The organism is Collimonas sp. GW821-FHT02H07, from assembly GCF_059421505.1.
Genome location: NZ_JBWKVC010000024.1, coordinates 1 through 50,279, shown reverse-complemented (window position 1 = coordinate 50,279; position 50,279 = coordinate 1). Strand labels below are relative to the sequence as shown.

The 50,279-nt window shown below is 59.1% G+C and carries 40 protein-coding genes, 1 other RNA gene and 1 pseudogene; 26 read left to right on the top strand and 16 right to left on the bottom strand.

Translation table 11 applies throughout. From position 1 onward, the window contains the following. Window positions 1-121 precede the first annotated feature (121 nt). Window positions 122-997: a patatin-like phospholipase family protein gene (locus AC07V8_RS24380; RefSeq protein WP_494680793.1), complete on the bottom strand. Its 876-nt coding sequence runs from the start codon at window positions 995-997 to the stop codon at window positions 122-124. A gap of 140 nt (window positions 998-1,137) precedes the next feature. Here AC07V8_RS24380 and AC07V8_RS24375 point away from each other — a divergent pair, with 140 nt between their 5' ends. The 4 genes and pseudogenes from AC07V8_RS24375 (at window position 1,138) to AC07V8_RS24360 (ending at window position 3,856) form a co-directional block, all read left to right on the top strand. After that, window positions 1,138-1,593 (top strand): GNAT family N-acetyltransferase, encoded by a 456-nt coding sequence (locus AC07V8_RS24375; protein ID WP_494680794.1) that lies wholly within the window; start codon window positions 1,138-1,140, stop codon window positions 1,591-1,593. 84 nt (window positions 1,594-1,677) lie between these two features. Beyond that, window positions 1,678-1,983 (top strand): annotated as a pseudogene (locus tag AC07V8_RS24370) (ABC transporter permease); the annotation flags it as partial. Beyond that, complete coding sequence (locus tag AC07V8_RS24365) at window positions 1,980-3,041, top strand: ABC transporter ATP-binding protein (RefSeq protein ID WP_494680795.1); 1,062 nt, start codon at window positions 1,980-1,982, stop codon at window positions 3,039-3,041. The pseudogene AC07V8_RS24370 and the gene AC07V8_RS24365, both read left to right, overlap by 4 nt. Next, window positions 3,038-3,856, top strand: a complete 819-nt coding sequence (locus tag AC07V8_RS24360) for a phosphodiesterase (protein WP_494680796.1) — start codon at window positions 3,038-3,040, stop codon at window positions 3,854-3,856. The genes AC07V8_RS24365 and AC07V8_RS24360 overlap by 4 nt, the downstream gene beginning before the upstream one ends. A gap of 8 nt (window positions 3,857-3,864) precedes the next feature. Here the strand turns inward: AC07V8_RS24360 and AC07V8_RS24355 are convergent, their stop codons facing one another. The 3 genes from AC07V8_RS24355 to AC07V8_RS24345 form a co-directional block, all read right to left on the bottom strand. Beyond that, the gene (locus AC07V8_RS24355) at window positions 3,865-4,191 is read right to left on the bottom strand and encodes a barstar family protein (RefSeq protein ID WP_211443572.1); all 327 of its coding nucleotides are present in this window, start codon (window positions 4,189-4,191) and stop codon (window positions 3,865-3,867) included. A gap of 165 nt (window positions 4,192-4,356) precedes the next feature. Next, window positions 4,357-5,172 (bottom strand): transporter substrate-binding domain-containing protein, encoded by an 816-nt coding sequence (locus tag AC07V8_RS24350; protein ID WP_494680797.1) that lies wholly within the window; start codon window positions 5,170-5,172, stop codon window positions 4,357-4,359. Between the two features lie 298 nt (window positions 5,173-5,470). Then, the gene (locus AC07V8_RS24345) at window positions 5,471-6,349 is read right to left on the bottom strand and encodes an aldo/keto reductase family oxidoreductase (protein ID WP_494680822.1); all 879 of its coding nucleotides are present in this window, start codon (window positions 6,347-6,349) and stop codon (window positions 5,471-5,473) included. A 114-nt stretch (window positions 6,350-6,463) separates the two neighbouring features. Here AC07V8_RS24345 and AC07V8_RS24340 point away from each other — a divergent pair, with 114 nt between their 5' ends. Continuing rightward, on the top strand, window positions 6,464-7,372 hold the full coding sequence (locus AC07V8_RS24340; protein WP_494680798.1) for a LysR family transcriptional regulator: 909 nt from the start codon (window positions 6,464-6,466) through the stop codon (window positions 7,370-7,372). Window positions 7,373-7,585: 213 nt separating this feature from the next. Here AC07V8_RS24340 and ssrA read toward each other — a convergent pair. The 6 genes from ssrA to AC07V8_RS24310 form a co-directional block, all read right to left on the bottom strand. Then, window positions 7,586-7,948: a transfer-messenger RNA gene (ssrA, locus tag AC07V8_RS24335) on the bottom strand. A 77-nt stretch (window positions 7,949-8,025) separates the two neighbouring features. Then, complete coding sequence (locus tag AC07V8_RS24330; RefSeq protein ID WP_494680799.1) at window positions 8,026-11,694, bottom strand: DUF748 domain-containing protein; 3,669 nt, start codon at window positions 11,692-11,694, stop codon at window positions 8,026-8,028. A 162-nt stretch (window positions 11,695-11,856) separates the two neighbouring features. Continuing rightward, window positions 11,857-12,519: an HAD family hydrolase gene (locus AC07V8_RS24325; RefSeq protein ID WP_211443565.1), complete on the bottom strand. Its 663-nt coding sequence runs from the start codon at window positions 12,517-12,519 to the stop codon at window positions 11,857-11,859. 105 nt (window positions 12,520-12,624) lie between these two features. Continuing rightward, complete coding sequence (ubiG, locus tag AC07V8_RS24320; RefSeq protein WP_494680800.1) at window positions 12,625-13,320, bottom strand: bifunctional 2-polyprenyl-6-hydroxyphenol methylase/3-demethylubiquinol 3-O-methyltransferase UbiG; 696 nt, start codon at window positions 13,318-13,320, stop codon at window positions 12,625-12,627. A 164-nt stretch (window positions 13,321-13,484) separates the two neighbouring features. Beyond that, window positions 13,485-14,117: an outer membrane protein OmpA gene (gene ompA, locus AC07V8_RS24315; RefSeq protein WP_211443563.1), complete on the bottom strand. Its 633-nt coding sequence runs from the start codon at window positions 14,115-14,117 to the stop codon at window positions 13,485-13,487. Between the two features lie 285 nt (window positions 14,118-14,402). Then, window positions 14,403-15,077 carry an OmpA family protein gene (locus tag AC07V8_RS24310; RefSeq protein ID WP_494680801.1) on the bottom strand — a complete coding sequence of 225 codons (675 nt, stop codon included), beginning with the start codon at window positions 15,075-15,077 and terminating at the stop codon, window positions 14,403-14,405. Between the two features lie 265 nt (window positions 15,078-15,342). Here AC07V8_RS24310 and gyrA point away from each other — a divergent pair, with 265 nt between their 5' ends. The 16 genes from gyrA to cysM all read left to right on the top strand — a co-directional run bounded on the left by gyrA (window position 15,343) and on the right by cysM (window position 36,392). After that, the gene (gyrA, locus tag AC07V8_RS24305) at window positions 15,343-18,009 is read left to right on the top strand and encodes a DNA gyrase subunit A (protein WP_494680802.1); all 2,667 of its coding nucleotides are present in this window, start codon (window positions 15,343-15,345) and stop codon (window positions 18,007-18,009) included. Between the two features lie 150 nt (window positions 18,010-18,159). Then, a complete protein-coding gene (serC, locus tag AC07V8_RS24300) occupies window positions 18,160-19,266 on the top strand; it encodes a 3-phosphoserine/phosphohydroxythreonine transaminase (RefSeq protein WP_494680803.1) in 1,107 nt (368 codons plus the stop codon). A 92-nt stretch (window positions 19,267-19,358) separates the two neighbouring features. Continuing rightward, window positions 19,359-20,432: a prephenate dehydratase gene (gene pheA / locus AC07V8_RS24295; protein ID WP_494680804.1), complete on the top strand. Its 1,074-nt coding sequence runs from the start codon at window positions 19,359-19,361 to the stop codon at window positions 20,430-20,432. An 88-nt stretch (window positions 20,433-20,520) separates the two neighbouring features. Then, on the top strand, window positions 20,521-21,627 hold the full coding sequence (gene hisC / locus AC07V8_RS24290) for a histidinol-phosphate transaminase (RefSeq protein ID WP_494680805.1): 1,107 nt from the start codon (window positions 20,521-20,523) through the stop codon (window positions 21,625-21,627). Between the two features lie 39 nt (window positions 21,628-21,666). After that, window positions 21,667-22,566, top strand: a complete 900-nt coding sequence (locus tag AC07V8_RS24285; RefSeq protein ID WP_494680806.1) for a prephenate dehydrogenase — start codon at window positions 21,667-21,669, stop codon at window positions 22,564-22,566. Continuing rightward, window positions 22,566-23,906, top strand: a complete 1,341-nt coding sequence (gene aroA, locus AC07V8_RS24280) for a 3-phosphoshikimate 1-carboxyvinyltransferase (RefSeq protein ID WP_494680807.1) — start codon at window positions 22,566-22,568, stop codon at window positions 23,904-23,906. Before AC07V8_RS24285 ends, aroA begins: the two co-directional genes overlap by 1 nt. 14 nt (window positions 23,907-23,920) lie before the next feature. After that, a complete protein-coding gene (locus tag AC07V8_RS24275) occupies window positions 23,921-27,391 on the top strand; it encodes a DEAD/DEAH box helicase (RefSeq protein WP_494680808.1) in 3,471 nt (1,156 codons plus the stop codon). A gap of 79 nt (window positions 27,392-27,470) precedes the next feature. Then, on the top strand, window positions 27,471-28,142 hold the full coding sequence (gene cmk / locus AC07V8_RS24270) for a (d)CMP kinase (protein WP_494680809.1): 672 nt from the start codon (window positions 27,471-27,473) through the stop codon (window positions 28,140-28,142). A gap of 238 nt (window positions 28,143-28,380) precedes the next feature. Beyond that, a complete protein-coding gene (gene rpsA, locus AC07V8_RS24265; protein ID WP_061943781.1) occupies window positions 28,381-30,102 on the top strand; it encodes a 30S ribosomal protein S1 in 1,722 nt (573 codons plus the stop codon). Window positions 30,103-30,131: 29 nt separating this feature from the next. Then, on the top strand, window positions 30,132-30,437 hold the full coding sequence (locus AC07V8_RS24260) for an integration host factor subunit beta (RefSeq protein ID WP_098494048.1): 306 nt from the start codon (window positions 30,132-30,134) through the stop codon (window positions 30,435-30,437). Between the two features lie 437 nt (window positions 30,438-30,874). After that, window positions 30,875-31,189 (top strand): LapA family protein, encoded by a 315-nt coding sequence (locus AC07V8_RS24255; RefSeq protein ID WP_211443554.1) that lies wholly within the window; start codon window positions 30,875-30,877, stop codon window positions 31,187-31,189. Window positions 31,190-31,304: 115 nt separating this feature from the next. After that, window positions 31,305-32,480, top strand: coding sequence for a lipopolysaccharide assembly protein LapB (gene lapB, locus AC07V8_RS24250; RefSeq protein ID WP_098494046.1), 1,176 nt, complete (start codon window positions 31,305-31,307; stop codon window positions 32,478-32,480). Between the two features lie 49 nt (window positions 32,481-32,529). Next, window positions 32,530-33,912: a UDP-glucose dehydrogenase family protein gene (locus AC07V8_RS24245; RefSeq protein WP_494680810.1), complete on the top strand. Its 1,383-nt coding sequence runs from the start codon at window positions 32,530-32,532 to the stop codon at window positions 33,910-33,912. Between the two features lie 4 nt (window positions 33,913-33,916). Further along, entirely contained in the window at window positions 33,917-34,858 is a 942-nt protein-coding gene (gene rfaE1, locus AC07V8_RS24240; RefSeq protein WP_494680811.1) for a D-glycero-beta-D-manno-heptose-7-phosphate kinase, read from the top strand. Window positions 34,859-34,994: 136 nt separating this feature from the next. After that, window positions 34,995-35,324, top strand: a complete 330-nt coding sequence (locus AC07V8_RS24235; protein WP_494680812.1) for a ComEA family DNA-binding protein — start codon at window positions 34,995-34,997, stop codon at window positions 35,322-35,324. 165 nt (window positions 35,325-35,489) lie between these two features. Next, the gene (gene cysM / locus AC07V8_RS24230) at window positions 35,490-36,392 is read left to right on the top strand and encodes a cysteine synthase CysM (RefSeq protein WP_211474855.1); all 903 of its coding nucleotides are present in this window, start codon (window positions 35,490-35,492) and stop codon (window positions 36,390-36,392) included. Between the two features lie 52 nt (window positions 36,393-36,444). Here cysM and AC07V8_RS24225 read toward each other — a convergent pair whose 3' ends face one another. Both AC07V8_RS24225 and AC07V8_RS24220 read right to left on the bottom strand, forming a co-directional pair. Beyond that, window positions 36,445-36,783 (bottom strand): hypothetical protein, encoded by a 339-nt coding sequence (locus AC07V8_RS24225; RefSeq protein ID WP_061943759.1) that lies wholly within the window; start codon window positions 36,781-36,783, stop codon window positions 36,445-36,447. Window positions 36,784-37,172: 389 nt separating this feature from the next. After that, entirely contained in the window at window positions 37,173-37,757 is a 585-nt protein-coding gene (locus AC07V8_RS24220) for a DUF1415 domain-containing protein (protein WP_494680813.1), read from the bottom strand. Window positions 37,758-37,943: 186 nt separating this feature from the next. Here AC07V8_RS24220 and AC07V8_RS24215 point away from each other — a divergent pair, with 186 nt between their 5' ends. Then, window positions 37,944-38,480: a YaeQ family protein gene (locus AC07V8_RS24215; RefSeq protein WP_494680814.1), complete on the top strand. Its 537-nt coding sequence runs from the start codon at window positions 37,944-37,946 to the stop codon at window positions 38,478-38,480. A 19-nt stretch (window positions 38,481-38,499) separates the two neighbouring features. On the opposite strand, the gene mltB is transcribed toward AC07V8_RS24215, so the two are convergent. Genes mltB through AC07V8_RS24195 form a run of 4 tightly spaced genes read right to left on the bottom strand, consistent with a single transcriptional unit; the run spans window position 38,500 to window position 43,695 of the window. Further along, complete coding sequence (gene mltB / locus AC07V8_RS24210) at window positions 38,500-39,633, bottom strand: lytic murein transglycosylase B (protein ID WP_494680815.1); 1,134 nt, start codon at window positions 39,631-39,633, stop codon at window positions 38,500-38,502. Continuing rightward, window positions 39,624-41,762, bottom strand: a complete 2,139-nt coding sequence (locus tag AC07V8_RS24205) for a transglutaminase TgpA family protein (protein ID WP_494680816.1) — start codon at window positions 41,760-41,762, stop codon at window positions 39,624-39,626. Before AC07V8_RS24205 ends, mltB begins: the two co-directional genes overlap by 10 nt. Beyond that, window positions 41,759-42,760, bottom strand: coding sequence for a DUF58 domain-containing protein (locus tag AC07V8_RS24200; RefSeq protein ID WP_494680817.1), 1,002 nt, complete (start codon window positions 42,758-42,760; stop codon window positions 41,759-41,761). The genes AC07V8_RS24205 and AC07V8_RS24200 overlap by 4 nt, the downstream gene beginning before the upstream one ends. Before the next feature lie 14 nt (window positions 42,761-42,774). Continuing rightward, on the bottom strand, window positions 42,775-43,695 hold the full coding sequence (locus tag AC07V8_RS24195; protein ID WP_494680818.1) for an AAA family ATPase: 921 nt from the start codon (window positions 43,693-43,695) through the stop codon (window positions 42,775-42,777). A gap of 350 nt (window positions 43,696-44,045) precedes the next feature. On the opposite strand from AC07V8_RS24195, the gene AC07V8_RS24190 reads away from it, so the two are divergent. The 4 genes from AC07V8_RS24190 to AC07V8_RS24175 all read left to right on the top strand — a co-directional run. Beyond that, a complete protein-coding gene (locus tag AC07V8_RS24190) occupies window positions 44,046-44,984 on the top strand; it encodes a histone deacetylase family protein (RefSeq protein ID WP_494680819.1) in 939 nt (312 codons plus the stop codon). A gap of 151 nt (window positions 44,985-45,135) precedes the next feature. Then, entirely contained in the window at window positions 45,136-46,077 is a 942-nt protein-coding gene (gene ylqF, locus AC07V8_RS24185) for a ribosome biogenesis GTPase YlqF (RefSeq protein WP_494680820.1), read from the top strand. A gap of 1,124 nt (window positions 46,078-47,201) precedes the next feature. Then, on the top strand, window positions 47,202-47,387 hold the full coding sequence (locus AC07V8_RS24180) for a hypothetical protein (RefSeq protein ID WP_494680821.1): 186 nt from the start codon (window positions 47,202-47,204) through the stop codon (window positions 47,385-47,387). Between the two features lie 97 nt (window positions 47,388-47,484). Beyond that, window positions 47,485-50,279 (top strand): ESPR-type extended signal peptide-containing protein (locus AC07V8_RS24175; RefSeq protein ID WP_494721504.1); only part of this gene is annotated, 2,795 nt, incomplete at its 3' end.

The following is a 50,279-nucleotide window of genomic DNA, read 5'->3' as shown; positions in this document are numbered from 1 at the left end:
GTGTGAAAGTAGGTCATCGTCAGGCTTTTATTAAAAAACCCTCTGCATCTCATCGTGCAGAGGGTTTTTGCTTTGCGCGGACGATTTGTAAAAGACCGCAGAAAATCTTCAAATATCCCGATTAGCCATGACAAGAAACATCAGCGTCATGGGAGTGCGGCCTGAGCCCTCCTGGAATTTCGTGATTATCCAGTCCCCCGGCCTCCAGCCAGAGCCGGGTTTCAGCCGCGGCTCTGTCTATCAGCAAACCGCACTGGCTGTAGTCATACGGCGAAACATCGAGCGGGCATAACGGAGCGACCACAGAGATCGCCGCATGCGGAGCCCAGCGCTCCAGATCCGAGACCAGCTGCCGCGCCACCAGCAAGTTGAGTGCACTCATGGCATGTTCCAGCGCGCCTTTTGGCTGACGCCGCTCGGCGCATGTGAATCCGGTGGTTAGCACGATGACGCGCGTGGCGCCCAAACGGATTGCTGTCGAAATAGGGGTATTGTTGGCGACGCCGCCGTCGATCAGCATGTTCCCATCCAGCGATACCGGCGGGAAAACCCCGGGGATCGCGGTGCTGGCGAGTACTGCGTCCACTGCCGAACCGGATGAAATGACTATTTCATTGCCTGTTTTCATTTCAGTCGCCACGACATAGACAGGAAGATCGCACTCTTCCAGCTTACGGCTGCCAAAATGCTCGTAAAATAATTCGCGCAATTTCGATGAACTGACCAAGTGCGTGCCTTGTCCCCGGAAAGCACCCAGCAAAGACAAAAACGACCATGGCATGATGTGCTGGCGCCGGATGCCGCGCCACAAGAACTCCAGCCGCATGGCGCCGGCGCTATGCGGCTGATAGGCAAAGAAGACGCTGTTGATGGCGCCGGCAGAGGCGCCGACCAGGAAATCCGGGCGCACTCCGGAAGCGATAAGCTCACGCAACATGCCGGCTTCAATGGCGCCAAGACTGCCGCCGCCGGCGAATACAAATGCGGTCTTTTCCATAAAGTAACCTGTGAATAGCCATAGGCTGGTGCATGGCAATCTGTATAGGCTACTCCTGCAGGCCTCGCTGCGCCAGCAGCCAGCTCCATCGATTGAGATAAAATGGACGAATCAACTGCAGGAAAATTCTGAAAGTACTTATGTCAGCAGAGAGTGCACCGCTTATCACACTGGTCCAGGCGGCTGAAGCCGATTTTGAAGAGCTGGTGGCCTTGCGCATCGCCGCCATGCGCGAGAGCCTGGAACGCATCGGCCGCTTTGATCCTGTGCGCGCCCGGGAGCGGTTCCGCTCAGGTTTTGCCGCCAATTACACAAGGCATGTCAGCGTTGATGGCCAGCGGCTGGGTTTTGTGGTCGTCAAACCTGGCCAGGATCAATTGCTGCTGGATCATCTCTATATTCGTCCCGGGCATCAGGGACGGGGTATCGGAGCGGCTGTACTGGCCCAAATCTTTAAAGAAGCCGATGCTCAGGTATTGCCTCTGCGCGTAGGCGCCCTGAGAGGAAGCGACGCCAACCGTTTCTATCAGCGCCATGGCTTTGAATTGCTCGCCGAAGAGGAGTGGGACATCTACTATCTTCGTCCTGCGCGCTGACCAGGCCCGGCGCGCCAGCCATCGAAGATCATCCCCGACGCAAGCCGTCAATACAACAGCTACCGATTTAAGCCGACAAACAGTTCCGCGGCCAGCCTCGGCGCCGGCCTGACGCAGCGTTTTTTCGGCATCGTGATTCCTAATGTATTTTCCGGCATCCTGGCCGGCGCGCTGATGGTGGTGACTTTGTCGATAGGCGAATTCAATATCACCTGGATGCTGCATACGCCGCTGACCATGACGCTGCCGGTCGGGCTGGCCGACAGCTATGCCTCGATGCGGCTGGAAGTCGGCTCCGCCTATACGCTGATTTTCTTCCTGATGATCATCCCGCTGCTGGTCGCCATGCAATGGGTGACACACGCCACACGCTCAAGAGTCCGTTTATGAAAAATGCCGTTTCGATCAAACTGATCCAGTGCGCAAAGACCTTCGCCAACGGCGCGCAGGCGCTGCAACCGATAGAGCTGGAAATCCATCCCGGCGAAACCGTGGTGCTGCTGGGGCCGTCCGGCTGCGGCAAAACCACCACGCTGCGTCTGATCGCCGGCCTGGAATTTCCCGATGCCGGCGGCCAGGTTCTGTTCGGTGGCGAAGATGTTACCGCCTTGCCGATAGAAAAGCGCGGCGTCGGCATGGTGTTCCAGAACTACGCCTTGTTCCCCAACATGACGGCCGGGGAAAACATTGCCTACGGCTTGAAGATCCGCAAGATGCCGGCCGCCCAGCGCCTGGAAAAAATCGACGCTCTGCTGGAAATGGTGCATTTGCAAGGATTAGGACAGCGCCGCATCGACCAGTTGTCGGGCGGCCAGAAGCAGCGGGTCGCCCTGGCCCGTGCGCTGGCGGTCGAACCCAGGGTCCTGCTGCTGGATGAGCCGCTGACGGCACTCGACGCCAAGCTGCGCGAAACGTTGCGCGCCGATCTCAACCAGCTGCTGCGTAAGCTCGGCATCACCGCCATCTATGTGACGCATGACCAGAGCGAGGCGATGGCATTGGGCGACCGCGTGGTGGTCATGGAACGCGGCAAGATCGCGCAGATCGGCAGTCCGCAGGATATCTACTATCGTCCCGCCAGCCATTTTGTCGCCGATTTTATCGGCACCATGAACCGCGTGAGCGGCGTCGCCAGCGACGGCCAGCTGCGCTTTGGCGGCGGTCAGCTGCCATGCGATACGTCGTCCGCGGGGCCGCGGGCGACGCTGATGTTCCGGCCGGAAGATGTGGAGGTTGTTGCCGCTGACATGGATGCTGCCAGCATGCGGGGAGAAATTCTGTCGACCTTCTTCCTGGGAGACCGCACCCGCCTGCTGGTCGATGTCGGCGCCGAGCAGGCGGTGGTGGTCGATGCCGGCCGCGGCGCATCCTGGCAAGTGGGGGAGCGCATCGCACTGCGCGTGCCTGAGCATGCCTTGCTGCATTTCCAGGATGAGGTGGCGGCATGATTCTTTGCCAGATTTCCGATTTGCATATCAAGGCGCAGGGCAAGAAATCTTATCGCATCGTCGATACCGCGGAGAGCCTGCGGCGCTGCATCGCGCAGGTGAACGGGCTCAGGCAGCGGCCCGACGCCGTGGTGATTACCGGCGATCTGGTGGATTTCGGTATGCCGGACGAATACGCATTCCTGCGCCAGCTGCTGCAAGCGCTGGAGCTGCCGTATTACCTGATCCCAGGCAACCACGATGAACGCAGTGCTTTGCGGGCGGCCTTTCCTGAACATTTATATCTTCAGCAAAGCCGGGACAGAATAGAGTACGTGATCGACGATCATGCGCTGCGCATTGTGGCGCTGGATACGGTCATTCCGCAATCCAGCAGCGGCGCGCTGGCCGCCGATAGTCTGATATGGCTGGATCAGGTGTTGGCGGCGCAGCCGCACAAGCCGACCGTCATCGTCATGCACCATCCGCCGTTTCATACCGGCATCGGCCACATGGATAAAATAGGGTTGGCGGATCCGCAGGCATTGGCTGCCGTGGTGCAGCGTCATCCGCAGGTAGAGCGTATCCTGTGCGGTCATTTGCACCGCGCCATCCAGCTGCGTTTTGGCGGCAGCATCGCCTCGACCTGTCCTGGTATTGCGCACCAAGTGGCGCTGGATCTGAGCCCGCAGGCGGAGTCCCGCTTCGTGATGGAGCCGCCGGCGTTTCAACTGCATCTGTGGGATGCCGACCACGGCTTGATCAGCCACACTGCCTATATCGGAGAATTTGACGGGCCATATCCGTTCTACGACGGCGACCGCCTGATCGATTAATTCCTGCGCTAGCGCAGGATCAGTTTCAGCGCCGGCTTTTCACCGTAATCGTCATAGCGCTCGTTGATCGCAGCAATGCAAAATTCCAGCTCTTCGATAATTTCGGCGGCGCGCTGGCGCAGTTTATCGCTGTGCAGCACTTCAATGTTCAGCACCTCGTTTTCCTTGAGGCGGAATTTGCTCATGCCGTCCTCGTCGCGCAGATAGCTCAGGCAATCGATCCAGGCATTCATGTTGCGCCCATAGAATTCAGGGAAGCCGAACGCCTTGGCCGATTCGCTATGGAAGCTGTCCCAGCCGGTGATGATTTCGCCGTTCAGGCTTGCGGTTGGCATGTCGGTTCTCCTGCGTATCAAATGTCATGCCACGAACTTACCACATCTTTGGCGGCCGATCGCGCCACGGCGGCGCCGGCCGAATCAATAAAAGCAGGACTCAGAAATGAAAAAAGAGGTTCCGCTGAAGGAACCCCTTTCATTCGCCGCAGACAGCTGCTTCGCTTATTCGACCCCGCTACGCAATACGCTGTCAGGCAAGGGCGCCTTGAACCAGCGCTGGGCATTGACGTTGAGCATGCCGTTTTTCTTGATGTTGCTCAGCATCGCGTTGATCTTGTTCAGCAGGGCGGTTTCGTTTTTGTTAACGCCGATGAAGCATGGCGAATCCTTCAACACGATCTTCAGCTGGGTGCCTTCCGCCTGCTCCTTGGTAAAGGCAGAAATCAGCACGTTGCCGGCGGCCAGCAGCTTGGATTCGCCTTGCAGATAGGATTTCTCTGCTTCCTTGCTGGTGGCAAAGCGTTTGATGATGGCGGAAGGCGGTGCAATCTTGGTCAGTTCGACATCTTCGATCGAATCCTTGAGCACGGCGATAGTCTTGCCGGACAAAGCGGCGGCATTTTTTACGTCCAGGTTGGGAGCGCCGAACACACCCAGGTAAAACGGCGCGTATGCCTGCGAAAAGTCGATCTGTTTCAGGCGTTCCGGGTTTTTGCCGAGGCTGGAAATGACTATGTCGACATGGTGGTTCAATAGCGAAGGAATGCGGTCCGCGCTGGCCAGCGGCACCATGTCGAGCTTGACTCCCAGCTCCAGCGAAATCATCTTGGCGATCGAGATATCGAATCCTTCCAGCGACTTGTACTGGCCTTCCGCGCCGAACGGCGGCGTATCTTTTGGCACCGCGACGCGAATCGCGCGCCGGCTCTGGATATCGTCCATCGCATCCGCGCGGCTTTCCTTGGCGGGAATCAAGCCCCCTGCGATGGCAATGAAATAGACAAAAATGCATGCAACAACACCGGCGTAACGCTTCACAAGAAGACTCCCAGAATGAATTGAATGTAGTTCATGTCCATCCACGATGACAATGGCAGAGACATTGCTGCGATGCCCAGCAGCACCGGATTCTATGTCTGAGTGGAAAGTTTGTATACGGAATAATCGAGGAGGAATGATCGCTGTTGCGTGCCGCCCACTTTGACCCGAAGCGGAATTTGGCAAATGCTTTGGGTTGTCGCCGAAACCCTGTCTTCGCCCCGCGTCCGCGCCGGACGCAGGGTCGAAATCTGTCATCAAATACGAACAACTTTGCCCGATGGGCATTTGTACGGCGTCAAGCAGCGCTGATGCTCGCTACCTGGTCCAATTCTTTTATGACATCGTCGGACAGCGCCAACGTACCTGCCGCCAGATTCTCCTGCAAGTGCGCGACAGATGAGGTGCCTGGGATCAGAAGGATGTTGGGCGCGCGACGAAGCAGCCAGGCGAGCGCGACTTGCATCGATGTGACGCCGAGACGCGCAGCCACATCCGACAAGGTAGAAGATTGCAGCGGGGTGAAGCCGCCGAGCGGGAAGTAAGGCACGTATGCAATACCGTCACGCCCAAGGTCGTCGATCAGGGTATCGTCTTCCCGATGAGCCACGTTGTAATGGTTTTGCACGCAGACGATCTCGCAGATACGGCGTCCTTCCGCGATCTGCTCCGGAGTCACATTACTCAGTCCGATGTGGCGCACCAGGCCCTGGCGCTGGAGTTCGGCCAGAACCATGAGCGGTTCTTCGATTGAGCCTTCAGCAGGTCCGTGGATACCGAACATGCTGCGAAGGTTAACCACATCGAGCACGTCCAGACCAAGATTGCGCAGATTGTCGTGGATCGCCTGGGTTAGGTCTGCGCGCGACATTGCTGGAATCCATGAACCGTCGTCGCCGCGCCGGGCGCCAAGCTTGGTGACGATGACAAGATCGTCTCGATAAGGATGCAGCGCCTCGCGGATCAACTGATTAGTGACGTGGGGGCCGTAGAAATCGCTGGTGTCGATGTGATTCACTCCGCGCGCGACGGCTTCGCGCAGCACGGCCAGTGCCGCATCACGATCCTTGGGAGGACCGAATACGCCAGGTCCGGCAAGCTGCATGGCGCCATAGCCAAGTCGCTTTACGGTGCGGCCGCCAAGTACAAAGCTAATGGATGATTTGATATTAGACATCATTGTGCTCCTGTAAATGAAAGACGATCCATGGTAGGCTTTTTCTCCTCCCACGATAATTGGGTACAATCAATACGGGTTGTGCGGATTGGCGAACAGTGGGGCTGCGGACAAATGAAAGTCGATCTGGGAGATCTCAACGCCTTTGTGGTGGTGGCACGCGCCAAAGGCTTTCGCGATGGCGCTCGCGCAAGCGGCAGCAGCGCATCTGCGCTCAGCGAGGCGGTACGCCGCCTGGAGGCGCAGCTGGGCGTGCGGCTGTTCAATCGCACAACGCGCAGCGTCGTTCCGACCGAAGCGGGCGAGGGCTTGCTGGCGCGGCTCAGCCCGGCCTTGAGCGAAATGCAGTCCGCACTCGATGTGGTGAACGGTTTCCGCGACAGGCCAGCCGGCACCTTGCGCCTCAACGTGCCGGTCAGTGCGGCGCGGCTGGTGCTGGGCAGCATCGTACCGCCATTTCTCGCGGCCTATCCCGACATTCAACTGGAGATCCTCACCGAGGACAGTTTTGTCGACGTCATCGCCGCTGGTTGCGACGCCGGCATCCGCTACGACGAGAGGCTGGAACAGGACATGATCGCAGTGCCGATCGGGCCGCGCGTCCAGCGCTTTGCCACCGTCGCTTCCAGCGCGTACCTTGATCGGCATGGCCGGCCGAAACATCCACGCGAACTGCTCGATCATGCGTGTCTGCGCGGCCGCTTTTCCAGCGGATCAATGCCGCCATGGGAGTTTGAGCGGAACGGAGAGGTATTGCGAATTGATCCGACGGGGCCGCTGATCGTACAGGCGGGTGGAGGCGCGGATCTCGCCGTTGCAGCAGCAATCGCAGGCAGCGGCATTCTTTATCTTTTCGAGGACTGGCTGCGTCCCCATCTTGATAGCGGCGCACTGGAAGCCGTGCTCGAACCATGGTGGCCGCGCTTTTCGGGGCCGTTTCTTTATTATCCCGGGCGGCGCCTTGTGCCGGCTCCTTTGCGTGCGTTTATTGATTTTATCAAGGTGTTTCCCGTTCAGCGTTGAGTCCAACGTGCCAGGCGCGACTTCGATAGCGTCATATTGACGGCGGCGGGAATCTCCCGGGTTTTCGCCCGCAGGCGAAAACCGCTCAGACAGCGGCAAGCATGCTTGCCGAAACCCTGTCTTCGCCCCGCGTCCGTACCGGACACGGGCTCGATACCAGTCACGTCGAACACCAATAAAAAAGGCCACCCTTCGGGTGACCTTTTGTATTGGTGGTGGAGGCGGCGGGAATCGAACCCGCGTCCGCAAGTCCTCTACAGACAGTTCTACATACTTAGTGCTGTCATTTGATTTAACCCAGCCGACGCGGACGCACACGCTTCGTTCAGGCGAGTCACCTAAATTTAACGGTCAGCCAAGTAACCCGGCTAACAGCGATTCCCTGTAAATGACTCTACTGCTGTTTTACCAGCCCACCCCAGGGACGAGATGGTGTAGAGCTAACCGGTTATTAAGCGGCTAGTGCGTACGAGTTATCGTTTGCAGTTAGATCTATTCCGATTGTATTTACGAGGTAGTCGGTCCTCGGTATGCCCTGCGCTGCTTTGTAACCCACGTCGAAACCAGGTCGCCCCCAAGCAGACTTCTATTGTAGCGCACTTGGGGCTTTCCTGTCAGCGGCTTGCCAGGATTGAAAGTGGCCAGCCGCAGCCTTATTTCAGGGAGAAATCGACGCGGTTCGGCGCACCCTTGTCCTTGATGCCGTCGGCGGTCAGCTTGGGCGCGATCAGGAAGATCCGTTCCAGCGGGATCTTGCCCTTGGTTTCCAGGTATTTGCGCACCGCTTCGGCACGGCGGGTGGCCAGGGCGCTGAGGGCATCCTGGGTGATCGGCGTGTTGGCAACGATCAATTTTTCCATTTCCGCGGTCGGCAGCGATTTGGCGAAGCCGATGGCGTTGCGCGGCTTGTCAAATTTGCCGGCGCTGTACACCTTGCCCATGTACTTATCCTTGTCGGCGTCGCTCAGGGTGACGTCGTCCGATTGCGTATCTACGCTCTGATCGACCGAGTCTTTCTGTTTCAACTGTTTCAGCTGGCGGTTGAGGACTTGCTGGCGCACGCCGTCGGTGTCGGTCTTCGGATCGACGCGGCCGATCAGGTCCAGTTTCAGGGCCGGGCGGTCATTGAGCGCCTTGGCAATGGTATCCAGCTTGCCCTGGGTGGCGGCGCTGAGGGTGGCCGAGCCGGGCGCAAATTCTGCATAGCCGAGTTCATCGCCGCCGCTGCCGCCGAAGGCGGAGCTGATCAGCGCAAACGGCGAGGTCACTGCCTTGACGATCAGGTTGACGAAGATGCGGACGATGATGCCGCCTATCGAAAACTGCGGATCCGACAGGGTGCCGGAAATCGGCAGGTTGATGTTGATCTGGCCGTTGCGGTCTTTCAGCAGGGCTACTGCCAGCAGCACCGGCAGCTTGGTGGCGGTCGGGCTGTCGATCTTGTCGCCGAAGGTGAGCTGGTCGATGCGCACACTGTTCTCCGCCACCAGCTTGTCATTTTCAATGTGATAGTTGACGTCCATCGACAGCTTGCCTTTCTCGATGGCGTAACCGGCGTACTTCGCTGCATACGGCGTCAGGCGCGGCAGTTCAACGCCGTTCGCGCTGGCCTTGATGTCGAGGAACATCGGCTTGAACAGGGGATTGAGCGAGCCGGAAATGGCGACTGGGGCATCGTTGTCGATCTTGCCGTTGAGGTCAATCGGCGCAGGCGCCGGCTTGTCGGAAGCGATCGCGCCGACAGTGCCGTTCATGCCGGTCATGTTGGCGGTGTAGTTCGGCTTGACGAAGTTGTCGGTGTAGTTGACGTTGCCGCCCTTGATGACTACCTGGCCGATCTTGATCACCGGCGCATTCTCTTTAGGCGGCGCGACGGCGATGGGGGCGACGGTGGCGGTGCCCTCGGCAGTCGGTTTGGTGACTTTTTGCGTTCCCTGGCCCATGCCTTCGCCTGCCTCGGCCGAAGTCAGGGACGGCTTCGGCGCGTCGGCCGGCGCGTTTTTCGAGACCACGATGTCTTGCAGATTCAGCTTGGCCGATTCGGACAGGATGATGCGCGCATAGAAATCGCTCAGGGCGATTTTCGCCAGCGTGACGTTCTGGCGCGGACCGCCGATATTCGCATTGATGCCGCTGACTTCCAGCATTTTCCACTTCAGGAAATCCGCCGAATTCTCCTTGTCCAGCACGCGGAAATTGGCCAGGCGCAGATTGCCGTTATAGCCGGTCGTCATTTCCTGGCGGCCGCCAGGCAGCACCAGCGACAGCTTGCCTTTGCTGCTCGCCAGGCCCGAGCTCAACGTTACGTTCAGGTAATCGGTGAAGTAAGGCTGCAGCGCCGGCACCGGCAGGTTTTGCGCATCGATGTCGAGCGCCACCGATTTCATCTGGGCGGCGACGCTGCCGTCGATGGCCAGTTTGCCGCTCTTGTTGAGCTGGGTGCGCAGGGCGACCTTGATCGGCTTGTCGAGCTTGCTGGAGACATTCTCCGCGCTCAGGTTGAGGCCGTCGGCGCGCAGCTTGACCGCCGGCTTCACCGCATTGTCGAGATAAGTGACGCCGCTGTCGGTGACGGCAAACTGGTTCAGATTGGCGACCCAGTCCGGTCCGCTGGGCTTGGCGGGGGCGCTCTTGTCGCTCTTGTTCGTGGCGCCGGCGGGCGCAATGAATTGCTGCAGGTTGAGTTTGCCTTGGGCGTCGCGGCGGATGTCGCCCTCGATGCCGGCCAGGCGTAATGCGGCGGCGTTGAAGGTATGCGCCTGGGTATCCAGGCTAGCGTTTTCCAGGCTGATTTTCTTGGCTGCGATGCTGCCGCCGGCGCTGTTTTTAGCCGCAACCTTGAGGTCGTCCACAGCTATGCCCAGCTGATGCAGCTGGATGCGGCCGCCGTCGATGGCAAGCAGGGTGTCCAGCGACAGCTGGCCGGACAGTACCGCTGCCAGCGAGCGGTTGACATAAGGCTGGTACGCAGCCAGCGACAAGGCCTTGATGCTGGCCTTGCCGGCGACTATCGCCTTGGCCGGCGTGATCTGGCCGATGAACTGGATGTGCTGGTCGGTATCGGTGCCGGTGGAGAGCGTCACGGTGGCCGGCTTGGCGTCGGCCGCCATCGACAGCCGGGACGCCTCCACAGCGACGTTCTTGACTTGCAGGTCCAGCGCCGGCGATGCATTGGCGGCGTCCTTCCAGTTCACTATGCCGTCGTGGATGCTGAGCTTGGCCAGACTCATCGGCGGCGGCGCAGCGGCGGTCTTCTTCGGCGCATCCTTGACGATTTCCTGCTTGGCCGCCGGTGTGCTCAGGGCCGCCCAGTTGAGGCTGCCGTTGGCGTTCAGGTTGACCCAGACTTCCGGCTTCTGGATGTCGATGCGGTCGAGTGCGGCGGCGCCGCTAAGGACGTTCAGCTTGCCGATCTGGGCGCTGACGGCTTGCGCTTTCAGCAGCGGCGCCGCATTCTTGTCGGCCAGCGCCAGATCGGCCAGCTGCAGCCAGCCGGAGAGCAGCACTTCGGGCTTGTCCTTGTTGCGCGCGAAGTTCAGGTCGAGCTTGGTGGACAGCTTGGCGCTCTGGATCGCCAGCGGCAGCGCGACCGGGGAAAAGGCAACATAGCTGGCGACATCCAGCTGGTCGATATCGATCGCCAGCGAGGTTTCCTGGCTGCCGGAAAACGGCTTGCTGCGACCCTTGAGGTCAAACGGCGTGCCGTTGATCTTGGCCGAGATGTGCGGCTGGACGAAGGTGTCCACCTTGCTGGCGAAATTGGAAATGTAAGGCAGGCCGATATTCAGCGCCTCGATATCGACCAGCTTGCCGGTCACCTTGTCGTCGAACTTGACCGAGCCGTTTTGCAGCTGGATATTCGAGACCGAAAACAAGGCCGGCTTGTCGCTCTTGGGCATCGCCAGGATGCGGTCGATCACATCCGAAAAATTGTAGCGGCCGATGCCGTCGGCGCTGGTGCGCACGATATGCAGCTTGGGATTGATCAGCTGGGCTTCATTCAGCACTGGCGCCAGGCGGAACAGCGAAGCCGAGGAGGCGTTCACCAGCAGCGTGCCGGCGGAAAAGGCAGGGGTGGTCTTGTCGGGTTCGTACAGCGTGAAATCGGTGGCTGTGAGCGTGAGCGTGAACGGATTGAAAGCGATCTTGCCGACGCTGGCCTTGCGTCCGATCTGGGCTTCGACCTGCTGTTCAACCAGGTGCTTGGCGACCGGCGGCACCGCCAGCCAGCTGATCAGCGCCAGCACTAGCAGGACGGCGACGGTAATGCCGGTCCAACGGATGGCGCGTGGAAGCCAGGAAGGGCGAGGGAGGTTTGCCATTTTTTATTCCTTATGGGCAATCATGTCAACAATATACCGCCAGACAGTCTTGCTCGCTATTTTATTAAAGTCTTTGAAACTGCTTATGGCAAGCCGCCATGCAGTCGATCCAGCGCCGGTCATTTGCCTGCGCAGGCGTATGACCGGGTTGTCGCAAAAAAGTTACTGCTGTGGCAGCAACGCCAGCAATTGCAGCGGCGTATCGATCAGGGCGTCGGCTTGCCAGCTGCCCGGTTCGCTCTCGCCGCAATAACCCCAGGCGGCGGCGACGGTGGCCATGCCGGCGGCGCGGCCGGCCTGGATATCGCGTAGATCGTCGCCGACATACCAGCATTCCTGCGGCTGAAGATTGAGGCGCCGCGCGGCTTCCAGCAATGGTTCAGGATGCGGTTTCGAATGCGCGGTGGTGTCGCCGGAAATGACGCAGTCGGCATCTGCCAGGCCGATCTGGGCGACCAGCGGATCGGTGAATACGGCCGCCTTGTTGGTCACCACGCCCCAGCCCAGCTGGCGCTGGCGCAGTTCTTTCAAGAGCGCCGGAATGCCGTCGAACAGGGTGCTGTCGACCGCCAGCGCGGCCGCGTAGTGAGCCAGGAAGCCAACGCGCAATTCCTCATAATCCGGATCGCCAGGCTTCAAACCGAAGGCCGCGCCTATCATGCCGCGCGCGCCGGCCGAAGTATGCGGACGCAATTGTTCGTAAGGCGTGCTGCTCAAGCCGCGGTCATTGCGCAGGCGGTTGAGCGCCCCTGCCAGATCCGGTGCGGTGTCGGCAAGCGTGCCGTCAAGGTCAAACAGGATGGCGCGCGGGATTGGCAGGGGCATGATCGGTTCCTAGAGTGCGTGAAAATGGCAGATGGCTTACAGCGCATGCACTATGCAAGCACTATATAGCCACGCCGGTCAGGGCTGGATTGCAGAATGACCGGTTCAGGCGTGCCTGGTGCACGCCATCAGATAATTGACGCTGGTGTCCTGGTTGAGCGAATAGATCAGCGTCAGCGGGTTATAGCTCATGCCGCGCATGACATCGACGCTCAGGCCGGCGTTGCGGGCAAACTGCGCCAGTTCGGCAGGCATGATGAACTTGGCGTAATCGTGCGTGCCTTTAGGCAGCATGCGCAACAGGTATTCGGCCGCCAGCACCGCTTGCAGGTAGGCCTTCGGATTGCGGTTAAGGGTCGAGAAAAACACCTGCCCGCCCGGTTTCACCAGCGCCGCGCAGGCGCGCACGATGGAGGCCGGATCTGGGACGTGTTCCAGCATCTCCATGCAGGTCACCACATCGAACTGTCCGGCTTCGCGGCTGGCCATGTCTTCTGCGGCAATCTTTTCGTAACGGACCTGGATGCCCGATTCCAGGCTATGCAGGTCGGCTACCTTCAATGCCTTGTCGGACAGGTCGATGCCGGTGACGGTCGCGCCTTTGCGCGCCATCGACTCGGCCAGGATGCCGCCGCCGCAACCGATATCCAGCACCTTCTTGCCAGCCAGCGAGACGCGCGAATTGATCCATTCCAGGCGCAGCGGGTTGATTTTATGCAACGGACGGAATTCCGACTCAGGATCCCACCAACGGTGGGCCAGGTCGCTGAATTTCTTGAGTTCTGATGGGTCTGCGTTCATAGGTTGAATCATAGCTGGAAGTCGGGCGTTGCGGTTTGTTGTCCGATTAAAAACATGTCGTAGAGCGGGCACGGATGCTCACCCTACGACATGTTTTATACGAAAAAAAACCCCGCCGAGGCGGGGTTTTGATCGAGTCTGAATCGACTGTTTGCTGGTGGCAATTACTTGCTTGTACCAACAACTTCGATTTCAACGCGACGGTTCTTAGCGCGGCCAGCAGCAGTCTTGTTGTCAGCGACTGGTTGCGACTTGCCTTTACCTTCGGTGTAAACACGGTTGGATTCGATACCCTTGTGTACCAGGTATGCCTTGACAGCTTCAGCGCGGCGAACCGACAGCTTCTGGTTGTAAGCAACGGAACCGACCGAGTCAGTGTGACCAACAGCGATGATAACTTCCAGGTTGATTGCGCCCAGTTTCGATGTCAGGTCGTCCAGCTTGGCTTTGCCTTCTGGCTTCAGGACAGCTTTGTCGAAGTCGAAGAATGCATCAGCAGCGAAAGTCACCTTTTGCGATACTGGAGCTGGTGCTGGTGCAACTGGAGCTGGTGCTGGTGCAACTGGAGCTGGTGCAGCTTGAGCGATTTCGCCGTCGCAGCCTGGAACCGAGTCAGCTGGTGTCCAGTAGCCGGTGTGCCAGCACAGACCGTACGGGTCACGTGCGATAACACCGCGTGCATCTTGCACGTAGGCGCTGTTAGGAGTAGCCGCCTGGATATCTTTGATTTCCTGCGCAGAGGCAGAGAGTGCGACGACTGCGGACGCAGCGAAGACGAGTTTTGCTAATTTATTCATGTTTCTCCTCTCGGTTGAGATATCCGCAGATTAACTGCGCAACTAATATACGACATCAAAAATTGGATAGTACCACGTGGTTCAGGCCGTTACGTGTGGGATTGACCATACGCAATGAACTTGACCATCATTCTGCCACAGGCAGCAAGCGCTAGCGAAGGATGCCAAATGATCCAGCACACGTTTTGCCTGCTTCGTTGTTTTCATACAACGTAACATTATGAAAACATCACCACGGGCGACATATTACATCGACGCAAGCAAAGTATCTATTTTATTTTAAATTTATTGTATTTTTATCACTACCCTGCGGTTCGGGCTGAGGCAGGCGATGCGTTTCTTGAGGCTCAGTTTGTTGCTGCATGTCACTATCGGTTCGGCCGCGCCGGCGCCTTTTGTCTCTATCCTGTTGCTTACGCCTTTGCTTTTCAGATAACTGGCGACGCTGGCGGCGCGTTGCGTCGATAACTTCCTGTTATATGTGTCTGTTCCAAGGTGATCGGTGTAGCCGGTCACCAGGATGACCTTGGCGCCGCCGCAATTGACCAGTTTTGCTATGGTGTTTTTATCAATTTCTTGCTTGGCGGCCTTGCTCAGGATTGTTTTTCCAAAGCTGAAAATGCTATCGCTGGCCAAAGTGAACTCACATTGAGCGACCACAGCCGGCGCCACAGATTGCTCACTGGCAATTGCGGGGGCTGCTGCCAGCGCCGGCGCGATGGTTTTCATCACCGGCGACACCAGTTCGCCATCGCAGCCGGCGACGGCATCGTTGGCATCCCAATAACCCGAGCGCCAGCACAAGCCATCCTGGCTACGCACCACCGGGCCGCGGCCGTCTTGCAGATAAGCGCTTTTTTCGGGGGCGGCCTGGATATCGGTAGTCTGGGCCAGGCTGGAGTGGGCCGCAAAGCCGCAAGCCGAACCTAGCAATAGGCTCAGCGCAATGGTATGAAGCATAAATTATTTCCTGATAGAAATGGCGAGGGGCGTATAAGGCAATCCCCCAAAAGCCGGGCAAGGCGGCATTTAAACATATTTTTTCGGGCCAGCAGGTTTTCGGCCTGCAACGCCTTGCCTGAAAAGCCAGAACTGCCTCTTCCGCGTGCTAAAATCACGCGGTTGTACCTGCGTTTCAAGCCGTATTTCGCCAGCAACTGGCAGATCGCTCCGGAATGTTGGTTCTATATTGATCAACCCAAGTAAAGATTGGCCGACTCGCTAAATGGATCAATTCGCTAAAGAAACAATCCCGATTTCCCTCGAAGAAGAAATGCGCAAGAGCTACCTCGATTACGCCATGAGCGTGATCGTAGGCCGTGCGCTGCCGGATGTGCGCGACGGCCTCAAGCCGGTGCACCGCCGGGTCTTGTTCGCGATGCACGAAATGAACAACGTCTGGAATCGCCCGTTCGTGAAATGCGCGCGCGTGGTCGGTGAGACCATGGGTAAATATCACCCGCATGGCGACGCTTCGATCTACGACACGCTGGTGCGCATGGCGCAACCGTTCTCGCTGCGCTACATGCTGGTCGACGGCCAAGGCAACTTCGGTTCGATCGACGGCGACGGCGCGGCGGCGATGCGTTACACCGAGTGCCGCCTGGACAAGATCGCCGGCGAATTGCTGGCCGACCTGGACAAGGAAACCGTCGACTTCGTGCCGAACTACGACGGCAAGGAAAAAGAGCCGTCGGTATTGCCGACCCGCATTCCTAACCTGCTGATCAACGGTTCCTCCGGGATCGCGGTGGGCATGGCGACCAACATTCCGCCGCACAACCTGACCGAAGTGATCGACGGCGCGCTGCATGTGCTGCGCAACGCCGATTGCACCATCGACGAGCTGATCGAAATCATCCCGGCGCCGGATTTCCCGACCGCCGGCATCATCTACGGCGTCTCCGGCGTGCGCGACGGTTACCGCACCGGCCGCGGCCGCGTGGTGATGCGCGCCAAGACCCACTTCGAAGAATTCGGACGGGAAGGCCGCACGGCGATCATCATTGATGAATTGCCATACCAGGTAAACAAGAAGGCCTTGCTGGAGCGTATCGCCGAACTGGTGCGCGACAAGAAGCTGGAGGGCATTTCCGATCTGCGCGACGAGTCGGATAAATCCGGCATGCGCGTGGTGATCGAGCTCAAGCGCGGCGAAGTGGCCGAGGTTGTGCTTAACAATCTGTACAAGCAAACGCAGCTGCAGGACACCTTCGGCATGAACATGGTGGCCCTGGTCGACGGCCAGCCAAAACTGCTGAACCTGAAGCAGATGCTGGAATGCTTCCTGTCGCATCGCCGCGAAGTGGTGACGCGCCGTACCGTGTTCGAACTGCGCAAGGCGCGCGAACGCGGCCACGTGCTGGAAGGCCTGGCGGTGGCGCTGGCGAACATCGACGATTTCATCGCCCTGATCAAGGCGGCGCCGACGCCGCCGGTGGCGAAATCCGAACTGATGGCGCGCGCCTGGGATTCGTCCATGGTGCGCGAAATGCTGGCCCGCACCGGCGAGGAAAACCTCGGCGGCGTCGAAGCCTTCCGTCCGGAAAACCTGCCGAAGCATTACGGCATTCAAGCTGACGGCATGTATCGCCTGTCGGACGACCAGGCGCAGGAAATCCTGCAGATGCGTCTGCAGCGCCTGACCGGCCTGGAGCAAGACAAGATCGTCAACGAGTACAAAGACGTGATGGCGCAGATCGCCGATTTGCTGGATATCCTGGCCAAGCCGGAGCGCGTCACCGTCATCATCACCGACGAGATGACCGCCGCCAAGAACGAATACGGCATCGGCAACAAGGATGAGCGCCGTTCGCAGATCGAGCACAATCCTACCGATCTCGGCACGGAAGACCTGATCACGCCGCAAGACATGGTAGTGACCTTGTCGCACACCGGCTACATGAAAGCGCAGCCGGTCTCCGAATACCGTGCGCAAAAACGTGGCGGCCGTGGCAAGCAAGCGATGGCGACCAAGGAAGACGACTGGATCGACCAGCTGTTCGTCGGCAATACCCACGACTACATCCTCTGTTTCAGCAATCGCGGCCGTCTGTACTGGCTGAAGATCTGGGAAGTGCCGCAAGGTTCGCGCAACTCGCGCGGCAAGCCTATCGTCAATATGTTCCCGTTGCAGGATGGCGAGAAGATCACGGTGGTGCTGCCATTGTCCGGCGCCAACCGCAGCTTCCCTGAAGACCGCTATGTCTTCATGTCGACCAGCCTGGGCACCGTCAAGAAGACGCCGTTGTCGGATTTCAGCAATCCGCGCAAGGCCGGCATCATCGCGGTCGACTTGGATGAGGGCGACTTCCTGATCGGCGCCGCGCTGACCGACGGCCAGCATGACGTCATGCTGTTCTCCGATTCCGGCAAGGCAGTGCGCTTCGACGAAAACGATGTGCGTCCGATGGGCCGCACCGCGCGCGGCGTGCGCGGCATGAACCTGGAAGAAGGACAGCAAGTCATCGCACTGCTGGTCGCCGAAAACGAACAGCAATCGGTGTTGACCGCGACTGAAAACGGCTTCGGCAAACGTACTCCGATCACCGAGTACACGCGCCACGGCCGCGGCACCAAGGGCATGATCGCGATCCAGACCAGCGAGCGCAACGGCAAGGTGGTGGCGGCAACGCTGGTGGAACCAAGCGATGAAATCATCCTGATCACTACCGGCGGCGTCCTGATACGCACCCGCGTCGCGGAAATCCGCGAAATGGGCCGTGCTACCCAGGGCGTCACGCTGATCGCGGTGGAAGACGGCACCAAGCTGAGCGGTTTGCAGCGCGTGGTCGAATCCGACGCCGAGGTCGACGCTGAAGTGGAAGCCAGTGCCGAAGGCGACGCCGGCAGCACGGCAGCAGGCGATGCTTCCGAGGCAGCGCCAGAGTAATAACGCAGGCAGCGCGGTCCAGCCAGCCTGGGCCGCGCATTGTTTGGGGCTTGACCAGCAACATCGCAACAACACAGTAACGCCATCTGTTGGGCCAAAGTTTTCTACGTAGTCTCTGCAATCCCGGTTCTTTATCTGACGACATTCATCATGCCTATCTATAATTTTTCTGCTGGTCCTGCCGTGTTGCCGAAAGAGGTGCTGCAGCAAGCTGCTGCTGAAATGCTGGACTGGCAGGGCAGCGGCATGTCGGTGATGGAGATGAGTCATCGCGGCAAGGAATTCATGTCCATCCTGACCGCCGCGCAGCACGATTTCCGCGAATTGTTCGCGGTGCCGGACAATTACAAGCTGCTCTTCATGCAGGGCGGCGCGATTGCCGAGAACGCGATTGTTCCGCTCAACCTGTTGGGCCGCGGCGGTCGCGCCCAGCCGGCCACCAGCGATTACATCAATACCGGTTCCTGGTCGACCAAGTCGCTGAAAGAAGCGCGCCGCTACGGCAACGTCAATGTCGCCGCTTCTTCCGAAGACAGCCATTTCGCGCGCATCCCCGAGCGCGATAGCTGGCAGCTGTCCAAAGATCCGGCCTACGTCCATATCTGCACCAATGAGACCATCGACGGCGTTGAATATCATTTCACGCCTGATATCGCAACTGAAACCAATAACGCGCCGCTGGTGGCCGACATGTCCTCGCACATCCTGTCGCGCGTGGTGGACGTTTCCAAATACGGCGTGATCTATGGCGGCGCGCAAAAGAACATCGGCCCGGCCGGCCTGACCCTGGTGCTGGTGCGCGAGGATTTGCTCGGCCATGCCTTGCCGGCCTGCCCATCCGCCTTCAACTGGAAAATCGTCGCCGACAACGATTCGATGTACAACACGCCGCCAACCTATGCGATCTACATCGCCGGGCTGGTGTTCCAGTGGCTCAAGCGACAGGGCGGCGTCGCCGCGATGGAACAGCGCAATATCGCCAAGGCGGCACTGCTGTACGATTACCTGGATTCCACCGATTTCTACCGGACCAAGATCGCCAGCAGCTGCCGCTCGCGCATGAACGCGCCTTTCTTCCTGGCCGATGAAACGCTCAACGAATCCTTCCTGAGCGGCGCCAAGGAGCAGGGTTTGCTGCAGCTGAAGGGCCATAAATCGGTAGGCGGCATGCGGGCTTCGATCTATAACGCCATGCCTTTCGAAGGCGTGCAGGCGCTGGTGGCGTATTTGCAGGAATTTGAAAAGCGGCGCGGCTAGCGTGCCGAATGTGTCACCTTGCGCGCGCTTTTTCGGCAAGCGGTTGCCGATGTATGCCGGACCCGGTAGTAGAACCAGAGATAGAAACAAACATGAGCGAAGATAAACTCCTACCCTTGCGTCAGCAGATCGACGCGATTGACGCCGAAATCCTGGCCTTGCTGAACCGCCGCGCGAAAATCGCGCAAGAGGTCGGCCACGTCAAGGCTGAAACCAATGCCCCGGTGTTCCGTCCTGAACGCGAGGCGCAGGTCTTGCTCAAGGTTGCCGAACGCAATCCCGGACCGCTGCAAGGCGGCGACGTGCAGACCATTTTCCGCGAAGTGATGTCGGCTTGCCGCGCGCTGGAAAAGCGCGTGACGGTAGCTTATCTGGGCCCGGCCGGCACCTTCAGCGAACAGGCGGTGTATCAGCAGTTCGGCCACGCGGTGGAAGGCCTGCCGTGCGTCTCGATCGACGAAGTGTTCCGCACGACGGAAGCCGGCACCGCCGACTTCGGCGTGGCGCCTATCGAGAATTCCTCGGAAGGCGTGATCAACCGCACCCTCGACCTGCTGCTGCAAACCACGCTCAACATCAGCGGCGAAGTGTCGATTCCGGTGCATCACAGCCTGATGACCAAGGAAGGCACGATGGCCGGCATCGCCCGCATTTGCGCCCACTCGCAAGCGCTGGCGCAATGCAATGCCTGGCTCAACCAGCACTACCCGAATATCGAACGGCAGGCGGTGGCATCGAACGCCGAAGCGGCGCGCATGGCCAGCGAAAATGAAGCCGTGGCGGCGATCGCCGGCGAGATGGCTGCGCAAAAATACGATTTGCAGATCGTCAGCGCGAATATCCAGGACGATCCGCACAACCGCACCCGTTTCGCCGTGGTGGGCCGCCTGCAGAACGGCGCCAGCGGCAAGGACCAGACTTCGCTGGTGCTGTCGGTGGCGAACAAGGCCGGCGCCGTCTACAAGCTGCTGGCGCCGCTCGCCAAGCATGGCGTTTCGATGACCCGTTTTGAGTCGCGGCCGGCACGCATGGGCGCATGGGAATACTATTTCTATGTCGACGTCGAGGGCCATGCAGCAGACGAGAAGGTGGCCAAGGCGCTGGACGAACTGCAGCAGAACGCGGCGTTCTACAAGCTACTGGGGTCGTATCCGCGCAGCTTTTAAGCGGCGCTTGGACGCGCACTTGTTCAGCTCATTGATTTAACGCATTTACCTAATTATCTCGTTCAATATTTCGTCCTGAAAGCAGACAATGTCAATTCAATTTGGTCCAGAGTATGTACGCGCTATCGCCCCGTATCAGGGCGGCAAGCCGATTGCCGAAGTGGCGCGCGAATTCGGCCTGGACGAAGCCAAGATCATCAAGCTGGCCTCCAATGAAAACCCGCTGGGCATGCCGGAGTCGGCGCGCCTGGCCATGCAAAAGGCAGTGGCCGACATCGGCCGCTATCCGGACGCCAACGGCTTTGACCTGAAAGCCGCAATCACCGCCAAATACGACGTGCCGGCAGAGTGGATTACGCTCGGCAATGGCAGCAACGACATCCTGGAGCTGGCGACCCATGCTTTCGTTCAGGCCGGACAAGCTGCCATGTACGCCGAATATTCTTTCGTCGTGTATGCGCTGGCGACGCAGGCGGTCGGCGCCCGCGCCATCGTGGTCAAGGCCAAGGATTATGGCCATGACCTGGAGGCGATGGCCAATGCGATCACCGCCGACACCAAGCTGATCTTCATCGCCAATCCGAATAACCCTACCGGCAGCTTCATTCCGGCCGCCGAGCTGGAAGCATTCCTGGCGCGTGTGCCGGCGCAGATCGTGGTGGTGCTGGACGAGGCTTATAACGAATACCTGCCGCCCGAATTGCAATACGAGTCGATCGCCTGGGTGCGCAAATATCCGAACCTGCTGGTGTCGCGCACCATGTCCAAGGCCTATGGCCTGGCCGGCCTGCGCATCGGCTTCGGCATCGCGCAACCGCTGATCACCGATTTGCTGAACCGCATCCGCCAGCCGTTCAATGTCAATTCGCTGGCCCAGGCTGCGGCCGTGGCGGCCTTGAACGATACCGAGTTTCTGCAGCGTAGCGCGCAGCTGAATCGCGACGGCTACCGTCAGCTGACGCAAACCTTCGATGAGCTGGGCCTGGAATATGTGCCGTCGTTCGGCAACTTCGTGATGGTCAAGGTCGGCGCTGACGAAGGCGCCGGCGCGCGCGTCAACCTGGCGTTGCTGAAGCAGGGCATCATCGTGCGCCCGGTTGCCAACTACGGCTTGCCGCAGTGGTTGCGCGTCACCATCGGCCTGCCGCAAGAGAACGCGGCGTTCATCGACGCATTGAAGAAACTGCTGGCCTGATCGGCAGGGTCCTGATCAATCTTTATTGAAGCAACGCTTGTGTTCAAGAAAATCGCAATTTTCGGTGTCGGACTGATCGGCGGATCGTTTGCCCTGGCTTTGAAAAAGGCCGGTGCGGCAGAGCGGATCGTCGGCGTCGGCCGCCATCTCACGACTTTGCAGCGCGCCAAGGAACTGGGCATCATCGACCAGATCGCCAGCGATGTCGCGGACGCAGTGAGCGACGCTGACCTGGTCCTGATCGCCGCGCCAGTGGCGCAGACCGGCGCCATTCTGGCCAACATCGCGCCGCATCTGCAAGCTGGCACCATCGTCACCGACGCCGGCAGCACCAAGTCTGACGTGGCGTTGGCGGCGCGCGCCGCACTGGGCGGCAAGATCGGCCAGTTCGTGCCTGGCCATCCGATTGCCGGCCGCGAACAGAACGGCCCGGAAGCCGCGCTGGCGGAACTGTATGTCGGCAAGAAAGTAGTGCTGGCGCCGCTGCCGGAAAATTCGGCTGCGGACGTGGCCAGGGTCGCCGCTGCCTGGCAGCAGTGCGGCGCCTTGATCCATCAACTGTCGGCGCAGCAGCACGATGCCGTATTTGCCGCGGTCAGCCATTTGCCGCACGTGCTGGCGTATGCGCTGGTGGACGACATCGCCAACAAGCCGCATGCGGCGTCGCTGTTTCAATACGCGGCCAGCGGCTTTCGCGATTTCACCCGCATCGCCGGCTCGTCGCCGGAAATGTGGCGCGATATTTCATTGGCCAACCAAAGCGCCTTGCTGGGCGAGCTGGATGCCTACATGACGCAGCTGGGCCGTATGCGCGCCTTGCTGGCAGCCGGCGACGGCCCGGCGCTGGAAGCGATCTACAGCAACGCGCAGCAGGCAAGACACAACTGGATCAGCGCCATCGAGGCTGCGGAACAACAGAACAAGGAAGGTGGCGATTAATGAGTATCCAACGCAAACAAAGTTATCCCGAGTACCTGGATTTGCATCCTGTGGCAAAAGTGCAGGGTACGGTGCGGCTGCCGGGTTCGAAAAGCATTTCCAACCGCACTTTGCTGCTGGCCGCGCTGGCTAGCGGCGCCACGCAGATCCACGATTTGCTGGCCTCGGACGATACGCTGGTGATGCTGACGGCGCTCAAAAAGCTGGGTGTCGCCTGGGAGCAGGCGGAAGGCACGCAGACCTATACCGTGCACGGCTGCGGCGGCGCCTTTCCGGTGCATCAGGCCGATCTGTTCATGGGCAATGCCGGCACCGCGATCCGTCCGTTGACGGCGGCGCTGGCAGCCATGGGCGGCGACTACACGGTGCACGGCGTGGCGCGCATGCACGAGCGGCCTATCGGCGACCTGGTCGATGCGCTGAATGCAGTCGGCACGCGGATTGCGTACACCGGCGTGGCCGGCTTCCCGCCCTTGCATATCCAGCGCGGCCAGCTGCATAGCCAGCGCATCCAGGTGCGCGGCAATGTTTCCAGCCAGTTCCTGACCGCGTTGCTGATGGCGGCGCCGCTGATGGCGAAGCATGAGGCGGTGACGATAGAAGTGATCGGCGAACTCATTTCCAAGCCCTACATTGAAATCACCCTGAACCTGATGCAGCGTTTCGGCGTCACCGTGGCGCGCGACGGCTGGCAGGCGTTTACGGTGGCTGCCGGCGCACAGTATCAAAGCCCGGAAACCATCCACGTCGAAGGCGATGCCTCGACCGCTTCCTATTTCCTGGCGGCCGGCGCGATTGCCGGCGGCCCGTTGCGGGTCGAAGGCGTCGGCAAGGACAGCATCCAGGGCGACGTCCGTTTTGTCGAAGCGTTGGAACAGATGGGCGCCAGCATCACGATGGGCGACAACTGGATCGAAGTCTCATCCAACGGCGCACTGAAAGCCATCGATGCCGATTTCAACCATATCCCCGATGCCGCCATGACGATTGCGATCGCAGCGCTGTACGCCGAAGGCACCAGCACCTTGCGCAATATCGCCAGCTGGCGCGTCAAGGAAACCGACCGCCTGAGCGCCATGGCGACCGAGCTGCGCAAACTGGGCGCCACCATCGAAGAGGGCAGCGACTATCTGCGGGTGACGCCGCCGGCGCAGCTGCAGCCGGCCGCTATCGACACCTATGACGACCATCGCATGGCGATGTGTTTTTCGCTGGCTTCGCTGGACGGCGCGGCGCGCCGCGGCACCGCTGTGCGCATCAACGATCCGCAATGCGTCGCCAAGACCTTCCCGGATTATTTCACCGTGTTCGCGCAAATCGCCGAGCAGAAATTATTGTAAATGACAGGTCGCGCATGAATCTGACACTTGCCGATGTGCGCGACCTGTTTCGCCAGGTAACCTACGATCGCGGCCAGGAATACGTGCGCCAGCGCCGCGTGCTTGCGCTGGAACAGGACGGCGACGTCCTCAACGCCACGGTCCAGGGCAGCGGCAGCAACGTCTATCAGCAGGAAATCACGCTGTCGATGTTCCGCGACGCGCCGGACATCGACAGCGTCTGTTCCTGTCCGGTCGGCTCCAACTGCAAGCATGTGGCAGCGGCCTTGATCGAATATCTGCAGCGCCCTTCCGCCAATCAGCTGGCGCTTGCGCCTGTGTTGCCTGCACTGCCTGCGTCGCCCGCCGTCGCCACGCCCAAGCCGGTCGTTGCCAAAGCAAGTCCGCCGCCTGCTCTGGCGCGGACCATGGAAGCCTGGCTGACCCGGGTCCAGGGCGAAATCGCCGGCGCCGTTGCCGCGCCTCCGCAGCATGCCGGCTTGCGCCAGAAAGTCGCCACCCACCAGGTGGTTTTCGTGCTGTCCGCTGCCTACAACGGCAAGAAGGCGGTGCTGCACCTGTGCAAGGCGCAGCCGCGGCCCAACGGCCAGTTCCAGTCCGCGCAGCCGGTCACGGACGTGCCGCGCCTGTTGGCCGATCCGGCCGTGTTCCTGCGCCCCGAAGATCGCGATCTGATCGGTCTGTTTGTCGCCCAGAACGATGGCAATCACGCCCAGCATGCCGCCTGTGAACTAAGCGGGAAACTCGGCGCGCAGCTGTTGCGCGCGCTGCTGCAGCAACAGCGTTTGCTGTGGGCCAATTCCCTGCCTGACCTGGCGAAGGGTACCGCCTATCCATTGCAACTGGCGGCGCCGCGCCGCGCCAGCCTGACCTGGCATGAAGCGCTGGACGATGGCCGCGATGGCTCCGATCTGTGGCAGCTGGGCTGGCAATTTGAAGCGGAAGCTGCGAGCGGGCCGGCATCTATGCGCAAGAGCCTCGACTACATGTTGCCGACCGAGCCGCCCTGGTATATCGACAATCTGTCCTGCGGCGAGCTGCTGCTGTCGCAGCGCGATACCCGGATTTCCAGCAAGGCGCTCAACGACCTGGTGATCCAGGCGCCGATGCTCGACCCTGACGATAGCCTGGCGGTTGCCCAGCAATTGCTGACACAGGGTTTGAACGATGTGATTCCCTTCCCGCCGCAGGTGATCCAAACCGTGCGCCGCGACATTGCGCCGCAGCCCTTGCTGGTGCTGGGCAATCTCCCCAGTGTCAGCAATCCATCGATGCAGGATTTCGCCGAACTGCATTTCCGTTATGACGGCGCGATCGTCTCGGCCCAGTTTGCCGTGGCGCTGAGCCGCAACACGCCGGCCGGGATCGAACAGATCATGCGCGACCAGGCCGCTGAGAACGCCTTGCAGCAAACCCTGCTGGGGTTCGGCATGCACGCCCTGGAAGGGACCCAACATCCGCTAGCCATGATGCCCGGCATGTTCATGCTGCCGGACCAGTCAGCCTGGCTGCGCTTTGCGAAAGAGGGATTGCCGCAGCTGATCGCGCAGGGCTGGCAGATCGAGAAGCGTGCCGAATATCGTTTCGATGTGGCCGAAGTGGAAGACTGGTATGCCGAGATTGCCGAGGCGGATGAGACGGCAGGCAGCGCCGGCGCTTCCTTCGACCTGCAGATGGGCATCGTGGTCAACCAACAGCGGGTATCGCTGCTGCCGCTGCTGGTGGATTTGATACGTCACGCGCCGCAGGATTTCGATCCGCGCGCCATGGCGCTGCGCGACGACCAGGACGAACTGCTGGTGCGCCTGAGCGACGGTGTGCATGTCGCCATGCCCTGGGGCCGCATCAAGCCCATCCTGAATACCCTGGGCGAACTGTATTTCACTGAAAAATCGGAAGGCCCGGTGCGCTTGTCGGCGCTCGATGCGGCGCGCCTGGCCGAGCTGGATGTCGGCAACCAGCTGCGCTGGGTGGGCGGCGAGCGGCTGCGCAGCATGGGGCAGAAGCTGCTGACTTTCGGCGGCATCAAGCAGGTGTCGGCGCCGCCCGGCCTGCAAGCCACCTTGCGCGATTACCAGCTGCAAGGATTGGCGTGGATGCAGTTCCTGCGCGAATACGACTTGGCCGGCATCCTGGCCGACGACATGGGCCTGGGCAAGACCGTCCAGACCCTGGCGCATATCCTGATCGAAAAGCAAAGCGGCCGCCTGACCGCGCCGGCGCTGGTGATTGCGCCGACCAGCCTGATGGATAACTGGCTGCAGGAAGCCGCGCGCTTTGCGCCCGATCTGCGCGTGCTGGTGTTGCAGGGCAAGCAGCGCCTGGAACAGTTCGAGCAAATCGCCGGATTCGATCTGGTGCTGACCACCTATGCCTTGCTGCCGCGCGATGAAGAGCGCTGGCGCGAGCACGTCTTCCATCTGCTGATCCTGGACGAAGCCCATTACATCAAGAACCCGCGTTCCAAGGTGGCGCAAAGCGCGGCTTTGCTGAATGCGCGGCATCGGCTGTGCCTCAGCGGCACGCCTGTGGAAAACCATCTGGGCGAACTGTGGGCGCAGTTTCATTTCCTGCTGCCGGGTTTGCTGGGCGATGAAAAGACTTTTAACCGCGACTTCCGCCAGCCTATCGAAAAGCAGGGCGACGCCACGCGCCGGGCCTTGCTGAGCCGGCGCATCAAGCCCTTCCTGCTGCGCCGGACCAAGGACAAGGTGGCCAAAGAGCTGCCGCCGAAAACCGAGATGCTGCGCAGCGTGACCTTGAGCGGGGCGCAACGCGATCTCTACGAAAATGTGCGCCTGGCGATGGACAAGAAGGTGCGCGAGGAAATCGCCAAGAAGGGCGTGGCGCGCAGCCATATCGTGATCCTGGAAGCGCTGCTGAAGTTGCGCCAGGCTTGCTGCGATCCGCGTCTGCTCAAGACCGACCAGCCCGAGGCCGAGGCAGCGCAGGCCGAAATGCCCTCCGCCAAGCTGCTAGAGCTGCTGGAGATGGTAGAGGAACTGCGCCAGGAAGACCGGCGGATCCTGGTCTTTTCGCAATTTACCAGTATGCTGGCGCTGATCGCCGCCGAATTGCGCCAGCGCGATATCGGCTATGCGCTGCTGACCGGCGCCACCCAGGACCGGGTCGAGCCGGTGCGCCAGTTTCAGGAGGGCGAAGTGCCGGTGTTCCTGATCAGTCTGAAGGCTGGCGGCGTCGGCCTCAACCTGACCGCGGCCGACACCGTGATCCATTACGATCCGTGGTGGAATCCGGCCGCCGAAAGCCAGGCCACCGACCGCGCCTGGCGCATCGGCCAGGACAAGCCGGTATTCGTCTACAAGCTGATCGCCAAGGGGACGGTGGAAGAGAGCATCCAGCTGCTGCAGCAAAAGAAGGCCGACCTGGCGCAAGCCATGTTGTCGCCGCAAGGGGATGAAGCCCAGAACGTCGGCCTGACCCAGGACGATCTGCAGGCAATTTTTGCGCCGCTGGCTGAGTGAGATGTTTTCGAACGGGTCAAAAAATAACTAACTGTATCAACTAACTGTATCAATTCAACAATAACAACCGAGTATTCCTATGCCTAATTCCCCTATCCCCGTCATCACCATTGATGGCCCCACGGCATCCGGCAAAGGCACTGTCGCGCAAAAGGTTGCGCAGCATCTGGGTTTCCACTATCTCGATTCCGGCGCGCTGTATCGCCTGACGGCCTTGTCGGTCCTGCGGCGCAATACTCCGCTGGATGACGAGCATGCGCTGGCCAAGGCGGCCGAGCACTTGCATTGCCATTTCAACGGCGCCCATATTTTCCTGGCGAATGAAGACGTCACGAATGACATCAGGGCGGAAGAAGTCGGCAACATGGCTTCCAAAATTGCTGCAATACCAACAGTGCGCCAGGCTCTGTACGGCCTGCAGTTGAGTTTCCGGCAACATCCAGGGCTGGTGGCCGACGGCCGCGACATGGGCACCGTGATATTCCCCCATGCCGCCCTCAAGGTGTTTTTGACCGCGAGTGTTGAAGCGAGGGCTCAACGACGCTATAAGCAATTGATTGACAAGGGTTTTTCTGCTAATATGGAAGACCTCTCAAAGGATTTGACGGAGCGTGATGCGCGCGATAGCAACCGCAGCTCGGCACCGTTAAAGGCCGCGCCAGGGGCGTATCTGCTGGATACTTCTGCAATGACTGCCGATCAGGCGGTCGAACAGATACTCAGCTGGCATGCCGCTGCCAAGCCGATCTGAACGGGAAATAAGTTGTAAATGAGCAGTAACTCAGCGTTTCTAGCAGCAAGCAGTAACAAAATTTGTTGTTTTTTTGCAGTACCTTGGTGTCCGGTCTGACGCAAAGTCTGGCCGGACGTTGAAAAACCTAACCCAATATTGACCGCGTCTTAGCAAGTGCTGTTGTAACCGCCGCTGTAACCGGTTACCCAAGTATTTTGCAGAGATAGGGCGGCAATACTGTCAACTAGTCAAAACTATGTCCATCACTGTTCTGTCCCCCGCATCTGCCGGCGCCGATGAATTTGCCGCGCTGTTTGAAGAATCGCTGTCACGTCAAGACATGCGTTCTGGTGAAGTGATTTCTGCTGAAGTCGTGCGCCTTGACCATAACTTCGTTATCGTCAACGCTGGCCTCAAGTCAGAAGCCTTCATTCCAATTGAAGAATTTAAAAATGACAACGGCGAACTCGAAGTAGCTGTCGGCGATTTCATCTCCGTCGCTATCGAATCGCTGGAAAACGGTTTCGGCGACACCATCCTGTCGCGCGACAAGGCCAAGCGTCTGGCATCGTGGCTCTCGCTGGAAAAAGCGATGGAGTCCGGCGAGATCGTTACCGGTACTGTCAATGGCAAGGTCAAGGGCGGCCTGACCGTTCTGACCAACGGCATCCGTGCCTTCCTGCCGGGTTCGCTGGTCGACACCCGTCCGGTCAAGGACACAACGCCGTTCGAAGGCAAGACCATGGAGTTCAAGGTCATCAAGCTCGATCGCAAGCGTAACAACGTCGTGCTGTCGCGTCGCGCGGTTATCGAAGCGTCGATGGGCGAAGAGCGCCAGAAGCTGATGGAAACCCTGAAAGAAGGCACCATCGTGACCGGCGTCGTCAAGAACATCACCGACTATGGCGCATTCGTGGACCTGGGCGGCATCGACGGCCTGCTGCACATCACTGATCTGGCATGGCGTCGTGTGCGTCACCCGTCGGAAGTGCTGACAGTCGGTCAAGAGATCACTGCCAAGGTTCTGAAGTACGATCAAGAAAAGAATCGCGTTTCCCTGGGCGTCAAGCAACTGGGCGACGATCCTTGGACCGGTCTGTCGCGTCGTTACCCGCAAAGCACTCGTCTGTTCGGTAAAGTCACCAACCTCACCGACTACGGCGCATTCGTTGAAGTCGAACAAGGTATCGAAGGCCTGGTCCACGTTTCCGAAATGGATTGGACCAACAAGAACGTGGCGCCAAACAAGGTTGTCCAACTGGGCGACGAAGTTGAAGTCATGGTTCTGGAAATCGACGAAGACCGCCGCCGTATCAGCCTGGGCATGAAGCAGTGCAAGGCTAATCCTTGGGACGACTTCGCTGTTACCCACAAGAAGGGCGACAAGGTCAAGGGCGCGATCAAATCGATCACCGACTTCGGCGTGTTCATCGGCCTGGCCGGCAACATTGACGGTCTGGTGCATCTGTCGGATCTGTCCTGGACTGAAACCGGCGAAGAAGCCGTTCGTCGCTTCAAGAAGGGTGACGAGCTGGAAGCCATCGTTCTGGCAATCGACGTTGAGCGTGAGCGCGTTTCCCTGGGCGTCAAGCAACTGGAAGGCGATCCATTCAACAACTTCGCTGCAATGAACGACAAGGGCGCACTGGTTTCCGGTACCGTCAAGTCGGTCGAGCCTAAGGGCGCAGTGATCCAGTTGTCGGACGAAGTCGAAGGCTACCTGCGCGCTTCCGAAATCTCCCGCGATCGCGTGGAAGATGCCGGTACGCACCTGAAGGTCGGCGATACAGTCGAAACCATGGTCATCAACATCGACCGCAAGGCTCGCAGCATCCAGCTGTCGATCAAGGCGAAAGACAATGTTGAAACGCAAGAAGCAATGCAAAAGCTGTCCTCGGCTTCGGACTCCAATGCAGCTTCCGGCACGACCAGCCTGGGCGCTCTGTTGAAGGCCAAGCTCGATAACAGCAAGAACTAAGCAATAACTAAAGTAAGCGAGTCAAGCTAATGACAAAGTCGGAGCTGATTGCCCGCTTGGCCGAACGTTATCCGCAACTGGTAGCCAAGGATGCGGATTACGCGGTGAAAACCATACTCGATGCAATGGCGGATGCCTTGGCAACCGGCCAGCGCATCGAGATCCGCGGATTCGGCAGTTTTGCGCTGAATCGGCGGCCACCGCGGATCGGGCGCAATCCCAAGTCCGGCGACAAAGTGATGGTGCCCGAAAAACGGGTGCCGCATTTCAAGCCTGGCAAGGAGCTGCGCGAACGCGTCGATGCGATGGTCGGGCAACCGATCCGGGAAGACTGAGTTATCAGTTTTGTACAAGCAGCTTGTACGAGCAAAATCGAAACGGCATCTTCGGATGCCGTTTTTTTTCACGTAAGGCCTGTCCCATCCGATTTGGGAGTGCGAACGCGCGGCAGGCGTTGCAGGCCCAGGCGCGGCGACGCGACGTAGCGGTGCTACGGCAAGGAGGCGCAACACAGGCATGCGACGCCTGCAGCCGTTCCCGGAGGGTTCAAGCCAAAATGCGTGCTGGCCGCGTTGCATGGCTTGCCACCACGCATTTTGGCTTGAACGCATCTCCCAAATCGGATGGGACAGGCCCTATAATTTCGCATCATTTAAAGTTATATTGTTTGTGTATTAGGTGAGAATTTGCAAAAATGACAATGGCAAAGCCGGTCAGCTGCAAATCGGACTAACTCATCAGCCACCATTACCCAATCACACGGAAAGGCATCATGAAAATCATTTCCAGAATTCTTTCGATCCTGCTCTTTGTCGTATTTTTCGGATTCGCGCTGCAGAACAAAGATAGCGTCAATCTCCAGTTCTTTCCCGGCACCACCATGCAAGGACCGCTGGTGCTGTTCCTGCTGGGTTTCTTTGTGTTCGGCGCGATCCTGGGCGTGCTGGCGATGGCGCCATCGGTATTCCGTCACCGCCGCAATGCCACAAAAAGCAAAAAAGCCCTGACCACCATGCAGAAGGAACAAGAAGCACAACGGCTGGCAGAGTCGCAAGCACCGCAACCGGACAGCATCAAGAATATATAATGCCGCTAAGTATCAAATCGCGTGCGCCGCTGCCGTCGTAGCGGCGCACGCGATTTGCCGGCATCTTCACACCTGGGTTCACACAGAATCCAGGTCACGCATAAAGCACACCCGTATGGAATTTGAAATTTGGTGGTTACTCGGCATCCCGGTCTTTTTTGGACTGGGCTGGATTGCCGCACGGGTCGATATCAATCAGCTGATATCCGAGTCACGCAGTTTGCCCCGCGGTTATTTCAAGGGCTTGAATTTCCTGCTCAACGAGCAGCCTGACAAGGCCATCGACGCCTTCATCGAAATCGTCAAGCTCGATCCGGAAACCGCCGAGCTGCATTTCGCGCTCGGCAATCTGTTCCGCCGCCGCGGCGAAACCGAGCGCGCGATCCGGGTCCACCAGAACCTGCTGGCGCGTCCCGACCTGGCGCAGGAACATCGCCTGCACGCCCAGTATGAACTGGGACAGGATTACCTGAAAGCCGGCCTGCTGGACCGCGCTGAAGAAAGCTTCCATTTGCTGGCCGGCAGCCAATACGGCGCGCAAGCCGGCCGTGCGCTGCTGGAAATCTACCAGCGTGAAAAGGAATGGCTGCGCGCCATCGAGGCGGCCCAGACTTTGCAGCAGTCCGGCGCCGGTGGCAGGCAAAAGGAAATCGCGCAGTTTTATTGCGAGCTGGCGCAGGACGAACTGGTCGACGGCCACCCCGAGCAAGCCAAGTCCTTGCTGGACCAGGCCCTCAGCAACGACCGCAACAGCGTGCGCGCCACCATGCTGCTGGGCGATGTGCACCTGGCGCAAGGCGACGTCGAGGGCGCCTTGCATGTCTGGCGCCGGGTTGAGCAGCAAAGCGTGCTGCACGTGGCGCTGGTAGCGCAGCGCCTGATGGATGGCTATCGCGCAGTCGGCCGGCCGCACGAAGGCGTCAGCCTGCTGCGTTCCTACCTGGCGGAAGCTTCTTCCATCGATTTGCTGGAAGTGGTGTTCAAGGCCGTGCTGGAACTGGATGGGGTGGACGCCACCAATCAGCTGGTGAGCGATGAGCTGCGGCGTACACCGACCTTGCTGGGACTGGATAAGCTGCTGGAAGCGCGCTTGATGAAAATAACGCCGGAAATGCATACCGAACTGTCGGTAGTCAAGAATCTGGTGCACGGTTATACCCAGAAGCTGGCGCGTTACCAATGCAGCCACTGCGGCTTCAAGGCGCGCCAGTTCTACTGGCAATGCCCGGGCTGCAGCCGCTGGGAAACCTACCCGCCGCGTCGTACGGAAGAATTGAACGTAATGAATTAATCCCGCTGGCCCGCCCTGGTTCCGGCGGGCAGCGCATTCACGGAATAACATGAAAATTACTATTATCGGTACCGGTTATGTCGGCTTGGTCACAGGCGCTTGCCTGGCCGAGCTGGGCAACGATGTTTTCTGCCTCGACCTCGATCAGGCCAAGATCGCCATGCTGAATGGCGGCGGCATTCCTATCCATGAGCCTGGCCTGGCTGAAATCGTCAGCCGCAACCGCGCCGCCGGCCGCCTGCATTTCTCCACCGACGTCGCCGCCAGCGTGGCGCATGGCCAGGTGCAGTTCATCGCCGTCGGCACGCCGCCGGATGAAGACGGTTCGGCCGACTTGCAATATGTGCTGGCTGCGGCCCGCAACATCGGCAAGCACATGACCGGATTCAAGGTGATCGTCGACAAATCGACCGTGCCGGTGGGTACTGCCGACCGCGTCAGCGCGGCGATCCAGGAAGAGCTGGACGCGCGCAAGCCGGCTGGCGATGGGATCCAGTTTTCAGTGGTCTCGAATCCGGAATTCCTGAAAGAAGGCGCCGCGGTGGAAGACTTCATGCGGCCTGACCGCATCGTCATCGGCTGCGACGAGAGCGCCGCCGGCCAGCAGGCGCAAGCGCTGATGAAGCAGCTGTACCTGCCGTTCAACCGCAACCACGAACGCACTTTCTGGATGGATGTGCGCTCCGCAGAATTCACCAAATACGCCGCCAACGCGATGCTGGCGACCCGCATCTCGTTCATGAACGAACTGGCCAACCTGGCCGACAAGGTGGGCGCCGATATCGAAGCGGTACGCCACGGCATCGGCTCCGACCCGCGCATCGGCTACAGCTTCCTGTACGCCGGCTGCGGCTACGGCGGCTCCTGCTTCCCCAAGGACGTGCAGGCGCTGGAGCGTACCGCCCGCACCTATGGCCAGGAGCTGCATATCCTGCGCGCGGTGGAGCAGGTCAACAACAACCAGAAGCACGTGCTCGGACAAAAGATCGGCGAACGCTTCGGCGCGGACCTGAGCGGCAAACATTTCGCGCTGTGGGGCCTGGCGTTCAAGCCGAATACCGACGACATGCGCGAAGCCTCGTCGCGCGTGCTGCTGAGCGAACTGATTGCGCGCGGCGCCACGGTAGCGGTGCACGATCCGGTGGCAATGACCGAGGCCAAGCGGGTATTGGCGCTGGATCTGGCGGCGACGCCGGGCGCTTTTGAGCGCATCCGTTTCTGCGACAACCAGACCGACGCCTTGCAGGACGCCGACGCGCTGGTCATCGTGACGGAGTGGAAGACTTTCCGCAGCCCGGACTTCGACCAGGTAAAAACGCTGCTGAAGACCCCGATCGTATTCGACGGCCGCAATTTGTACGAGCCTGAAGTGATGGGCGAGCAAGGTTTCGAATATTACGGCATCGGCCGTTCGGTATTGGCGCGCGGATAAGACCATGACTAAGCAAAGCTATAAGCTGCCGGCTTCGTTCGACCATGTGCAGATCCTGGTGGTCGGCGACGTCATGCTGGACCGTTACTGGTTCGGCGAGGTCAGCCGCATCTCGCCCGAGGCGCCGGTGCCTATCGTCCGGGTTGAAAAGCGCGAAGAGCGCCTGGGCGGCGCGGCCAACGTGGCGCGCAATATCGTCACGCTGGGCGGCAGCTCCGGCCTGCTGGGCGTGATAGGACAGGACGAAGCCGGCGACACCGTCGACAGCATGCTGCAGGAAATGGGCGTCGTCAGTTTCCTGACCCGCGATCCGACCATCTCCACCATCATCAAGCTGCGCGTGATCGGCCGCCAGCAGCAGCTGCTGCGCATCGATTTCGAAGAAGCCCCGACCGACGCCGTCTTGCGCGACAAGCTGACCCGCTTCAATACCTTGCTGCCGCAATATCCGGTGGTGGTGCTGTCCGACTACGCCAAAGGCAGCCTGGTCAACGTCGCCGAAATGATCGCCGCCGCCAGGCAGGCCGGCAAGTGCATCCTGGTCGATCCCAAGGGCGACGATTTTTCGCGCTATGCCGGCGCGACCGTGCTGACGCCGAACAAGTCGGAGATGAAGCACATCGTCGGCAACTGGAAGAACGAAGAAGAGTTGACCGTGAAGGCGCAAAACCTGCGCGAGTCGCTGCAGCTCGAAGCCTTGCTGCTGACCCGTTCGGAAGAAGGCATGAGTTTGTACACGGCCCAGGAAATCCGCCATTTCCCAGCCATGGCGCGCGAGGTGTACGACGTCTCCGGCGCCGGCGATACCGTGATCGCGACGCTGGCGCTGATGCTGGGGGCAGGACTGCCGATCGGCGACGCCGTGGCGCTGGCAAATCGCGCGGGCGGCATCGTGGTCGGCAAGCTTGGCACCGCCACGGTCAGCCGTGAAGAGCTGTTTGGTTAAGGCCCGTTAGGCAGTAAGCAATTCCTCGTTTGTGGTGTAAACGTCAATTTGTTGTTTGCGCGTGACTATAATTCATTGGACGTTTTCGCGTCTGCTTGATTTTCAGTCACCACCACAACTACGGGAGATAGACCAAATGCTGAAGAAATTATTGCTGATAGTTTGCATGCTGCTGACGGCGTCTGCCAGCTTTGCCCAGGTCGACGTCAATAAAGGCGACCTGGCCGCGCTGGACAGCATCAAAGGCATAGGCGCGAGCACCGCCAAACGCATTGTCGACGAGCGCGCCAAGGGCGGCAATTTCAAGAGCTGGAGCGACTTTGAAAGCCGGGTGCAGGGCATAGGCGAGAAGAAGGCCGTCAAGTTGTCGGAGGCCGGCTTGCAGGTGAACGGCAAGGCCAGGGGCGAGGCGGCGGCAGCGCCTCCGGCTAAAGCAGCTGCAAAGGCTACGGCCAAGCCCAAGTAGGCTGATTTGCCGAAAAAACAAAGGCCAGGTTTGGTTCGCCAGCCTGGCCTTTGTTTTTGCCTGGGCAGCATGCCGTTTCCGGCCGGCGCTTTATCAGGCTTTCATACGCGTAGCAAAGTCTCATATTAAAATGGGTTCTTTGCACACCACGCCTGATCGCACACTATGCCTTATCTGACTATCGAAGACACCATCGGCAACACCCCCTTGGTCCAACTCAAACGCATTCCCGGCAGCGATGCCGAGCAGCGCAACAATGTCATCCTGGGCAAGTTGGAGGGCAATAATCCCGCCGGTTCCGTGAAAGACCGGCCGGCATTGTCGATGATCAAACATGCCGAAGCGCGCGGCCAGATCAAGCCTGGCGACACCCTGATCGAAGCTACCAGCGGCAATACCGGCATCGCGCTGGCGATGGTGGCCGCCATGCGCGGCTACAAGATGGTATTGCTGATGCCGGAAAACCTGAGCGAAGAGCGGCGCCAAAGCATGGCGGCGTACGGCGCCAAGATCATCCTGACGCCTAAGACCGGCGGCATGGAATATGCGCGCGACCTGGCCGAAAAAATGCAGAAGGATGGCGAAGGACTGATCCTGGACCAGTTTGCCAATCCGGACAATCCGCTGGCGCATTACGAAACCACCGGTCCTGAAATCTGGCGCGACACCGAAGGACGGATCACCCATTTTGTCAGCGCGATGGGCACCACCGGCACCATCATGGGCGTCTCTACCTATTTGAAAGAACAGAATCCAGCTATCCGCATCATCGGTGCGCAACCGGAAGAAGGTTCGCAAATTCCCGGCATCAGAAAATGGCCGGAAGCTTATCTGCCGAAAATATTCGACCATTCCCGGGTCGACCAGACGGAGTCGGTCAGTCAGGCGGCATCCGAGCATATGGCGCGCAGGCTGGCGAGTGAAGAGGGGATTTTCTGCGGGATTTCGACAGGAGGGGCTTGCGAGGTGGCGTTACGGATTTCGCAGCAAGTAGAAAACGCGACGATTGTGTTCGTCGTCTGCGATCGCGGCGACCGCTATCTTTCCACAGGCGTTTTCCCCGCCTAAAGCTACTGCGATCAGCAGCCCGCTTTAGGCAGGGACGGAGCCGACATGCCGATTACTTCAGCTTTTCGGCTTCGATCTTGCTCTTTGGCTTGAACTGCTTGTCGCTGATACGGAATTTTTCACGGCGGTCACCCATCAAGGCGCGCAATTCACGGATCGTCAGGTCGCTGACTTCGTGCATGCGAATCAGCAGCGAAGCGCCAACCGGCAAGCGGCGATGGCGGATTTTGCTGATGACCGGTGGCGCTACTTCGAGTGAGCGCGAAAGAGCCGCATCGTTCTTCAAATGCAACTTGTCGATGAGCGAATCCAGCAAGTGATTTGGATCGTACGTCACTTGTTCATCAAGCTTGTTGCTGATTGGTGCGTCTGGGGTAGTGTTAATAGTCATAATCAATTGATTCCGTTATCCTAGTTGATATTTGGGAAGTGGTTGTGCAATAAGTACAAAACTATTACCAAGTGCACCTCCCAGTTTTATTGGCAAACTTATAAGCCGCCGTATTTTATACTGATTTTGAGCACATTTTTATCATAAAGAAACTCCCTATTTATTTCTTCATGGGACTACAGATACAGCTAAGTACATTGCACAGCATGTTGTACGTTCGGTTGGTGACAAACAAGGTACGTCTGTTTAGTGACCAAATATACAAATAAGTTGCACAAGCTCAATTTAAAATTTTCTTGTTACGATGTCTATTACTATTTGGTAACTTTCGGTAAAAAATCTTGAAAAATACCATTTATGCAACAATAGTCAGCCAACATGGCATCGATTCAGGCCCGTTTTTGTCCCTCCCCTAATATTTTCTGCCAGCCATCCAGCCCCAGTTGCTGCAGGGTTTGCATGTTCTTGTCGAATATTTCCGAAGCCTCCGGGAAGGCATCGACCGCGCGCTCCACGCTGATTTCACGTAATAGATGCAAAGTCGGGTAGGGCGAGCGATTGGTGTAGTTGCTGATGTCGTCGACGTCAGTGCCGGCAAACTGATATTCCGGATGAAAGCTGGCTACCTGGATTTCGCCGCTCAGGTCGAGCTCTTCGACCGCGGCATCGGCAACATCGAGAAAATCGTTATAGTCCAGGAAGTTGCGCAGTACGTCGGGGTGAATCAGCAACGTGGTGTCGATCTTTGCCGGATCGGCCTCTTGCAGGAATTCAAGCTCCCTGATCAGGTCGGCCACCAGTTCTTCCGGCGTTTGCGCGCTGCTGACCACATAGCGGATCTGATCCTTGATATGCACAGCCTTGGCAAACGGGCAGAGATTGAGCCCGATCACAGCGCGCTCCAGCCACGTCTTTGTGTGAGCGATTACTTCGCTGGTGAATGCCGTTGTTTCTGTAGGGGAAGCAGTTTTCATTAAAAATCTAATAACATTTAAAAACAATTTATACCATATAGGGATGGATGCCGCGGCATCAAGCCCCGCCACTGCCGCCGTGCCGGCGGTCATTTATATTTTCCGTGCCGCCAAATCGGGTTATTCTTCCGATCCCGTGAGTGCGACACGCCGGGTTTGATTCATCTTTATATAACAATAGGCGTTATGGCCCTTAAAGCAACTATTTTTAAAGCCGATCTGCAAATTGCCGATATGGATAGGCATTACTACCAGGAACACGCCCTGACCTTGGCCCGCCATCCGTCGGAAACCGACGAGCGCATGATGGTGCGTCTGCTGGCGTTCGCCCGCCATGCATCGTCTGCCCTGGTATTTGGTAAAGGGCTTTCAGATGCGGAAGAACCGGATTTATGGGCCAAGGATCTGACTGGCGCCATCGATCTCTGGATCGAAGTTGGACAGCCGGACGAAAAGCGCATCCTCAAGGCTTGCGGGCGTGCCGCGCAGGTGGTGGTGTACAGCTATAGCAGCACCAGCCATATCTGGTGGAACCAGATTGCCAGCAAGGTAGCGCGCGCGCGCAACCTGACCGTCATCAACATCGCCGCCGCCAGCAGCGAAGCCTTGACCGGTTTCGCCCAGCGCAACATGCAGCTGCAGTGCACCATCCAGGATGCGCAGATCTGGCTGAGCGCCAACGGCCAAACGGTTGAAGTCGAACTGACGGTCAGCAATCCCTGACGGCTTGCCGCCGCTTCTGCTATTGGGGAATGCGCGCCACCCTGACTGCGCGCCCCAGATCCACCACTGACATGGCGTAGAAGAAGCTGCGGTTGTACTGTGTAATGGCGTAGAAATTTTCGGTGCCGATCCAGTATTCGGCCGGATTCTGGCCATTCTGCAGGTCGATCAGGCCGAACCGCATGTCGCCTGGCAGCACCACGCCCGGCACCACGCCGGCTGCGGTCAGCTCATCCAGCGAATACTTGGCTTCCAGGCCTTGCCCGATAAATGCCTGCCAGCGGTTTTCAGCGCTGGTGTCGGTCGACAAGGTCACCGGGAAGACAATCGGCATGCCGCTTTTCCAGCCGTGCTCGGCCAGGTAATGGGCAACGCTGCCAATCGCATCGACCGGCGAATTGCGCAGGTCGATCTTGCCCTTGTCGTCAAAATCCACGCCGTACTGACGTATGCTGCTCGGCATGAATTGCGGCCAGCCGATGGCGCCGGCATACGAACCCAGCAAGGTGAACGGATCGATGCCTGATTCCCTGGCGTACAGCAGGGTGTTTTCCAACTCGTTGCGGAAGAAGCTCATGCGTGCTTCGCGGGTCGGCGTGTTGGGATAGTCGAACGCCAGCGTAGTGATGGCGTCCATTACCCGGAAGCTGCCGACATTGCGGCCGTATACAGTTTCAACGCCGATGATGCCGACGATGATTTCCGCCGGCACGCCGTATTGCGCCTCGGCCCGATTCAGGGCGTCGGCATAGGTATTCCAGAAATCGACGCCGGCCTGGATGCGCACCGGCTCGACAAAGCGTGCGCGATAGGCCGCCCAGTTTTTCGGCTTGCCGGCGGGCGCCGGCTTCATCAGCTGGATGGCGCTGTCGATGTAGCGCACCTTGTTGAACATGGTCACCAGCTCGGTGCGGTCGAAGCCGTGCTTCTCGACCATCTGGTCGATGAATGCGGAGACCTCTTTCCAGTCGGCGAAATTGGCGAACTCGCCGTCGTCGGCGTTATTCACGGTTTTGCGCACGCTGACTTTGGCTGCGCTGGCTTTGCCGCCGCTGCTTTGCTGCGCCAGCAGGTTCGGGCTGATGCTGATCGCCAGGGCGAGAGCGCACAGCTGGGCGATGGGATGGAGACGGACTGTTGATTTCATCGACATTGGGAGAGCAGTAGTTTGAGTTGTGCCATTAAGTGCGCCGGCGGTTTGTTGTGCGGTCCGCTGCCGGACTCGGCGCCATACTGCAGGGCTTCGTACAAAGCGATAAAGCGCTGTACCGCAATCTTGACCGGCGGCGCCAGTGGCGAATTGCTGGCGCACAGGCGCCGGCTGTACGTGCTCGGACCTTCATGCGCTTGCCGATCCAGACCGCGCCGCGCCATCTGCGCGCACAGCGAGGAGTATACCGCATCAAGCGGCTTCCTCCTGTTTCGGGCCAGCAGCAACGGCAGCGTGACGCTGGCGACCGCCACCGTGCCGATGGTCAGCATCAGGATGCTGAGGGTGCGCCAGTCCAGCTCATCGAAGCCGAGCCATTTCATGAGCCCCATCTGCCGGGCCGGCGTGTAATTCAGCACCCATTGATTCCAGCCGTTGCCGAGCGCTTCCCAATTGGCGCGCAGCAGCGCGACGCCGCTGTTCAGCGTCGACCACCAGTTTTCACGGCCGGGAGCGGCGCCCAGCAGATCGCCGAAGAACGAACGCGGCATCAGATTGCCGAGCTGGGTTTCGATCCGGCTTGGCGCCACCGCGGCGGTCGGGTCGACCCGGACCCAGCCGCGCGGCGGCAGCCAGGCTTCGGCCCAGGCATGGGCGTCGGACTGGCGCACCGTCATCATGCCGTCGACCGGATTGATTTCACCGCCCTGGTAGCCGGTCACCACGCGTGCCGGGATGCCGGCGGCGCGCATCAGCACCACAAAGGCGCTGGCATAGTGCTCGCAAAAGCCGGCGCGGCTGGAAAACAGGAAATCGTCGACGCTATCCTTGCCCAGCAGCGGCGGCTCCAGGGTATAGCTGAAATTCTCGCGGCGGAAGAAGGCGAGCACGGCATTCACCAGCGCCGTGTCGTCTGCCCATTGCTGGCGCAGGCTGGCTGCGAATTCCTGGGTGCGGGGATTGAAGCCGGGCGGCAGCATGCGCGCCTGCTGCAGGCTGCCGGCGGTGATCTGCTGCGCCGGAAGCGGCCTGAGGTTCGAGACTACGTCGTAGCGCACGCGCTCGCCGATCGCGCGTGCGGCGCGGAGCTGATGATCTGCCGTCAACCTGACCGACATGCCTTCCAGGGTTGGCGCCAGCTGCGGTGTTTCCAGTGCAAACAGCCAGCGCTGGCCGTTTGGCTCCATCGTGATTTGCTGATGGACCTCGGCGTCTGGATCGAGTGGCGCGGCCATGGCGACCTGCTGTAAATGCTCGGTCGTTTCGATGCTGGCTTGGCCGATCTGCCCCTGGGTCCAGGTGCGGCCATCGAAATCGGTCAATACGGCGCCGCGCCAGTAGCGTTTCGCCGGGGCGGGCGGAGCATCCGCGAATTTGACGCGGAAGGCGATGTCGTCGGACATGGCCAGCTGGGAGATGTTTCCCGGGGCCATGCTGTCGGACAAGCCTGTGCGGCCGCCATGGGCGTCGCCAGGCAAGCCCCACAACGGTCCCTGGATCCGCGGAAACAGCAGGAACAGGATCAGGGTCAGCGGCAGCGCCATGGCAAGTATCAGGCTGCCCAGGCGCAGCCTTTGCCTCAGCGGCGGCACGCTGCCGGTGTATTGGAACGATAGCTGGGCGGTCAGCAGCAGCGTCAGCGTGGCCATCATCCATAGCAGGGACAATATCGACTGCGAATAGAAAAAGTTAGTGAGCAATAAAAAGAAACTCAGCAGCAGCACCACGAACAAATCGCGCCGGGCGCGCATCTCCAGCAGCTTGAAGGTCAGCAGCAGCGTCAGCATGGCGACCCCGGCGTCGCGCCCGAACCAGGTGCGGTAATCGAGATAGACCGCGCCCATGGTCAGCGCCGCCAGCGGCATCAGCAGCCAGAGCGGCGGCAGCCGTTGGCCGCGCAAGGTGATCCAGGCTCGCCACAACATGAGGCCGCCGCAGATCAGCGAAGTCCACCAGGGCAGATGCAGGAAGTGCGGCAGCAGCACCATGGCGCAGGCCCCCAATAGCAACAGGGTGTCGCTCTTGTCGCGCGGCAGTGCCTTGACATAGGTGCTGGAAATGCGGAACAGCGGCTTGTTCTCAAGTTCGGTCCGGAGTTGCTGCAGCGTGGCGGTCTTGGGCGCGAAAGTCATACTTGCCCCTCATACAAGGCCAGCGCCCGCAGGCAGGCGCGCTGGTGCGCCGGACCCAGCGCGGCGGCGTAGACGCTGTCGCCGAGACGGAAAGCATAAGGCAGCTGGCGCGCTTCCGCTTCCAGTATCCAGCGCGTCATGCGCGAGAGCTTGGTTTCCACCGGCATGCCATAGGGCAGCGCTTCATAGTCGATTGACAGGTCGCTGACGGCGCCGCCCTCGAATTGCTTGGTGATGAGCTTGGCGTCGATGTCGGTATCCAGCCTGGCGATTTGGCGCCACGCCAGGTGTTTGGGCGAATCGCCGCTCTGGTAGCTGCGGATTCCCGCAAAATCCTGGTGGCCGGCGGCGCCGTTGCCGTCGCTTTTTTCGACAGGCGCAAGCGGCAGCGGCGGCGTAGAGATCGATTCTTCCGGCTGCGGGTAGACCAGCGCCTTGCTGTCCGGTTGCCAGTAGCTCCAGGCGCGCAGCAGGCCAAGCGGGAAGCGTGTTTGCAAACGTATCCTGGGCGCTGGTTGCCAGCCGCGCCGGCTGGTCGTCACAGCCAGCGTCAGATGGCTGGCGCCATGCGCCGGCACATCCGCGGCCCGTTCGATGGCCGGCAAGCCGCGGCCGATAAAGCCGAGCCAGATGGCGTAGCGCGCATGCTTGCGGCGATTGACCAAGTGCAGTTCAAACAGGGCATCTTCGCCGGCAAATACCGCGGCTGCCTTGCCCGCGTTCAGATGCAGGTAGGCCAGGTTGCGGAAGGTCAGGTGCATGTCGATGACCGCGCATGCGGCCAGCAGGAAGGTCAGGCCGAAGCCGAGGCTCAGGTTGTAATTGATAGAGCACAAAAACAGCAGCACCAGCATGAAGGCGAACGCCAGCCCGGGCCGGCTCGGGACGATGAACACGCGGCGCTGGGTGAGCAGCACTTCGCCCGGTTCGGCATCGCGCAGCTGGAATAGGGAGTGATCCAGCCAGTGGCGGATTTGCTTGCGCAGGGACGTCAGCATGGGAGAAGAGACGCCTAAACCGCGACCGACTTCATCAATTGCAACACCAGGTCGCGCGCGCCCAGCGCGCTGCCGGTGTGCGCTTTGAGCGGACGCAGGCGATGGGCGGCCACCGGCGCCAGGACCGCCTGCACGTCTTCCGGGATCACGTGGTTGCGGCCTTCAAGGGCGGCCCAGGCGCGTGCTGCCTGCAACAACGCGATGGCGGCGCGCGGACTCATGCCCTCGGCAAACAAGCCGTTCTGGCGCGAGGCGTGCGCCAGCGCCTGGACATAATCGATCAGCGCGCTGGAAGTATGGATCAGCTTCAACGCTTGCCGGGCTTCGATCAGTTCTGCCGCCTGCATCACCGGCGTCAGCGATTTGAGCAAGGTGCGGCGGTCTTCGCCCATCAGCAGCGCGCGTTCCGCGGTGGCGTCTGGGTAGCCCAGCGACAGGCACATCAGGAAGCGGTCCAGCTGGGATTCAGGCAGGGCGAAAGTGCCGACCTGGTGCGCCGGGTTCTGGGTGGCGATGACGAAGAACGGTTCAGGCAGGTCGCGCGTTACGCCTTCCGCGGTCACCTGGCGCTCTTCCATCGCCTCCAGCAGCGCCGATTGCGTCTTGGGCGTGGCGCGGTTGATCTCATCGGCCAGCAGCACCTGGGTGAACACCGGCCCGGGATGAAATACAAAGCCGCTTTTTTCACGGTCGAAAACGGAAATCCCGACCACGTCCGCCGGCAGCAGGTCGCTGGTGAACTGCAGGCGGTTGAAACGCAAGCCCAGCGAAATCGCCAGCGCATGCGCCAGGGTGGTCTTGCCGACGCCGGGCACATCCTCGATCAATAAATGGCCTCCTGCCAACAGGCATACCAAGGCCTGGCGGATCTGATGGTCCTTGCCGACCACTATCTGGCCGACTTGCTGTGCTACTGCGTGAATTTTTGCGAACATGGCATCGTATGTGAGGGCGGGATTAAGGCCCCATTAGGGAATAAGTTGGGCATTTGGGCGGCGCGTAGCTGGCGCGCTGCTGCGTTGCCCACCGCTTGCAGTGCTCGCACTCTCGTGCGCCTTGCTTCGCATCCAGCTACGCGCCGCCCAAATGCCCAACTTATCCCCTAACGGGACCTGGCGAGAGAATCATACAAACTTCCTCAGAGTTAACCTAGTTTCTTTGAGAAAATATCAGTCAGCTTAATCCGCTTGCGGCGCCGGGTACGGTGCAGTTTGTCCGAATCCGGGCGAGAATGGCGCCACGTGTACACTATCCGCATTTCCAGCAAGACTTTTGGCGAGCTCAATTGACTACTGCTTTTTATACTCATCCCGATTGCAAGCTGCACGACATGGGCGCCGGTCATCCGGAATCGCCGGCGAGATTGCAGGCGATCGAAGACCAGCTGATTGCCAGCCGTATCGACCAGTTGCTGGATTACCGCAGCGCGCCGCTGGCGCTGGAGAGCGACTTGGCGCGGGTGCACAGCGCCGCCATGATCACCTTGGTGCGCCAGCACAGCCTGGCTCTGGCCGGCACGGCCGGCACTTATCAGCTGGATCCCGACACGGCAGTCAATGCGCATAGCTGGCAAGCGGCATTGCGCGCGGCCGGCGCTGCGCTGGCGGCGACCGATGCCGTCATCGCCGGGGAGATCGACAACGCATTTTGCTCGGTGCGCCCGCCCGGCCATCACGCCACGTCCACTACATCCATGGGATTTTGCCTTTTCAATAACGTTGCGCTGGCCGCGCGTCACGCGCTGGAGGTGCACGGACTGGAACGGGTGGCGATCGTCGATTTCGACGTCCATCACGGCAATGGCACCGAAGAGATCTTTGCGCACGATCCGCGGGTGCTGATGGTGAGTTTCTTCCAGCATCCGTTCTATCCCTTCAGCGGCGCCGAGGCGAGCGGCGGCAAGGCAGTCAATATTCCGTTGCCGGCCTACAGCGACGGCAAAGCGGTGCGGCAGCTGGCGACCGAACAGTGGCTGCCGGCCTTGCAGGCGCACCGGCCGCAAATGATTTTTGTCTCCGCCGGCTTTGATGCGCACAGGGAAGACGACATGGCGCAGATGGGTTTGGTCGAGGCAGACTACACCTGGCTTACCCGGCAGATCATGCAAGTCGCGGCAGAACACGCGCAAGGCCGGATTGTCAGCTGCCTGGAAGGCGGCTACGACCTCTCGGCGCTGGGGCGCAGCGTGGTCGCGCATATGAAAGTGCTGGCCGAACTGGAATAATTTGCTTGTCTTGAGGCAATGAAATGGCGCGCCAGCCCTCCACAGAAGAGGATCTGGCGCGCTTCGCCATGCAGGGCTTGCGGCCGGGATTGCGGTAGATGAGGAATAAGTCCGTACAATAGCGGTTTATTTTAGTCAGACAAGACAACGCATGTCCATACAATGGTTCCCAGGTCATATGAACGCCGCCCGCAAGAAGGCGGCGGAAGCTATGGAGAAGGTCGATCTCGTGATCGAAGTGCTCGACGGCCGTTTGCCGCAAGCTAGCTGCAATCCCATGATTGAGCAGTTGCGCGTGCACCGCCAGCGTCCCTGCCTGAAAATCCTCAACAAGAGCGACCTGGCCGATCCGGCCGCCACTCAGGCATGGCTCAACTTTTACAACGCGCAAAAAAATGTGCATGCGGTGGCCCTGAGCTGCAAGAAACCGTCTGATGTCGCCAAGATCCCTGGCTTGTGCCTGACGCTGGCGCCGCATCGCGGCACGCCGCTGAAGCCTTTGCGCATGATGATCATGGGGATTCCCAACGTCGGCAAGTCGACCTTGATGAATGCCTTGCTCAAGCGCCGCGTGGCAGCCGTCGGCGACGAACCGGCAGTGACCAAGGTGCAGCAGCGCCTGTACCTGGGCAACAACATGGTGCTGATCGACACCCCCGGCATGCTGTGGCCGAAGATCGCCCATCCTAGCGATGGCCTGATGCTGGCCGCCAGCCACGCCATCGGCAGCAATGCGCTGATCGAAGAAGAGGTCGCCACCTTCCTGGCCGACGAACTGTTGCTGCGTTACGCACCGTTGCTGACGGCCCGCTACGGCATCAAGACCGATGGCATCGATGGCGTCAGCGTCATCGAAGGCGTGGCGCTGCGCCGCGGCTTCCGTCTCAAAGGCGGCGATCTTGACCTGGAGAAGGCGGCGCACACTCTGCTGCAGGACTACCGTACCGGCGCGCTTGGCCGGATCAGCCTGGAGACGCCGCAAACACGGGCAGTCCTGCTGGCTCTGCATGCGGAAGAAGTGGCAAGGCGCCAGGCCGAAGCGGACGCTGAAAAAGCTGAACAGGACGAGCAGGACAATAACAATAGCCGATAAAACTGCTTATCCCTGAGCCCGCAATGACGATGTGATTGCGGGCTTTTTGTTGCCCGGACCGGCTGCTGCTTTAGGCTATCGCCGGATTGGCGGTCAATTTTACATTTCCACCTGCGTGCCCGCGCCTTGCCTGCACCTGCCCAAGATTTTTTTTCAAGCACGTATCCCATTGTGCGGACATGCAGATCCGTACGCTTATTCACATCCAGGTCTTTGCTGGCGGAGGGCTGGCCGCGCCTGCTTCTGCATTTTTTCACTGTGAGTTGCTATTGGTGCTAGACAGAATGGCATTTTTCCACGGTGAATTTCCTAACCCGTACCTTGCAGATGACGTCCGCATATGGACATTTCATTTCATATTAAATAGTCAATATTGAAAAACACATTTATCATTTCCATCGAGAAATAAATTGCCTGAATTGTTTCCTTTTGGAATTTTTATATGCGAAAGCATCTGACTATTTTTCCCTAAATTTGTTGTTTATGGGTAACTGTAAAATTTAGATATTTAAAATTCGTATATCTTGAAAAGATCAATGTTTATAAGTACTTGTGAACGAATTTCGCAGTTTTTTTCTCGAAAATAGGAAGGAGATGACAGTTTCTGAAATTATTTTCAAGCGTCATATATGAATAAATTCGTTGTTTATTGGCGACTTTTGGGAACTTATTTAGATGACATAAATAATAATTGAAATTAACATTTGGCACTCTGTGTCATTGGTGATTGTGGACATTTATTGATGTTTGAAATGCAATGATAAATATTCCGCAATGCATTGCCGTGGAAGTTGGTGTTGATCAAAGTGCAATATGTTGATTTTGTGCGCAATGCTTAGCTGGATTTAATGAGATGTTGCGCCGAGTTTAGCGGCAACTGTGCAATTGATTGGCCGAGAAGAAGAATTAAAAATGTCAATAAACGTTGCCTAAAATTTAATATTGTTAATTGTGAATTGAGGACGGGAGCGGCAACAAATTTCCTTGTCTCTTAGGTTGATTGAACTCCTAATTTTTCAGTCGGGATCTGAGGAAAGTGGCCACGTCACTTGAACTCTTAGCCTTGATGCGACGAAGCTGAGTTCTTTTGAGTGATAGAAACGCCGAATTTCCAAGGTGAAAAGATGAAGACGTCGCATCAAATGCTCTCATTCATGGCGCTCATCGACAGCGCTGCATTCCCTTTTGGCGAGTTCGGCAGGCTTTTCAAATTTTCCAAATTAACTACGTTCCTTATCGCGGGCATGCAGTTCTCGGCCAGCGCGGAGGCGCAGCACACATCTGCTGATGTTGTCATGAGCATGGCGTAGCTGCCCATAGTTAGCCCCCCATTTTTGCGTGATCTCGCTTGAGCGATCAGTCCGATCTCATGCCGCAAGTCTCACTATATTTTGATTAGAGCAATTCATGAATAAAATTTATCGCACCGTATATAGTGAAGTACTTGGCGCCTGGGTCGCTGTCTCCGAAAATACGGCGGCTCGAGGGAAGCGTAGCAGCTCAAAAGTAGCCGCCGCAATAGCAACTGCCGGGGCCATTGCGCCGCTGCTCTTGTTTGCGCCGAATAATGTGTTTGCACAAACGTTGCCAGAGGCGGCGTGTACTTCAGGCAATGGCGGCACCATGTACACTGCTGATCCAACTTGCGTCAACTACGTTAACAACACCAGGATTTACCTTAACAGTTTGTCGACCTCCACTTCGACTGGTATCAGCACGTCGCGCGTGGCGGAATCCTCTTTGTCCACCGGGCTGAGCACGACTAACAGCAATGTGGCATCGTTATCAACATCGACTTCGACCGGAATCAGCACGTCGCGAGTGGCGGAAGCCTCTTTGTCCACTGGTCTGAGCACAGCTAACAGCAATGTGACGTCGCTGTCCGCATCGACCTCGACTAGTTTGAGCACGACCAATAGCAATGTGTCGTCGCTGTCGACCTCGGCTTCGACTGGCATCACATCGCTGTCAACGTCGGCCTCGACAGGCTTGAGCAGCGCCAACAGCAACGTCACTTCGCTCTCCAGCGGTCTCAGCACGACCAATAGCAATGTGTCGTCGCTGTCAACCTCGACTTCGACCGGTTTGAGTACAGTCACCAGCAGCGTCACGTCGCTGTCCAGCGGCCTCAGCAGCACCAACAGCAGTGTGTCGTCGCTATCGACTTCAGCATCGACTGGCCTGAGCACGACTAGTAGCAGCGTTTCGTCATTGTCGACTTCGACTTCGACCGGTTTGTCCAGCCACACCAGCAGTATCAATTCTTTATCGACCGGTTTGAGCGCGGTCACCAGCAACGTCACATCGCTGTCCAGCGGTCTCAGTACCACCAACAGCAACGTGTCTTCGTTGTCGACTTCCGCATCGACTGGACTGAGCACGACTAACAGCAGTGTTTCGTCGCTGTCGACCTCGACGTCGACTGGCATCACATCGCTGTCGACATCGACCTCGACCGGCTTGAGCACGGTCACTAGCAACGTCACGTCGCTGTCCAGCGGCCTCAGTACGACCAACAGCAGCGTATCGTCGCTGTCGACCTCGGCCTCGACTGGCCTGAGTTCGACGAGCAGCAACGTCGCCTCGCTGTCTAGTGGCCTGAGCACGACTAACAGCAGCGTGTCTTCGTTATCGACTTCCGCGTCGACAGGCTTGAGCACCACCAACAGCAGCGTATCGTCGCTGTCGACCTCGGCCTCGACTGGTCTGAGTACGGCGAGCAGCAACGTCGCCTCGCTATCCAGTGGCCTGAGCACGACTAACAGCAGCGTTTCATCGTTGTCAACGTCGACATCGACTGGCTTGTCCAGTCACACTAGCAGCATTAATTCTCTGTCGACCGGTTTGAGTACGACCAACAGCGGTGTGTCCTCACTGTCGACTTCTACATCGACGGGTCTAAGTTCGACAAGCAGCAACGTCACTTCGTTGTCCAGTGGACTGAGCAGCACGAATAGCAACGTCACTGCGCTGTCCAGCGGTCTCAGCACCACCAACAGTAATGTATCGTCCTTGTCGACCTCTACTTCGACCGGCATCACATCACTGTCGACGTCTGCCTCGACCGGTTTGAGTACGACCACCAGCAACGTCACGTCACTGTCCAGCGGACTGAGCACCGCCAACAGCAGTGTTTCGTCGCTGTCGACATCGACATCGACCGGCTTGAGCAGCGCCAACAGCAACGTCACATCGCTGTCCAGTGGCCTCAGCACGACAAACAGCAACGTGTCGTCATTGTCGACCTCGACTTCGACTGGCCTGAGTTCGACGAACAGCAACGTCACTTCGTTGTCCAGCGGTCTGAGCACCACCAACAGCAGCGTATCGTCATTGTCGACGTCTGCCTCGACTGGCTTGAGTACAGTCACCAGTAACGTTACTTCGCTGTCCAGCGGTCTCAGCACCACCAACAGCAATGTGTCGTCACTATCGACTTCGACGTCGACGGGCTTGAGCAGCACGAACAGTAACGTCACTTCGTTATCCAGTGGCCTCAGCACTACCAACAGCAGCGTGTCGTCGCTGTCGACCTCGACATCGACAGGTTTGAGCAGCACGAACAGCAACGTCACTTCGCTGTCCAGTGGACTGAGCACGACAAACAGCAACGTATCGTCGCTGTCGACATCGACGTCGACCGGTCTAAGTTCGACAAATAGCAACGTCACTTCGCTGTCCAGCAGCCTCAGCACTACCAACAGCAGCGTGTCATCGCTGTCGACCTCGGCGTCGACAGGCTTGAGCAGCACGAACAGCAATATCACTTCACTGTCCAGTGGCCTCAGCACCACCAACAGCAGCGTATCGTCGCTGTCGACCTCGGCCTCGACTGGTCTGAGTACGGCGAGCAGCAACGTCGCCTCGCTGTCCAGTGGCCTGAGCACGACTAACAGCAGCGTGTCGTCACTGTCGACATCGACTTCGACCGGTTTGAGCAGCACGAATAGCAACGTCACTTCGTTGTCCAGTGGCCTCAGTACCATCAACAGCAGCGTATCGTCGCTGTCGACCTCGACTTCGACTGGCCTGAGCAGCACGAATAGTAATGTCACATCACTGTCCAGTGGCCTCAGCACCACCAACAGCAGTGTTTCGTCGCTGTCGACGTCTGCGTCGACAGGCCTGAGCACTACCAACAGCAGCGTATCGTCGTTGTCAACATCGACCTCGACCGGTCTGAGTACGACGAGCAGCAACGT

Excerpts from the sequence above, each read along its gene's own strand:
- AC07V8_RS24380 (WP_494680793.1), bottom strand. The coding sequence starts at position 997 with ATGGAAAAGACCGCATTTGTATTCGCCGGCGGCGGCAGTCTTGGCGCC.
- AC07V8_RS24375 (WP_494680794.1), top strand. The coding sequence starts at position 1,138 with ATGTCAGCAGAGAGTGCACCGCTTATCACACTGGTCCAGGCGGCTGAA.
- AC07V8_RS24365 (WP_494680795.1), top strand. The coding sequence starts at position 1,980 with ATGAAAAATGCCGTTTCGATCAAACTGATCCAGTGCGCAAAGACCTTC.
- AC07V8_RS24360 (WP_494680796.1), top strand. The coding sequence starts at position 3,038 with ATGATTCTTTGCCAGATTTCCGATTTGCATATCAAGGCGCAGGGCAAG.
- AC07V8_RS24355 (WP_211443572.1), bottom strand. The coding sequence starts at position 4,191 with ATGCCAACCGCAAGCCTGAACGGCGAAATCATCACCGGCTGGGACAGC.
- AC07V8_RS24345 (WP_494680822.1), bottom strand. The coding sequence starts at position 6,349 with ATGTCTAATATCAAATCATCCATTAGCTTTGTACTTGGCGGCCGCACC.
- AC07V8_RS24340 (WP_494680798.1), top strand. The coding sequence starts at position 6,464 with ATGAAAGTCGATCTGGGAGATCTCAACGCCTTTGTGGTGGTGGCACGC.
- AC07V8_RS24330 (WP_494680799.1), bottom strand. The coding sequence starts at position 11,694 with ATGGCAAACCTCCCTCGCCCTTCCTGGCTTCCACGCGCCATCCGTTGG.
- AC07V8_RS24325 (WP_211443565.1), bottom strand. The coding sequence starts at position 12,519 with ATGCCCCTGCCAATCCCGCGCGCCATCCTGTTTGACCTTGACGGCACG.
- ubiG (WP_494680800.1), bottom strand. The coding sequence starts at position 13,320 with ATGAACGCAGACCCATCAGAACTCAAGAAATTCAGCGACCTGGCCCAC.
- ompA (WP_211443563.1), bottom strand. The coding sequence starts at position 14,117 with ATGAATAAATTAGCAAAACTCGTCTTCGCTGCGTCCGCAGTCGTCGCA.
- AC07V8_RS24310 (WP_494680801.1), bottom strand. The coding sequence starts at position 15,077 with ATGCTTCATACCATTGCGCTGAGCCTATTGCTAGGTTCGGCTTGCGGC.
- gyrA (WP_494680802.1), top strand. The coding sequence starts at position 15,343 with ATGGATCAATTCGCTAAAGAAACAATCCCGATTTCCCTCGAAGAAGAA.
- serC (WP_494680803.1), top strand. The coding sequence starts at position 18,160 with ATGCCTATCTATAATTTTTCTGCTGGTCCTGCCGTGTTGCCGAAAGAG.
- pheA (WP_494680804.1), top strand. The coding sequence starts at position 19,359 with ATGAGCGAAGATAAACTCCTACCCTTGCGTCAGCAGATCGACGCGATT.
- hisC (WP_494680805.1), top strand. The coding sequence starts at position 20,521 with ATGTCAATTCAATTTGGTCCAGAGTATGTACGCGCTATCGCCCCGTAT.
- aroA (WP_494680807.1), top strand. The coding sequence starts at position 22,566 with ATGAGTATCCAACGCAAACAAAGTTATCCCGAGTACCTGGATTTGCAT.
- AC07V8_RS24275 (WP_494680808.1), top strand. The coding sequence starts at position 23,921 with ATGAATCTGACACTTGCCGATGTGCGCGACCTGTTTCGCCAGGTAACC.
- cmk (WP_494680809.1), top strand. The coding sequence starts at position 27,471 with ATGCCTAATTCCCCTATCCCCGTCATCACCATTGATGGCCCCACGGCA.
- rpsA (WP_061943781.1), top strand. The coding sequence starts at position 28,381 with ATGTCCATCACTGTTCTGTCCCCCGCATCTGCCGGCGCCGATGAATTT.
- AC07V8_RS24260 (WP_098494048.1), top strand. The coding sequence starts at position 30,132 with ATGACAAAGTCGGAGCTGATTGCCCGCTTGGCCGAACGTTATCCGCAA.
- AC07V8_RS24255 (WP_211443554.1), top strand. The coding sequence starts at position 30,875 with ATGAAAATCATTTCCAGAATTCTTTCGATCCTGCTCTTTGTCGTATTT.
- lapB (WP_098494046.1), top strand. The coding sequence starts at position 31,305 with ATGGAATTTGAAATTTGGTGGTTACTCGGCATCCCGGTCTTTTTTGGA.
- AC07V8_RS24245 (WP_494680810.1), top strand. The coding sequence starts at position 32,530 with ATGAAAATTACTATTATCGGTACCGGTTATGTCGGCTTGGTCACAGGC.
- rfaE1 (WP_494680811.1), top strand. The coding sequence starts at position 33,917 with ATGACTAAGCAAAGCTATAAGCTGCCGGCTTCGTTCGACCATGTGCAG.
- AC07V8_RS24235 (WP_494680812.1), top strand. The coding sequence starts at position 34,995 with ATGCTGAAGAAATTATTGCTGATAGTTTGCATGCTGCTGACGGCGTCT.
- cysM (WP_211474855.1), top strand. The coding sequence starts at position 35,490 with ATGCCTTATCTGACTATCGAAGACACCATCGGCAACACCCCCTTGGTC.
- AC07V8_RS24225 (WP_061943759.1), bottom strand. The coding sequence starts at position 36,783 with ATGACTATTAACACTACCCCAGACGCACCAATCAGCAACAAGCTTGAT.
- AC07V8_RS24220 (WP_494680813.1), bottom strand. The coding sequence starts at position 37,757 with ATGAAAACTGCTTCCCCTACAGAAACAACGGCATTCACCAGCGAAGTA.
- AC07V8_RS24215 (WP_494680814.1), top strand. The coding sequence starts at position 37,944 with ATGGCCCTTAAAGCAACTATTTTTAAAGCCGATCTGCAAATTGCCGAT.
- mltB (WP_494680815.1), bottom strand. The coding sequence starts at position 39,633 with ATGTCGATGAAATCAACAGTCCGTCTCCATCCCATCGCCCAGCTGTGC.
- AC07V8_RS24205 (WP_494680816.1), bottom strand. The coding sequence starts at position 41,762 with ATGACTTTCGCGCCCAAGACCGCCACGCTGCAGCAACTCCGGACCGAA.
- AC07V8_RS24200 (WP_494680817.1), bottom strand. The coding sequence starts at position 42,760 with ATGCTGACGTCCCTGCGCAAGCAAATCCGCCACTGGCTGGATCACTCC.
- AC07V8_RS24195 (WP_494680818.1), bottom strand. The coding sequence starts at position 43,695 with ATGTTCGCAAAAATTCACGCAGTAGCACAGCAAGTCGGCCAGATAGTG.
- ylqF (WP_494680820.1), top strand. The coding sequence starts at position 45,136 with ATGTCCATACAATGGTTCCCAGGTCATATGAACGCCGCCCGCAAGAAG.
- AC07V8_RS24180 (WP_494680821.1), top strand. The coding sequence starts at position 47,202 with ATGAAGACGTCGCATCAAATGCTCTCATTCATGGCGCTCATCGACAGC.